The sequence below is a fragment of the Nonomuraea sp. NPDC046570 genome, from assembly GCF_040645915.1.
Classification (GTDB): domain Bacteria; phylum Actinomycetota; class Actinomycetes; order Streptosporangiales; family Streptosporangiaceae; genus Nonomuraea.
Genome location: NZ_JBEYZF010000003.1, coordinates 459,044 through 500,180, shown reverse-complemented (window position 1 = coordinate 500,180; position 41,137 = coordinate 459,044). Strand labels below are relative to the sequence as shown.

The window sequence follows — 41,137 nt, the reverse complement described above, 5'->3', positions numbered from 1 at the left end:
CTCCCCGCCCCCCCCGGCCCCCCCGCCCCCGCGCCCCCGGCCCCCCCCGCCCCGCCGCCGGCCCCCCCGCCCGCCGCCGCGGCCGCCGCCGGGCGGAGGGGGGAGGGGGAGGGTCAGCCGCCGTAGGAGGGGTAGCCGTAGCCGACGACCTGGGACTTCGGACGGACCCGCTCCTCGACGGCGCCGTTGCCGGTGTTGCCCTCGATCGTGGTGATGGTGCCGTTGCCGTTGTCCTTCTGGACGAAGCCGACGTGCTGGATGGAGCTGATGCTCTTGCCGCCGTCCCAGGCGAAGAAGACGACCGCGCCCGGCTTGGCCTGGGTGCCCCAGCGGTTGTTGTTCTTGAACCACTTGGCGTGGGTCACGGTGTAGGCGTCCCAGCCCACCTGCGGGCGGGCGCCGGTGTGCTCGCCGACCCAGGACACGAACATCGAGCACCAGGCGGCGTTCAGGTACGCGGACCGGTTGCCGCCGTCACGGCGGACCGTCTCAGCGGCGCGCTGCGAGTCGGCGTACCACTTCTGGAACTTGGTGCCGCCACCGTTGGCGTTCTCCTTGGTGCCGACCTGCGCCTTGGCGAGCGCCAGCACGGAGGCCGCCGTGGGCAGGGCCTTGACCTGGGCCTTGGGCGCGGCCTTGACGGCCGACTTGGGGGCGCCCAGCGCGGCGACGTGCTTCTCGGGGGAGGGCGCGGGGTCGGCGTGGGCGGCGGCGTTGAACGGGATCAGCGATCCCGCCAGAACGGCTGCGCCGATGGCGAGCCTGGGGGCGGTGAACTTCGTGGCGCGGAAAAGACTGTGCTTGGCCATGATGAAGGGGGACTCCTTGCTCAGCTTCATGCCGCTTACCGGGTTAGCTGACGGGTTCGGGCGTGAAGCTGCCCTACGACACAGAGCGTGCCGATTCACCCCAGGTACTGATTGGGTCCCCGGTTCCGCGTGATGCGGATTCAGCGGTCACAGGTGGGAACCTGTGAGTGTTTGCAATGTCTGGCAATGTCCAGATAGACCGGACGTATGCCTCGAGTTCCTTGAAGGTAATACACCGGGCAAGACGCTGACAAGTTGCTAAACCCCCAGGTGGGGGGCACTGTCCAAGTCGATCTCGCCGAACTCGCCGGCCTTTCGGGTAGGGCCGGACACCCCGGACCATCGGCGCCCACGGGGATTAAGCCGCCCGCCGGACTTTCTCGATCAAGCGTTTCCGCGCCTGTCGAAGGCTGGTGGTCCTACCCGCAGAATTTTACCTTTGAGGGGGTTTTTCGCGGGTTTCGAGGGTGCAGTCCATAGATCGCATGCGCCAACTCTCTCGAAGCGCGATCACCGGCCTTTACCTTGCGCTGCGCCACACCGCGGGGGGCCTGGATGGTGACCCGGCTGCGAGGAGCGGGTTCAGACGGCGCCCAGCGACTGACGGGCCCGCTCGAGCTGCCGCATCATGTCCAGGCTCTCGTCCAGCGGCATGATCGCGCTCTCCGTACGGCCCTCGGCCAGGGCCGTGCGGACCTCCCGCAGTTCCCCGGCGTAGCCGTTGTCGGCGGGGTCCAGGAGGTGCTCCTCGGTCTCCATCGACGGCCCGCTGAGCACGAGCCGCGACGGCGCCCAGAACGGGGCGGGCAGGTCGGCCCGCATCTCGGTGCCGATCACGCAGGCCGCGTTGGCCATCGGGCTGACCAGCGAGGTTTCCAGCAGCGCCCGTGCGCCACCGGCGTACTCCAGCAGCGCGCCCGCCTCGGCGTCGACGCCCGACGGCCCGAGCGCGCCGGTCACGTGCGTCCGCGACGGCTCGCCGAACAGGAGCTGGGCCAGCCCGAACGGGTAGATGCCCATGTCGAGCAGCGCGCCGCCGCCGGTGGCCGGGTTCCACAGGCGATGCGCCGGGTCGTACGGCAGCACGTTCCCGAACGAGGCCTCCACCGAGCGCAGCTCACCGAACCGCTGCTCGCCGGCCACCCGCCGGATCAGCGGATTGAACCGCATCCACATGGCCTCCATCAGGAACACCCCGGCCTCGCGAGCCAGCCGCACCATGCGTTCGGCGTCGGCCACGCTGGCCGCCAGCGGCTTCTCGCACAGCACCGCCTTGCCCGCGGCGATCGCCGCCTCCGCCACGGCCAGGTGCTGGGCCTGCGGGGTGGCCACATAGACGACCTCCACGGTGGGGTCCTCGCACAGCGCGGCGTAGGAGCCGTGGGCGTGGGGCGCGCCCAACTTGGCGGCCAGAGCGCTCGCCCTGCCCAGATCACGGGAGCCCACGGCCGCCACCCGCATGCCCGGCTCGGCCGCGATCACCGCGCCCACGGCCCGCGCGATGCCGCCCGTCGCCGCGATGCCCCACGAAAGCTCTCTCACGCCGTCCTCCTCGAAGATCAGGGACAACAGGCTCGCGCGAGGCCGGCCCGCGCGTCAAACCTCAGCTCACGCGGTTGAAGCCGGCCGGGTCGGGGCCGAACCTGACGCCGGAGTTGAGCGCGCCGATCGCCGCCATGTCCTCGGGATCCAGGATGAACTGGAAGACGTCGATGTTCTCCTTGATCCGCTCGGGGGTGGTGGACTTGGGGATCACGATGGTGCCGAGCTGGATGTGCCAGCGCAGCACGATCTGCGCGGGCGTCCTGCCGTGCTTGGCGGCCAGCGTCGCCAGCGCCGGGTCGCCCAGCAGGCCCCTGCCCTGGCCGAGCGGGCTCCACGCCTCGGTCAGGATGCCGTTGGCCTCGTGGAAGGCGCGCAGCTCCTTCTGCTGGAAGTACGGGTGCAACTCGATCTGGTTGAGCGCCGGAGTGATCGAGGTCTCCTCCAGCAGCCTCCGCAGGTGCTCCACCCCGAAGTTGCACACGCCGATCGCCCGGGCCCGGCCGTCCTGGTAAAGCCTCTCCAGGCTCTTCCACGCCTGGACGTACTTGTCCTGGGCGGGCACCGGCCAGTGGATGAGGTAAAGGTCCACGTAGTCGAGGCCGAGCCTGGCCAGGCTCTCCTCGAACGCCTGCTCGGCCCGCCCGTGGTCGGCGTTCCAGAGCTTGGTGGCGACGAACAGCTTCTCGCGGCGCACATCCGAGTTCGCGAGCGCCCGGCCGACGCCCTCCTCGTTGTCGTAGAGCTTGGCGGTGTCGATGCTGCGATAGCCCGCCCGCAGCGCCAGCGTCACCGCCTGCTCGGCCTCGTCGTCAGGCACTCGCCACACACCGAATCCGAGCTGCGGCATGTGCACGCCGTTGGTGTTGAGCAGCAGAGAGTTCATGTCTCCATTGTTCACGCCCGGTTTTTCGCCGGTTAAGTCGGGCGGGTTAGCTTGAAGCGGTCGTGAACGGGTCATCACCGGGCGTGGACCATGAAGGCCGCAGCCGCGCCGGGGAGCAGGAGTCGGCCGTGGCCTGGGTGGAGTCACCACTGCAGCTGCTGTGCGCCGTCGAGGCCCACCACGCGGGCCTGTACGGCGCCCGCACGCTGGTCGTGCCGCGCGCGGGCCAGCGCTCGCTCAAGGCCACCCGCCGCGAGCTGCGCCGCCTGTCCCTGCCGGAGGGGCTGGTGGTGGGCGAGCCGCGCGAGCGGATGCCGCGCCGGGCCTGGTCGGCGGGCGACGCCTTCTCCGGGCAGGTGCAGCTCGGCTGGCTGCGGGCCGCGCCGCCGCGCATCGTGATCGTCGACGACGGGCTGGCCACGATCCGCCTGCTGGAGCTGCTCGCCGGGCGCCCCGGCGCCCCGTTGCTGCGCGCCAGGGCGACATCGGGGCCGCTGCGCGCCGGGCTCGGCGTGGCGGCGGGGCTGCGGCTGCGGCTGGCCGCCCGGCGGGGCAGGCTGGCGGTCTTCACCGCGCTGCCGGTGCCGGGCGAGCTGGCCCAGGCCGTACGGGAGCGGGGTGTGGAGCTGGTCGCGCATGACTTCGGCTGGCTGCGCGCGCAGCCGCTGAGCGGGCCGGGGCCGGTCGAGCGGACCGTCGTGCTCGGCACCTCCCTGGTCAGGAACGGGCTGGTGCACCGGGAACGCTACCTGGGGTGGCTGAGCGCGCTCGCCGCCGAGGAGCCGATCGCTTACTTCCCGCACCGCCGCGAGGACCCCGCCGACCTGGCGCTGATCGGGCGGCGGCCCGGCATCACCGTGCACGAGACGGGCGCGCCCGCCGAGCTGACGCTGCGCGGGCTGACCGAGGGGCAGCGGGTGCTCAGCCTGCCGTCGACCGCGATCACCTCGCTGCGCGTGCTGCTCGGCCGCCGCGGCGTCACCGTCGAACCCGTGGACGTGCCCGACGACTGGTGGACCAGCCGTGCGGCGCCCGACCTCCGAACCCACCTGCAGATGTTCTCGGGAGCAACCAGTTGAAGGTCCTGGCCGTGGCCGACTCCGACTCCTACCTGAAGTGGGCGGCCTGCCTGCTCGACGACCTGCCCGCGGCGACCGCCCGCGAGCTGGCGCTGGTCCGCACGCCCATCACGCCCTCGGCCGAGCAGGTCGCCGCCGCCGTCGCGGGCACCCGGGCGGGCGCGGTGCCGGTGCTGTCGGCCAGGGCGCTGCGGCGTGCGGCGGAGCGGATCAGGCCCGACGTGATCCTGCTGGCCTGCACCGGGCCGGTGGTGGACGTGCTGGCCGCCGAGGTGCTCGACGGCCTGCGCCCGCGCCCGGTGCTCGTCTCCGGCCTGCCCGGCATCTCGGTGCCCGCCACCGAGAAGGCCTGGCGCTTCCGCAGCGGCTGCGACCTGCTCGTGGTGCACAGCGGCCGGGAGGTGGCCGAGTTCACCGCCCTGGGCGAGAGGCTTGGCGGCGGCGGCGCGGTGGGCCTGGCCAGGCTGCCGTTCCTGCGCGGCGCGCCCGCGCCCGGCGGCGGCAGCCGGGTGGTGTTCGCCACCCAGGCCAAGGTGCCCGCGCGGCGCGAGGAGCGGGAGCGGATCCTGTTCGCCCTGGCGAAGCTGGCCGGGGAGCGGCCGGAGCTGGACGTGGTGGTGAAGCTGCGGGCGGTGGAAGGGGAGCGGCAGACGCACAACGAGCGTCACCCGTACGAGCGGCTCTGGCGTGAGCTGGGTGCTCCGGGGCGGCTGCGGTTCGTGGCCGGGCCGATGCACGAGCAGCTCGCGGGGGCGGCCGGGTTCGTGACGGTGAGTTCGACGGCCGCGCTGGAGGCGATCGCGCAGCGGGTGCCGCTGCTGGTGCTGTCGGACTTCGGGGTGAGCGCCGAGACGATCAACCTGGTGTTCGAGGGCAGCGGCACCCTCGGCACGCTCGACGACCTGGCGGCGGGCTCCTTCCGGGTGCCCGCGGCGTCGTGGTGCGCCGACAACTACTTCCACGACCGGGCCGAGGATGACTGGGTGGCGCTGATGACCGCGCTGGTGATCGGCCCGCACACGCCCGCCCGCTCGCTGCTCGACGGGCCCGAGCACGTCGCCGCCCGGCGCAGGGCCAGGCTGCGGGTGGAGGTGCCGCCGGGGATGCTCAAGGTCGGCTACCGGGCCAGGCGCCGGATGCGCCGCTACCTCCGGGTCCTGAGCTGAGGCGAGCTCAGCGGGTCAGGCGGCGGCGCAGGCGGGTCAGCGTTCCCGGGCGTTCGGGGGCCGGCAGCAGGCCGAGGGCGGTCAGCCGCTGCCGCTTGAAGTAGCGCGCGGTGCCGTGCCGCTCGATGAACGCCTCGGCCCACGGGCGCAGGTCGGGGTGGGCGTCGGCCTGCATGCAGTAGCCGACCGCGCGCACCAGCGCGTTCGCGTCCAGCGGCGGCGGCTCCGCACCCGACAGGCGCGGCAGCAGCGCGTCGGCGAGCGTGGCCGGCACACGGTTGCTGTTCTCGTACGGCGTCAGTCGCTCCAGCACCAGCCCCGTCCCGGCCGTGGCCACCGGCAGCCCGAAGAGACGCCCCGCGGTGAGCAGCCCGGTGGAGAAGCACCCGGCGACCAGCGCGGGCCGCAACGCGGCGAAGCACACCTCGGCGGGCACGCTCTCACCGGCGACCGTCAGCCGCACCCCGAGCCGCTCGGCCTCGGCCCGCACGAGCTGCGTGTGGCGGCGCCCGGCCGCCGGGTGCGGCTTGAACACCACGCGGGTGAAACCGCGCTCGGCCACGCCCTTCAGCAGGTCGGCGTGCAGCCCGGCCTCCTCCTCGGGGGTGACGATGTCCAGCGACGACAGGTACTGCCCGAGGATCACCGCGTCGGCCGCGGGCAGGTCCGGCGCGGTCTGGGACACCTGCTCGACCACCTCCAGGAACGCCTCCTCCGGCAGGACCGACGCGGCCACGCCGTACTCGCGCAGCAGCAGCGGCTCCAGGCCGGGCACCAGGTCCAGGTGGAGGAGCCGGGTGATCCGGCGGAAGATCTCGGCGGGCAGCGGGTCGCGGGTGGGGCCGTAGCTCATCAGGCCGTCGGAGTAGACCGTGATCGGGCAGTCGCGGACCAGCCCGGCGATGGTCCGCGCGGGCGGCACCGCGATCGACTCGACGACCAGCTCCTCGACCTCGCCCAGCTTCAGGTGGGCGGCCAGCAGCCTGCCGGTCATCGGCACCTCGATGATCCGGGCCCGCCACTCCGCGGGGTGCAGCGGCGCGATGATCTCGTTCCACGAGTGCACCTCGTCGAAGCACGGGCGCAGCGCCGCGAAGCCCGGCGTCCCCTCCAGCGGGACGGCCACCTCCGGGATCGCCGCGTTCGACGACACGATCAGCACCCGGCGGCCGTCGCCGAACAGGCCCGCGTCGATCGCGGCGGCCAGCGACATCGCCCCGAACAGCGTCGAGGCGTAGAAGACGGTGGTCACGCTTCCTCCCTGTCGCGCCGCGGGCGCGTGTGCGGGCCTACCGGGATCTCGGGCACCAGGGCGCGCAGCACCCGCTCGCGCTCCTCCGCCATGCGCGGCACCGCGTCGGCCACCAGCTCGGCCGGCAGGCCGCGCACCATGCTCGCGCCGCGCTCGGCGAAGCGCTCCCGCAGCCCCGGCGGGAAACGGCCGGACAGCTCCAGGTGGTGGGCGAGCAGCGCGCAGAAGTTACGCACGGCCTTGGGCAGGTACTCCTCCTCCACCTCCTTGAAGACCAGCTCGAAGGCGTCGAAGAAGTGCAGCTGCCGCTCGTCGCCCACCTGGGTCAGCGAGCCGGCCACCTGACGGCGGTAGAACAGCCCGGCCAGCGACACCACCGCGAACGAGGCGGCCAGCCGGTGCAGCCGCCAGATCCACGGCCGGTCCTCGGCGGTGTGCAGCGAGCCGGGGAAGCGCAGCAGGTCGCCCAGGGAACGCCGGTAGACGCCCGCCCAGGCGTACGGGTAGTCGACCATGGTGCGCACGTCCGCGGGCAGGATGCCCTCGCGCGGGTCGCGCACCGAGTTCCGCCGCGCCAGCGGAGCCCGGTGCACCACCCGCTTTCGCCCCTCGACCTGCACGTGGTCGACGCGGACGAAGTCGCAGCCGAGCCCGTCGATCGCCTCGACGAGCCTGGCCAGGTAGCCGGGGGCCAGCCAGTCGTCGCCGTCCATGAACGTGACGTAGCGGCCCGAGGCCAGGGACAGGCCGAGGTTGCGGGCGTCGGCCAGGCCGACCGGCGCCGGGTTGCGCAGCACGGACAGGCCCGGCAGGTCGCCGTGGAAGTCCTCGACGACGCTCGCCGTGCCGTCCGCCGAGCCGTCGTCGACGACGAGGAACTCGAAGTCGCGCCTGGCGTTGCGCACCAGCGAGGCCAGCGCGTCGCCGATGAAGCGCTCACCGTCGCGCACCGGCACGACCACCGACAGAGTGATCAACGGCCGGTCAGACGGTGATGCGGCGCAGGCGGGCCTTGGGGGCCTCCTCGCCGGGGAAGACGCGCTTGACGCCGTCGCCCATGGCCTGCTCGATGATCCGGATGTCGCGCACCAGGTGCTCCAGCCCCGCCGGTTCGAGCGAGGCGGCGTGGTCGGAGCCCCACATGGTCCGGTCGAGGGTGATGTGCCGCTCCACGGCGACCGCGCCGAGCGCCACCGCGGCCAGCGAGATCTGCAGGCCCCGCTCGTGCCCCGAGTAGCCGACGGGCACGCCGTACCGGTCCTTGAGGGTGGCGATCGTGCGCAGGTTGGCCTCCTCGGGCGGCAGCGGGTACGTCGAGGTCGCGTGCATCATGATCAGGTTGCCGGTGCCGAGGATCTCCACCGCGCGGTCGATCTCCGAGAGGGTGGACATGCCGGTCGACAGGATGAGCGGCTTGCCGGTCGCGGCGAGCGCGCGCAGCAGTTCGTGGTCGGCGACCCCGGCCGAGGCGATCTTGTGTACGGGCACCTCCATCTCCTCCAGGAAGTCCACCGAGGGGACGTCCCAGGGCGAGGCGAACCAGTGCAGCCCCCGCTCGTCGGCGTACTTGGCGATCTGCCGGTACTCGTCGTGGCCGAACTCGGTGCGCTCCTTGTACTCCAGGTAGGTCATCTCGCCCCACGGCGTCTGCCGGAGCTGCGAGCGCTGCGCCACCGGCACGCAGATCTCCGGCGTACGCTTCTGGAACTTCACCGCCTGGCAGCCCGCGTCCGCCGCCACGTCGATCAGCCGGCGCGCCAGGTCGAGGTCCCCGTTGTGGTTGATGCCGATCTCGGCGATCACGTACACCGGCTCGCCGTCGCCCACCGGCAGCTCGCCGATCGCCACCGGCGGCGCCCCGAACCGCAGCGTCGGCGCCGACTCGGGCACCGCGACGGGCGCGGGCTCCGGCCGCGCCGCCACGACCCGGTCGCACAGCTCCCGTACGGCCCCCGCCCCGCCCGGCCGCGTCAGCACCACCCGGGCCGCCGCCCGCACCCGCGGATGCGCGTCCGGCACCGCGACCGGCCAGCCCACCTCGGCCATCGGCCCCAGGTCGTTGACGTCGTTGCCCACGTAGGCGACCCGCGCCGGGTCCAGGCCCTCGATGGTCAGCCAGTCGCGCAGCACGGTCCGCTTCTCCGCCAGCCCCTGCAGTACCGGCACGCCCAGCTTGCGGGCGCGGGCGGCCACCACGGGGTTCTGCTCGGTCGACATGACCAGCAGTTTCACCCCGGAGCGGCGCAGCAGCGCGATGCCCATCCCGTCCGAGCGGCTGACCAGCACCATCTCGCGGCCCTCGGAGTCGACGTAGGCGCGGTCGTCGGTGTGCACGCCGTCGAAGTCGGTGATGACGGCGTCGACGTCGATCGGCTCGGGCTCGTCGACGAACGGGGCGAGCGCCCGGACGAGCTCCAGGTCCTCGGGGTCGTCGATCTCGACGGCGTGCCTGGCCGGGACGGGCCGTACGGCGACCGTGCCGAAGAAGCGGTGGCCGTGGGCGCGCAGTCCCGCCGTGCGCATGACGTAGAAGGCGCCGGTCTCGCGGAACTGCGGCTCGCGCTCCTGGCGGAGGGGACGGGCGGCGGGGTCGTGGTTGACGCCGCTCAGCGGTTCGGGCGCGGCGCCGGTCCACAGGAACTCGTGGGTCGGCAGCCCGGAGAAGACGACGTCGGCCTCGCCGTCGGCGACCTGGCGGACCGCCTCGGACAGGTCGGCGGGGTCGATGAACGCGCTCGTGCACTGCACGAGGACGACGATGTCGGGGTCGGCGCCGAGCGTGTCGAGCGCGTGCAGGACCGCCGACTCGCTGGAGGCGGTCGCGCCGCTCAGCTCCTCGGGGCGGTCCACCACGGCGGCCCCCGCCTCGCGGGCGGCCCTCGCGATCCCCTCGTGGTCGGTGCTGACCACGACCTCCTGGACCGCTTCGGCCCGCACGCACGCCCGGACCGCGCGGGCGACGAGCGGCAGGCCGCCCACCGGGGCCAGGTTCTTCAGGGGTACGCCCGCCGAACCTCCGCGGGCGGGAATGACGGCCAGGACTCGCAAGGTGTACTCCTCAGTGCTTTGAGCAGGATGTTTCGCAAACTAGCCACGCGATCCGACCCTGCCGGGGTGCCTGAGCTGAACTCCCCGCGTCACTCCTGTTAACTTTCCGCGCGCACCCGGTACACCAGCTCCGGCCTGCCCACCCCGCCGTACCTCGGCACCCGGTCGGCCACGCCCGCCTCCGTCAGATGTTCCAGGTAGCGCCGGGCGGTGACCCGCGACACCCCGATCGCGGCGCCGACCGCCTGCGCGGACATGCCGTCCGGCCGCTCGCGCAGCCGGGCGACGACCGCGTCGAGCGTGTCCTGGGTCATCCCTTTGGGCAGGTCGGAGCCGCCGCGCAGGGTGGCCAGCGCCCGGTCCACGTCGCCCTGCACGCTCACCTGGCCCTCGGTGGACCGGAACGCGGCGTAGCGGGCCAGCTTCTCCTTCAGCGTCGCGAAGGTGAACGGCTTGAGCAGGTACTGCGCGACCCCGGCGGACACGGCCGAGCGGACCATCGCCAGGTCGCGGGCGGAGGTGACCACGATGACGTCGCAGGCCAGGCCGGCCGCGCGGACCGCCCGGCACACCTCCAGGCCGTGCATGTCCGGCAGGTACAGGTCGAGCAGCACCAGGTCGACGGGGTCGCGCCGGAGGAAGCGCAGGGCCTCGCCGCCCGACCTGACCACGCCCGCGACCTCGAAGCCGGGCATCCGCTCGACGTAGACCCGGTTGGCCTCGGCGGTGATCTCCTCGTCCTCGACGACCAGCACGGAGATCATCGGGCCGCCTCGGCGGCGGGCAGCGGGAGCCGTACGGTGATGACCGCGCCGTCGTCGTGCCCGACGTCGATGCGTCCGCCGAGCCTGCGCACCGCCTGGCCGACCATGGCGAGGCCCAGGCCGCGGCCGTCGCCCTTGGTGGTCCAGCCCTTCCGGAAGGCCTCCTCGTCGCGCAGGCCCGGCCCGTTGTCGGCGACGCGGACGACGAACTCCTGGCCGGTCGCCCGCAGCAGCACCTCCACCCGGTTCGCGGCGGCCTCCACCGCGTTGTCGATCAGGTTGCCCACGATCGTCACCAGGCTGCCCTGGTCGAGGGCCAGGTCGCCGAGCTCGCTGTCGGGGCTGATCGCCAGCTCCACCCCGCGTTCGGCGGCCTCGGCCGTCTTGCCGAGCAGCAGCGCGGCCAGCACCGGCTCGCGGACCGAGCCGACCACCCGGTCGGTGAGCTCCTGGGCGGCGCGCAGCTCGGCGGTGCCGAAGGCGACGGCCTGCTCGCCGCGGCCCAGCTCGACCAGGGTGATCACGGTGTGCAGGCGGTTGGCGGCCTCGTGCGCGGCCGAGCGCAGCGACTCGGCGAAGCCCCGCTCGGCGTCGAGCTGCCCGGACAGCGTCTGCAGCTCGGTGTGGTCGCGCAGGGTGACGACGGTGCCGAGCGCGCTGGCCGCGCTGTTGACCACGAGCACCCGGTCGCCTGCCAGGTGGATCTGGTCGGCGCCGGGCTCGCCTCCGGCCAGCAGCGCGGCCAGCGCCTCGGGCAGGCCGAGGCCGGTGACGTGGCGGCCCTCGGCGTCGGGGGGCAGGGTCAGCAGCATGCGGGCGCCGTCGTTGCAGAGCGTCAGCGTGCCGTCCTGGCCGATCAGCAGCAGTCCTTCCCTGACCGCGTGCAGGATCGCGTCGTGGTGCTCGTGGATGCGGGCCAGCTCGGCCGGGCCGAGGCCGTGCGTCTGGCGGCGCAGCCGCGCGCCGACCAGCCAGGTGCCGGCCGTGCCGACCGTCAGGCCGAGCAGCGCGATCAGGCCCGACCCGGCGAGCTGGTCGCGCAGCCTGGCGCTGATCCTGTCGATCGTGATGCCCGCGCTGACCAGCGCCACCACGCCGCCCGGCGCCTGCACCGGGGCGACCGCGCGGACGGAGGGCCCCAGCGTGCCGGTGTAGGTCTCGGTGAACGTCCTGCCCGCCAGCGCCTCGGCGGTGTGACCGAGGAAGACCCCGCCGATCCGCGCCGGGTTGGGGTGGGTGTAGCGGCGTCCGGCCGGGCTCATGATGGTGACGAAGTCGATGCCGGTCCGCTTCCTGACACTCTCCGCGTACGGCTGCAGCGTCGCCGTCGGGTCGGCGTCGCCGAGCGCGGCCACCACCTCGGGCGCGGCGGCCACGCTGCTCGCCACCGCCCTGGCCACCCCCGCCGCCTCGTCGGTGAGCAGGTCGTGCGCCTGCACCACCGCCAGCACCGCGCCGCCGGTCACCGTGACGGCCACCACCGCGAGCTGCAGGAACAGCATCTGGCGGGCCAGGCTCCACTGCCGCACAGCGCCTCCTTCCGTTTACAGAACTTACGCAATAGTGACCTGGGTCACGTCGCAGCGCATAGTCGCACAACCGACGTTCCCCCGCCTCAGGAGCCCCCATGTCACGGGACCGCACGCGATACCTCTATCTGGCCGTCATCCTGGCGGTCCTGGCTGGCGTGGCCATCGGCCTGGCCTGGCCGGACGTCGGCAAGGAGCTCAAGCCGCTCGGCACCGCGTTCGTCGCGCTGATCAAGATGATGATCAGCCCGATCATCTTCTGCACGATCGTGCTCGGCGTCGGTTCGGTCACCCAGGCCGCCAAGGTGGGCCGGGTGGGCGGGCTGGCGGTCGGCTACTTCCTGGTCATGTCCACCGTGGCGCTGGCCATCGGCCTGGTCGTCGGCAACCTCATCGACCCCGGCGCGGGGCTGCAGCTCACCGACGCGGCCAAGCAGGCCGCCGAGGCGGAGGCGGCCAAGGGCGGCGAGAGCGACACCACGACGTTCCTGCTCGGCATCATCCCGACCACGCTGGTCTCGGCGTTCACCGAGGGGCAGGTGCTGCAGACGCTGCTGGTCGCGCTGCTGGCCGGCTTCGCCCTGCAGGCCATGGGCGGCAAGGGCGCGCCCATCCTGGCCGGGGTCGCGCACATCCAGCGGCTCGTCTTCCGCATCCTCGCCATGATCATGTGGGCGGCGCCGGTGGGCGCCTTCGGCGCGATCGCGGCCGTCGTCGGCGCGACCGGGCTGGACGCGCTCAGGAGCCTGGCCGTCATCATGCTCGGCTTCTACGCCACCTGCGTGCTGTTCGTCGCGGTCGTCCTCGGCCCGCTGCTCTGGCTGGTGGCCCGGATCAACCTGTGGTCGCTGCTGCGCTACCTGGGCCGCGAGTTCCTGCTGATCCTGTCCACCTCCTCCTCGGAGTCGGCGCTGCCCCGGCTGATCGCCAAGATGGAGCACCTGGGCGTCTCCCGGCCGGTGGTCGGCATCACCGTCCCGACCGGCTACTCCTTCAACCTCGACGGCACCGCGATCTACCTGACCATGGCCACGCTGTTCGTCGCCTCGGCCACCGGCTCGCCGCTGGCCCTCGGCGAGCAGATCTCGCTGCTGCTGTTCATGATCATCGCGTCGAAGGGGGCGGCGGGCGTCACCGGCGCCGGCCTGGCCACGCTGGCCGGCGGCCTGCAGTCGCACCGGCCCGAGCTGGTCGACGGGGTCGGGCTGATCGTCGGCATCGACCGGTTCATGTCGGAGGCGCGGGCGCTGACCAACTTCGCCGGGAACGCGGTGGCCACCGTCCTGGTCGGCACCTGGACCGGCGAGTTCGACCGGGAGCGGGCCGCCGGGGTGCTGGCCGGGCGCGTCCCGTTCGACGAGGCCACCCTCCTGGACGAGGACGACCGGCCGGAGCCGCCCGCCGCGCCCGACCGCGAGCTGTCCCAGGTCTGACCCGCCCGCCCGCGCCCCTCTCCGGGGCGCGGGCAGCCCGTCACACGGCGGGCAGGCGCAGGACGAAGCGGGTGCCGATGGGGCTGTCCTCCACGCGGATGACGCCCCGGTGCGCGATCGCGACATCCCTGGCGATGGCCAGGCCGAGGCCCGTGCCTCCGGCGTCGCGGCTGCGGGCGGCGTCCAGGCGGGTGAACCGCTCGAAGATCCGCTCCCGGTCCTCCTCGGCGATCCCGGCCCCGTCGTCCTGGACGGTGAGCACCCCGAACCCGTCCTCCAGGTTCACCTCCACGCAGACCGAGCTCTCCGCGTGCCGCTGGGCGTTGTCGAACAGGTTCGTCAGCAGCCGCAGCAACTGCATCCGCACCCCTTCGACGATGACGCCCTCGGCCAGCGCGGTCGCCACCGGAATCTTGTCGTGCCGCTCCGCCAGCTCCTCCCGTACCAGGTCGGCGAGGTCGATCCGTTCCTTGGCCACGTCCACGCGGGAGCCGATCCTGGCCAGCAGCAGCAGATCCGTCATGATCGCTTCGAGCCGGTCGGTGTCGTGCAGGGCGCTCTCCACCAGCGACTCCAGGTCGGTGTCGTCGGGGTAGAGCTGGGCGCTCTCCAGTTGGGCGCGCAGCCCGGCGATCGGCGTGCGCAGCTCGTGCGAGGCGTCGGAGGCGAACTGCCGCTGCTGCTCGGTGGAGCGCTCCAGCCTGGCCAGCGTCCCGTTGATCGACCTGGCGAGCTGGGCCACCTCGTCCTCGCCCGGCGGCACGCTCACCCGGCGGCTCAGGTCGATGGAGTGCACCTCCTCGAGCTGGGCCCGCATCGCCGCCACGGGGCGCAGCGCCCGGCCGGAGACGATCCAGGTCATCCAGGCGACGAGCGCGATCAGTAGCACCACCTGGATCGCGACCGCCAGCTCCAGGCCGTCGCTGGACAGCACGGCGGGGGTGGGCTTGGCGGCGTAGACCACGGGCGAGCCGGGATCGTCGCTGACCCGGAGGGCGGTCAGATGAACGCACTCGGGCGGGAGGCAGGACGTCGTCTCGGCGGAGTGGTTCGTGCCGGACGGCCACACCTCGCTCAGCGGCGGCAACTCCTTGGCGGCGTTGCTGGAGGCGATGACCTCGCCCCCTGGCCGCACCACCTGCAGCAGGTCGACCGAGGGGACGGTCAGCGGGAGTGTGCCGCCGGGCTCCTTGCCCGCGCGGACCCGCTCGACGATCGCCTCGGCGGCGTGGCGGGTCTCGTGCCACAGGTTGGCGGTCAGCACCGACCTCACCACGGCGACCACCCCGATCCCCGTCGGGATGAGCACGATCGCCGCCATGGCCGCGGCGATGAGCGTGACCCGCCCGCGCAGGGACATCGCCCATATGCGCTTCACGCCCCGAGGTTACTCACTGCGATCTCGGCGAAATGTCGGAGAATCGGAAAGGTTGCGTCATCCTTCCCGAGGTGTCGCCCGATCAGGGCTGGACGAACACCGCCACCGTGCGGGCCGGGACGGTGATCGTGCCGGTCGTGGAGTCGAAGGCGGACTGCTTGACCACCGCGTCGTCCCCGGCCCGCTGGACCGGGTGGATCGTGGCGCTCTTCCCCTTGAGCGCGGCCACGGTCTGCGACTGCGTCCGGGGGGTGGCGTTGAAGACGACGGTGATCGACTTCCAGCGCGGGTCGAGGGCCGAGGCGTTCAGGTGCATGGCGATCACCCCGGGCGCCGAGGCGGGGAAGGACACCCGGCTCTGCACCTCGGCCAGCGTGCCGAGGGCGAAGGCGGGGGAGGAGGAGCGGATCTTGAGGAACTCGCCGAACCTGGCCCGGGCCGAGGCGATCGCCGCGCAGTCCGCCCTGAGCGCGGGGTCGGCGAGCAGCGGCCGGGCGAACGGCCACTTGTCCTCGTTGTCGGCGCGCGGCGGCAGCCCCGCGCCGAAGCCGTTGCCGGCCGAGCAGTCCCACAGCAACCGGTTGAACCAGTCGCCGGAGTCGAAGGAGTTGCGGTCGAGCGACTTCGAGCGCAGCCGCTCGCTGCCCGCGTGCACGAACGCGGTGCCCTGGCCGAGCAGGACGGTGGCCAGCGACAGCACCTGCATCCGCACCCGGTCGGCCATCGGAGTCCCGGGGGGCAACTTGTAGGCGAGCGCGTCATAGAGCGTCTCATTGTCATGCGCGTCGACATACGTCACGACATCTGAGGGGATGGCGGCGTATCCGGCGGGGGAGCCGTTGTAGTCGACCTCCGATCCCTTCCTCCCCGACGGCATCACGTAGTCGCGCAGGTTGCCGGTCAGGCCCAGCCGGATCAGGTCCTCGTAGGCGGCCAGCCGCCCGGCGGCGTCGGCGTTGCCCGGCGCGCCGTTCAGGTCCCCGGCGAGGCCCGAGCCGAACCCCTGGACGCGCGGGTCGGCGTCGAACGGGCTGCCGCCGCGCACCGCGTCCCGCAGCCGGTCGCTGAACGTGCCGATCCCCGTGCCCGCCATGTTCGCCTGCGTGGCCTGCTCGAAGCGGGCGCCGCCGGCCACCTCGCCGAAGTTCCAGCCCTCGCCGTACAGGATGATCGATGTGCCGTCGACGCCGTCCTTGGCGAGGGTAAGGGCGTCCAGCGCCTTGCGTACGGCCAGGATGTTGGCCTTCGGGTGGTGGCCCATCAGGTCGAAGCGGAAGCCGTCGATCTTGTACGCGCGGGCCCAGGTGACGATCGAGTCGACCACCAGTTTGCCCATCATCAGGTGCTCGGGCGCGGTGTTCGCGCAGCAGGTCGAGTTCGCCACCGCGCCGTCGGCGGTGAGCCGGTGGTAGTAGCCGGGCACGATCCGGTCCAGCACCGAGCGGGCGTCCTGCCCGGCGGCGTTGGTGTGGTTGTAGACCACGTCCATCACCACGCGCAGCCCCGCGCCGTTGAGCCCGGCCACCATGGCGCGGAACTCCCTGGTCCGGTCGTCGGGGTCGGTCGCGTAGGAGCCCTCGGGGGTCGTGTAGTGCAGCGGGTCGTACCCCCAGTTGAAGGAGTCGGTGGCCGCCGTCTCGGCGACGCACGCCTGCTGCCTGTCGGAGTCGGGCGGCAGCGCGGCCAGGTCGCAGGACGGCTCGACGCGGTCGGCCCGGCGCTCGGGGATCGTCGCCAGGTCGAAGACCGGCAGCAGGTGCACGTGGGTGAGCCCGTCGGCGGCCAGCTTGCGCAGCTCCCGCATCCCGGCGCCCTGCCCGGTGAAGGCGGCGTAGGTGCCGCGCAGCGCCTTGGGCACGGTGAGGTCGGAGGCGGAGAAGTCGCGCACGTGCAGCTCGTAGACGGACACCGGCCTGCGCGCCGCTGGCTTGCGCAGCCCCGTCCAGCCGGGCGGCGCCTGCGCGCGGTCCGACAGGTCGACCAGCCTGCTGCGGGCCGAGCCGGCGGCCAGCGCCACGCTGTACGGGTCGGTCACCTCGTTGGTCACCACCTTGCCCGCGGCGGGGGCGTAGACCGTCACCAGGAAGGTGTAGTAGCGGCCCTTCCAGGTGGGCAGCCCGCGCACCGACCAGACCCCCGTGGCGTCGTCCCTGCCCATCGCGTGCACGGTACGGCTCTCGCCGTCCGCCGAGCGGTAGAGGGCCAGCTCGACCTTGCGGGCCGTCGGCGCCCACACCGCCAGCTTCGGCAGCACCCGCCCCGAAGGCCCGAGCTCGGCGGTCGCGGCCTTGCCGTACACGTCGTCGAGCACTCCCGGGAGCTGTACGCCGGTCGCGGTCAGCAGGCGGCCCGCCGCGTCCCGCTCGACCGCCACCACCTGCCCGCGCAGCGCGTCCTTCACCAGGTCGGCGTCGCGCGAGTCCACCTTCAGCGCCGCGAGCGACGCCAGGTGCGGCCATTTCGCCCGCTGCGCCTCGGTCAACCGGCCAGGCGTCAGCCGGAGGACCCGGTACGCGCCGGTCAGCTCGCCCTGGTCGTGGCCGATCCCGCCGTCGCCGGAGAAGGCCAGGCTGTACTGCGTGGCGCCGGGCTGGACGTCCCAGGCCAGGGTGTCCCGGCTGATCCAGTGCGCCCTGGACCTGGACAGGTCGGCGTCGGCGCTCCGCCCCGCCCCCTGCGGCAGCGGGTAGCCGTCGACCGCCGACAGCTTCCACGCCTCATGGCCGGTCGTCGCCAGGTCGAGCGCCTGGTCCTGCTCATCGTCCTTGTGCACGATGTAACTCAGACTCCTCGCTCCGTCGGCGGAGCCCACCCACACATGCAGCCCCTACCCCTCATCCTTCCCGCCGGGCCGGTGAAAGTGCAGGACCCCGCAGCCACACCGTGGTGTCGGCGGGGATCGAGCCGTCCTTCGGCAGCGGGCCGCTGGCCAGCAGCACCTCGCCGGGCAGGCCCAGCTCCGCCCGGGTGACCGGCCGGTCGGCGGTGTTCAGCACCACGACCAGGCCGGGGTCGCGGCGCATCGCCAGCACCTCCTTGGGCGAGTCCAGCCACTCCACCGTGCCGCCGCCCAGCGCGGGGTGCTCCTTGCGCAGCCGCAGCGCGGCCCGGTAGAACGCCAGCGTCGAGCCGGGGTCCTCGTGCTGCGCCTCGGCGCTCAGCCCGCCCCACCCGGCGGGCATCGGCAGCCAGGGGGCGCTCCAGCCGCAGGAGGGCTCCTGGCGGGTCCAGGGCAGCGGCACCCGGCAGCCGTCCCTGCTCTCGCCGGTGCGGGCGAACGCCGGGTCCTCGCGCAGCTCGTCGGGCAGGTCGAGCACCTCGGGCAGGCCCAGCTCCTCGCCGTTGTACAGGTAGGCCGAGCCGGGCAGCGCGAGCATCAGCAGCGTCGCCGCGCGGGCCCGGCCCAGGCCGCCGTGCCGGGTGACGTGCCGCTGCTTGTCGTGGTTGGACAGCACCCAGGTGGTCGGCGCGCCGACCAGCTCCGCCTCGGCCAGCGACTTGTCGATCACCGCCCGGAACGACTTGGCGTGGAAGTCGGCCATCATGAAGTCGAAGTTGAACGCCTGGTGCAGCTCGTCCCCGCCGACGTAGCGGGCCAGGCGGGCCGGTGAGGACACCCACGCCTCGGCCACCGCCATCCGGCCGCCCGGGTAGGAGTCGAGGATCGGCCGCCACTCGCGGTAGATCTCGTGCACCCCGTCCTGGTCGAAGTAGGGGAGGGTCTCGCCGCCCAGCAGCTCCGCCTGGCGGCCCTCCTTCGGCCCGACCGGCGGCAGCCCCGCGGCCTTGACCAGGCCGTGCGCCACGTCGACGCGGAAGCCGTCGACGCCCCGATCCAGCCAGAAGCGCAGGATGTCGCGGAACTCGGCCCGCACCTCGGGGTTGTCCCAGTTGAGGTCGGGCTGGCCGGAGTCGAACAGGTGGAGGTACCACTGCCCGTCCCCGGTCCGCGTCCAGGCGGGCCCGCCGAAGATCGACTCCCAGTCGTTGGGCTCGTCCCTGAAGACGTACCAGTCGCGCTCGGGGGAGCCGGGCCCGGCCGCGAGCGCCGCCTGGAAGCGGGGGTGCGCGCTGGAGGAGTGGTTGGGCACCAGGTCGACGATCACCCGGAGGTCCAGCGCGTGCGCGCCGGCGATCACCGCGTCGAAGTCGGCCAGCGTGCCGAACCGGGGGTCGACGTCCCGGTAGTCGGCGACGTCGTAGCCGCCGTCGGCCATCGGGGAGGTGTAGAACGGGCTGAGCCAGATCGCGTCGACTCCCAGTTCGCGCAGGTAGGGCAGCTTGCCGCGGACGCCTGCCAGGTCACCGGTGCCGTCGGCGTCGGAGTCGGCGAAGCTGCGGGGGTAGACCTGGTAAACGACGGCGTCTCGCCACCAGTCGTCGTTGCCGTGGATCGTCACTGAGCGTCCTTCGTGTCCGTGATGTCTGGTGAAGGATTGCCCGAGTCGAAGCGAAGGTCAAGCGCAACTTGCTGAAACTTGCGAACGCCGCCTGTTCAGGGTGTCCGGGCTCCAGTTGTGGCGGAACGCCCGAGGACGGATAGCTGTATTTCGCAAGATCTTCCAATTCTTGCGTCGACACCGACAGCCTGGCGTTCCAGACCGAGACCGAGACCGAGTCCCTGCTGATCCACGCCCGCCGCGCTGACGGCCCGCCGGTACGGCTCCCGCTCGACGCCCCTGCCCACGGCCTGGACAACGCCGGCGACCTGCCCGCCGGAGGCTGGGAGTTGCCTGGGAATGGCCCATCGTTCATGCTCTGACGCCTCGCGACGTGGGGTTGGTCACGCTACGGTGAGCACTTGCCGGTTCCCTTTTCAACTAGGTGTGGTGTGCCGATGAGGTTGTTGTCCGTGGCCGTGCTGGGGCCGATGATGCTGGCTCCCGCCGTACCTTCTGAGGCCCAGGCGGGAACCACCTACTACGTCGACTCCCGCGCGGGCGACGACTCCGCCGCCGGAACCAGCGCCACCACCCCCTGGAAGTCGCTGGACCAGGTCAACGCCGCCGATCTCAAGCCCGGCGACGCGGTCAGCTTCAAGCGGGGGAGCACCTGGAGCGGGTCGCTCGTCCTCGCGGCCAAGGGGACCGCCGCCAAGCCCATCGTCGTCCAGGCGTACGGCAAGGGGCCCAGCCCCAGGATCGGCGGGCGCGACGCCAACTGCGTCGTCGTCACCGGGAACCACTGGCGGATCAGCGGGCTGCGGGCCAGCGGGTGCCAGTGGGCGGGCTTCGAGGTCGGCGGGGACTACAACACCCTGGCCGGGGTCATCGCCGACGGGAACATCACCGGGGTCTGGGTGACGCCCAGCGGGGCCCGGAACACCGTCCGGGACAGCAAGATGCACGACAACAACCGGATGAGCGTCAACGACGAGGGCGGCGACAACGACTCCGGCGCCTTCGGGGTGCTGCTCAACGGCGACGACAACCTCGTCACCGGGAACACCATCACCGGGAGCTATGCGGCGAGCAAGGACTACACCACCGACGGCGCGGCCGTCGAGGTCTACAACGGTGACCGCAACCGCGTCACGCACAACGTCGCCCGCGACAACGAGACCTTCGCCGAACTCGGGGCGCTGAAGGGGAAGACCGCCACCGGGAACGTCTTCGCGCACAACGTGGTCACCTCCAAGCGCAAGCGTGGATCGTTCCTGATCACCCGCGGGGCCGGGCACGTCGTCGGGCCCGTCAAGGGGACCGTCGCCGTGCACAACTCCGTGTACCTCCCGGCCCGCGACACCATCGGCTGGTCCTGCCACGACGGGTGCGCGCCGGAGATCCTCAAACTCCGCAACAACGTGATCTCCGTCGGCGGGCTGATGGGGTTCGAGGACGGCAAGGGCGCCGACGAGGCGGGCAGCGTGTACAAGGGCCGGACCAAGAAGTTCACCCTGGGCCCCAAGTCGGTCATCGCGGACCCGGGCTTCGTCTCGGCCACCGACCTGCGCCTGCGACCTGGCTCCCCGGCACTGGGCCGCGGCGTCTCCCTGGGCCCCACCTGGTACGGCGGAGCGAGCCTCGCCAAGGACCTCAAGGGCAAGTCGCTGCCGTCCGCACCGGACGCGGGGGCGTACCAGCACTGACGCGCCGACGACCGGCCGGCCCGGCACGCCCCCCTGAGGGGATGGCGCGCCGGGCTTTTCGCGCTCGCCTCGAACTCAGGGCCCGGCGGGGTCGATCGGCTTAGGCGAACGGCCTGGCGACCTCGTCGAGCAGGTCGTCGATGACGTCGCGCAGTGGCCGTACCTGCTGCTCCTCGATCCAGAGGTGGGTGGCCACCCGCAGGGCGACCAGGAAGGCGGCGGCCATGATCCGCGGCCGGGCGGTGCCGCTCTCGCCGCGCTCGGCGATGGCCTGGGCCAGCTCCCGTTCGAGGGTCGCGTGGTTGGCGAGCTGCCGGGCCAGCAGCGAGGGGTGCTGCCTGGCCAGCCGGGTGCGCATGGCCCACTCCCGCTCCGGGCCGTCCAGGTCGGGGTAGAGGTCGTGCACGGCGCCGCGCAGCGCCTGCCAGGCGGTCAGGTCGGCGGGCTGGAGGCGGACCCCCTGCATGAGGGTTTGGATGCGCTGCTCCTCGCCGTACAGGACCGCGTCCTCCTTGCCGGTGAAGTAGTTGGAGAAGGTGCGGCGCGAGATGTTGGCCGCGTCGGCGATGGCCTCGACGGTGACGGCGTCGAGGCCGTGTTGCACCACCAGGCGCAGCGCCGCCTCGTGGACGGCCTGCCGCGTCTCGGCCTTCTTGCGCTCGCGCAACCCCACCGTGGTGTCCATGTTGTGAGCAGCTTACCGTCCAGGAATAAATGCCCAGTGCGCAAAGTTTCTCAGTGCGCATATATTCTGGACTGATCCCCACTCCACCTGGAGGAAGCGCGTGAGCGCACCCACGGCCATGGCTCCGCCATCGGAGCAGATGACCCACCGGCAGATCCTCGAAGCGCTGAGCGGCCTGCTGCTCGTGCTGTTCGTGGCCATGATCAGCGGAACGATCGTGTCGGTCGCCCTGCCGCAGATCATCGGCGCGCTCAACGGCACCCAGTCGCAGTACACCTGGGTGGTCACCGCCTCCCTGCTGGCCGCCACCGCCTCCACGCCGATCTGGGGCAAGCTGGCCGACCTGTTCAACAAGAAGACGCTGATCCAGATCTCCATTGTGATCTTCATGGTCAGCTCGTTGGCCTGCGGATTCGCGCAGAACACCGGCCAGCTCATCGCCTTCCGGGCGATCCAGGGCCTCGGCATGGGCGCGCTGCAGATCCTGGTCCAGGTCGTCATCGCCTCGATGATCAGCCCCAGGGAGCGCGGCCGGTACAACGGCTACCTCGGCGCCGTCATGGCCGTGGCCACCGTGGGCGGGCCGCTGCTCGGCGGCCTGATCGCGGACACCTCCTGGCTCGGCTGGCGCTGGTGCTTCTTCATCGCCGTGCCGTTCACCGTGATCGCCTTCTTCCTGCTGCAGAAGACCCTGCACGTCGCCGTGGTCCGCCGCCCCGACACCAAGGTCGACTACCTGGGCGCCACCCTCATCGCCGCGGGCGTCAGCGTCCTGCTCATCTGGGTCACCTTCGTCGGCAACTCCTTCGACTGGCTGTCCTGGCAGACCGCCGCCATGGTCGGCGCCGGCGTCGTCGTCCTGGCCCTGGCCACCTGGGTGGAGACGCGGGTCGGCGAGCCGGTCGTGCCGCTGCACGTCATCCGCCGACGTACCCCCGCGATGGCCATCCTGGCCAGTCTGGCGGTCGGCATGGCGATGTTCGGCGGCTCGGTCTTCCTCGGGCAGTACTTCCAGATCGGCCGCGGCTACACCCCCACCGAGGCCGGGCTGCTCACCATCCCGATGATGCTCGGCGTGCTGGTCTCCTCGACGATCAGCGGCCGCATGGTGTCCAGCACCGGCAGGACCAAGCCGTACATCATCACCGGCCTGGTCGTCCTGACGCTCGGCTTCCTCGGCCTGTCCACCCTGGACCACGAGACCTCGCTGCTCGTCATCGCCGCCGCGATGCTGCTGGTCGGCGCCGGAGTGGGCATGTCCATGCAGAACCTCGTCCTGGTCATCCAGAACACCGTCCCGCTGCGGGAACTGGGCGCGGCCAGCGGCGCCATCACCTTCTTCCGCTCGCTGGGCGGCACCATCGGCGTCTCCGTGCTGGGCGCCATCCTGGCCAACCGGGTCGCCACCCACATCACGGAGGGCCTGGCCAAGGCCGGAATCACCCCCTCCGCCTCGGCGGACAGCGGCAACCTCAACCTCCAGGTGCTGCCCGAGCCGGTCAAGGCCATCGTCCGCGCCGCGTACGGCGACGCCACCGGCCACATCTTCCTCGTCTCCACCGGCATCGCCCTAGTGGGCCTCGTGGCGGCGCTCTTCCTCAAGCCGACCCGGCTCCGCGACAGCCTGGACCTGCCCGAGTAGGCTGGACCACCTCGCTCCGCGCTTCGGCCTGGAAGGGCGTGGGACATGGCGCAGGCCCGGCTCGCCGTCGCCGTGGTGTCGGCCGCCCCGGCCGAGCAGGTGTTCGCCCTGCTCACCGACTGGCCCCGGCACTCGGAGTGGATGTTCGCCACCTCGGCCGAGGTCACCGCGGGTGACGGCTGCAGTCCGGGCAGCCGCCTCGCCGCCTTCTCCGGCGCCGGCCGCCTCGGCTTCCTCGACACGATGGAGATCACCCGTTGGGACCCGCCCCAGCGGGTCGAGGTGGTGCACACCGGCCGCGTGGTGCGCGGCGGCGGCGTCTTCCGCGTCCTGCCCCTGCCGGACGGCGGCAGCCGCATCCTGTGGGCCGAAACCCTGGACCTTCCCCTCGGCCCGCTCGGCGCGCTCGGCTGGCACCTGGCCCGCCCCCTGTTCGCGGCCCTGGTACGCCTCTCGCTACGCCGCCTGTCCAGGCTGGCGGAAACCTCTCCCAGCCCAGCGACCTGAACACGGCAGCGCCCCTGAGAGCGTGACACGATCATGGGTGCGGCGCGGCCGCCACAGCCCTGGCGGGGTCCCGAATCTCGCGGATGCGAGGGCGCAGACATGAACAGGACCGCTGATACAAGGGCATGCGAGTTTTCAAGGTGGAATGTGCGAAGGTATGGTGATTGTTCGTGACGACGTTTCGGATCAGCGAGGCGGCCGCTCTGCTCGGGGTCAGCTCGGACACGGTCCGCCGGTGGGTGGACGCGGGCCGGTTGGCGGCCGAGCGGGACGAGCACGGTCACCGCAGGGTGAACGGCGTCGATCTGGCCGCGTTCGCCCGAGCACAGATCGCGGCGGAGAACGGCACCGGTCAGTCCTCGGCGCGTAACCGCTTCCGCGGGATCGTGACCGAGGTGATCCGCGACGCGGTGATGGCCCAGGTGGAGATCGCCGCCGGGCCGTACCGGGTGGTGTCGCTGATGAGCCGGCAGGCCGCCGACGAGCTGAACCTGCGGGTCGGCGTGGTGGCCGTCGCCGTGATCAAGTCCACCAACGTCGTCGTGGAGATCCCTGACCTGTAAGGAGCCCTCGTTGTTCAGGCGTCTGTCCCGGTGGGTCGTCGTGGCCCCCATCGCTCTCGCGCTCGCCGGTTGCGGCTCCAGCGACCCCGCCACACCCGCCTCCGGTGGTGGGGCCACAACGCTGACGGTGTTCGCCGCCGCCTCGCTGACCGGTACGTTCACCGAGCTCGGCAGGACGTTCGAGGCCGCCCATCCGGGGACGACGGTGAGATTCAACTTCGGCTCCAGCGCGACCCTGGCCCAGCAGATCACCCAGGGCGCGCCCGCCGACGTGTTCGCCGCCGCCAGCCCGGCCACGATGAAGACCGTCACCGACGCCGCGCTGGCCGCCTCGCCCGCCACGTTCGTGCGCAACAAGCTGGAGATCGCGGTCCCGGCCGGCAACCCGGCCAAGGTGGACGAGCTGAAGGACCTGACCGACCCCAAGGTCAAGGTCGCCCTGTGCGCGCGGCAGGTGCCGTGCGGCGCGGCGGCGGTCAAGGCGCTGGACGCGGCCGGGTTGACGGTCACCCCGGTCACCCTGGAGCAGGACGTCAAGGCCACGCTCACGAAGGTCGAGCTGGGGGAGGTCGACGCCGCGCTGGTCTACCGGACCGACGTGCTCGCGGCCGGGGGCAGGGTGCGGGGGATCGGCTTCCCCGAGGCCGACAAGGCGATCAACGACTACCCGATCGCGACCCTGTCCAAGGCGCCCGCCGGTGACGTGGGCCGACAGTTCGTCGACCTGGTGCTGTCGCCGCAGGGCAGGGACGTGCTGACCAAGGCCGGTTTCGAGGCTCCCTGACGGTATGACCACTTCCACGATCTCACCCGGCCGGGGCGCGCGGCGCGGCTCCGGCGCGGTGACGGGCCGCCTGCCGTGGGTGCTGGTGGTGCCCGCCCTGCTCGGCATGGCCTTCCTGGTGCTGCCGCTGGCCGGGCTGCTGGTGCGCGCCCCCTGGTCCACGCTGGCGGTACGGCTGGCCGAGCCGCAGGTGCTCGAAGCCCTGCGGCTGTCGCTGGTGACCGCCACCGTGGCCACCGCCGGGTGCCTGCTGCTGGGTGTGCCGCTGGCCTGGCTGCTCGCCCGGGTCGACTTCCCCGGCCGCCGCGTCGTGCGCGCCCTGGTCACCGTGCCGCTGGTGCTGCCCCCGGTGGTCGGCGGGGTCGCGCTGCTGCTGGTGTTCGGGCGGCGCGGCCTGATCGGCCAGTGGCTCGACGCCACGTTCGGCGTCACGCTGCCCTTCACCAGCGCGGGAGTGGTCGTCGCCGAGGCGTTCGTCGCGATGCCGTTCCTGGTCATCAGCGTCGAAGGCGCGCTACGGGCCGCCGACCAGCGCTTCGAGGAGGCCGCGGCGACCCTGGGCGCCTCCCGGTGGACCATCTTCCGCCGCGTCACCCTGCCCCTCATCGCCCCCGGCGTCGTGGCCGGGGCCGTGCTCTGCTGGGCGCGGGCACTGGGCGAGTTCGGGGCCACCATCACCTTCGCCGGGAACTTCCCGGGCCAGACCCAGACCATGCCTCTGGCGGTGTACCTGGCCCTGGAGACCGAGCCCGAGGCCGCCATCGTGCTCAGCCTCGTCCTGCTCGCCGTCTCCGTCGTCATCCTGGCCAGCCTGCGCGACAGGTGGGTGAACAGCCCGTGAGCGAGCCGATGATCCTGGACACCCGCCTGGTCGTCACCCGGCCCGGCTTCACCCTCGATCTCGAACTCCAGGTGGCCGCCGGACAGGTCGTCGCCCTGCTCGGCCCCAACGGCGCGGGCAAGTCCACCGCCCTGCGGGCCCTGGCCGGACTCACCGGCCTGTCCGACGGGGGCCACATCACCCTCGACGACCGGCCCCTGCACACCCTGGCCGCCGACAGCCGCCCCATCGGGATGGTCTTCCAGGACTACCTGCTCTTCCCACACCTGTCCGCGCTCGACAACGTCGCCTTCGGGCCGCGCTGCCGCGGCGAGGGCAAGGCTGACGCCCGCCGTACGGCCGCCGCCTGGCTGCAACGTGTCGGGCTGGGCGACCATGCCGCCGTCCGGCCCCGGCACCTGTCCGGCGGCCAGGCCCAGCGCGTCGCCCTGGCCCGCGCCCTGGCCGTACGGCCGCGGCTGCTGCTGCTGGACGAGCCGCTGGCCGCGCTGGACGCGCACACCAGGCTGGAGATCCGCTCGCGACTGCGCCGCCACCTGGCCGACTTCGACGGCGCCACCGTCCTGGTCACCCACGACCCGCTGGACGCCATGGTGCTGGCCGACCGGCTGGTCGTCATCGAGAACGGCGCCGTCGTCCAGCAGGGCACCCCCGGCGAGGTGGCGCGCCGCCCGCGCACCGACTACGTCGCCCGCCTGGTCGGCCTCAACCTCTACCGCGGACACGCCCGCGACCAGCAGGTCACGGTGGACGACGTGCCGTTCAGCGTCGCCGGGCACCTTGAGGGGCCCGCCTTCGTCGCCTTCTCTCCCAGCGCGGTCGCCCTGTACCGCTCCCGGCCGGACGGCAGCCCCCGCAACCTGTGGCAGGCCCGCATCGAAGGCATCGAACGGCACGGCGACAACATCCGCATCCACCTGGACGGGCCGATCACCGCCTTCGCCGACGTCACCCCCGCCGCCGTCGCCGACCTCGACCTGGCCTTCGGCCAGCAGATCTGGGCCTCGGTCAAAGCCACCGAAACCCACGCCTATCCCGCATGAACGCTGACCCGCCCCTGCGTCGCCCTCCCGGTGACCGCCAAAAGGCCGGGCGGAAGATCATTACGGAGTAGGCTCTCCCCGTATTGCCGATTCGTACCTTTTGATCCCGGGAAGGCGCCTCGATGGCCGAACGTCGGCTCAACCCCATCAACACCAAGGTCCCGAGCCCCGCTCGCATCTACGACCTGTGGCTGGGCGGCAAGGACAACTACGAGATCGATCGCGTGGTCAGCGAGCAGATCCTCGCGGCGGTCCCGGAGTTGCCGGTGCTGGCCCGCACCAACCGGGAGTTCCTCGGCCGCGCCGTGCGGTACATGGCCGGCGAGGCGGGCATCAGGCAGTTCCTGGACATCGGCACCGGCATCCCCACGGCGAACAACACCCACCAGGTCGCCCAGGCGGTGGCCCCGGACAGCCGCGTCGTGTACGTCGACAACGACCCGGTGGTGCTGGTGCACGCGCGGGCCCTGCTGACCAGCTCGCCGGAGGGCGCCACCTCGTTCGTCGACGCCGACCTGCGCGAGCCGGACCAGATCCTGGCCGCCGCCGACAGCCTGCTGGACCTCAGCCGCCCCGTCGGGCTGACGCTCCTCGGCGTCGTGGACTTCCTGCCCGACACCAAGGAGACCAAGTCGATCATCCAGCGACTGCTGGCCGCGATGCCGCCGGGCAGCCACCTCGCCCTCTCACACGGCCTCGTCGGCAAGAAGCTCGAAGAGGGCGTACGCCACTGGAACGAGAGCGGCGGCAGCCCCATGACACTGCGCACCCTGGAGGAGGTCACCGACTTCTTCGACGGCCTGGACCTCCTGCACCCGGGCGTGGTCGCCCTGCCCCGCTGGCGGCCCACCCCCGACACGCTGTACGCCGACCGGGAGGCCGTCTACTACGCGGGCGTCGGCCGCAAGCGCTGACCCAGGGCTGGGAGCCGCTCCATGCGGTGTGGCGGCGAGAACAAGGGCATGATTCGCGATGTTCGCCCGCGGGAATATATTCGGTTCACCAGGATTAGCCGGCAAGGGTTCGTCTGGCGGACCGCCCGGCCGTCCGACCTCGTCTGCGTCACCCCGGACACCCGGGCCCGGACCGCCGAGGAGAACAGAACCAGGAAATCCCACTGGACCATCGGCGCGTACGGCCCGCACACCTGCGTATCCGGACAACGGTGGCGGGAGGCCTTCAACGGAGACGACGTCTGCGTCACCCCGGAGGTCCGCTCGCAGACACTCGCCGACAACGCCCAAGCCGCCGGTCGCCGGGTGTCGGCGAAGCTGTGGATCACCACCTACAGAACCCAGGGCAACGTCTCCAGGCTGCAGCTCAACGGGAATCACTACAACTTCGGCCAGGTGCGGCTCTACCTCCGCTACAACGGCGGGGGCCAGTACTGGAGCGGCACCGCCACCGCCGTCGCCCAGCCCGGGCACGCCGGCGGGGCGTGGGGCAAGAAGACCGGCAAGCCCCAGTGCCCGGCCTCAAGCACGCCGAACGGCTACGCCCAGGCGTACGACGTCGTCTCCGGTCGCTGGTCGGCGCGGGTCCCGGTCCAGATCGGGTGCGTCACCTTCGACTGACGGCATCCCGGCCGTCGTCCGAGTGGGCGACGGCCCCGGCCATGAGGAGTGTCAGACCGGTCGCCGCCACGACGCCGAGGGACCCGGCCCTGTGCGGTGCGCAGGCCCCCTGAAGTGCTGTTTCGTCCCGGTGGTCAGCTCCGGGTGTCGGAGTTACCGGCCGACTGGCGTTTCCAGAACTATCCCACGATCGCGGTGATTCCCCAGGGTCGGCGCGGGAGCGGGAACCTCGCGGCTGCTCGTACGGCGTCCGGAGCATCTCAGTCGGCGAATCATCGGTCACCGTGTACGTATGTAGCGGCGCCATCCATGGTGAATTGCGAAGCGCGGGTGACTGAACGTGACCATTTCCGTCAGAGTCGCCGCTATCAAACCTTTGTCGCCAGGTCAAGAGTAGATCTTGTGTCCGCAGTGCCCCTATTGTCGCATTGCGACGCTCCGAAAAGCGGAACGGGGGTGCTGGGTAACGGTGTCGAGCGAGATCGCCACACCGTTCGAGTCGCATCTCGGCGCGATCTTTTGAATGACACCCGCACCCGCTGACGGATGTGCGCGGTTGTCACCTCTTGAACCCGCACCTGTAGGAGGAGCATCCCATGACGCTCGATGTCGCCCGGCAGTCGCAGACCGGGAGAACCGGCCTCCCCGCGGACGGGACGACCCCCTTGGTCAACTCCTGGAACGAGTGGGATCCCCTGGAAGAGGTCGTCGTCGGCCGCGCCGACGGGGCTTGCTACGAACCCACCGAACCGGGCTACCGTCCCCAGGTCCGGGGGGCGCGGAACGCGCCCTTCCCGACCGGCGCGAAGCCGGCGGAGACCATCGCGCGCGCCAACGAGGAACTGGACGGGCTCTCCGACCTGCTGCGGAGCCTCGGCGTGACCGTCCGCCGTCCCGACCCGTTCGACTTCAGCGCGGCCCTCAGGACGCCGTCCTTCGAGGTGGAGAACCAGTACTGCTCGGTCTGCCCGCGGGACGTCCTGATCACGATGGGGAACCAGATCGTCGAGGCGACGATGTCGCGCCGGACCAGGTTCTTCGAGTACCTCCCCTACCGGCACCTCGTCTACGACTACTGGAACGCCGACCAGAGGGTGGTCTGGACGACCGCTCCCAAGCCCTCCATGTCCGACGAGATGTACCGCGAGGAGTTCTGGACCCTGACCGCCGAGGAGCGTCAGGCGAGAATGTACGACTTCGAGTACTGCGTGACCCAGACCGAGGTGATCTTCGACGCCGCGGACATCACCCGGATGGGCCGGGACGTCTTCGTCCACGAGTCCATGACCACCAACCGGCTGGGCATCTCCTGGCTGCGCCGGGAACTGGAGCCGCGCGGACTCCGGGTCCACGGGCTGCGCTTCCCCCGGGACCTCTTCCCGTCGCACATCGACGCCACCTTCGTCCCTCTACGGCCCGGCCTGGTGCTGACGAACCCGGATCGGCCGCTGGAGGGCGAGGAGCGGGACCTGTTCAGGTCGAACGGCTGGGAGTTCGTCGACGCCCCGGAACCCAAGTGCACCGATGACGACATGCCCAGTTACTGCCAGTCCTCGCGGTGGCTCTCGATGAACCTGCTGAGCGTCTCACCGGACACCGTCATCTGCGAGGAGACCGAGAAGGAGACCCAGGGGCTGCTGCGCGGGCTGGGCTTCGAGGTCCTCACCGTGCCCTTCCGGAACGTCTACGAGTTCGGCGGGTCACTGCACTGCGCCACCTGGGACGTCCGCCGTACGGGCGGGTGCGAGGACTACTTTCCCGCATGAGGGGCGGCGCCGGTACGCCTTTGCCCGTGGCTCGCCGAGTGCGGCTCCGCCAGGTCCACATAGCAGGAGAAACGGTTCGACTCTTGCACCGCAATTTACCGGGTGATCGCTAGGGTGGCTGGCGTAAACTGAGAAAGAGGCCGGTCCGATGTCCGATATTTCTGATCGACTGGTAGGAGCGGTCAACGCCCACGACGTGGACGCGTTGTTGCGATGTTACAACCCGCGGGCGGTCATCCTTGCTCCGGAAGTACAAGCGGAGACTCCGGAACAAATCGCTTCCTATTTTTCGCATGTCTGGGAAGGGTTTCCCGATGTGCGGCTGACGATTCTGGAAAAGACGGGGACCGAATCCTTCGTGGTCATCGAGGCCCTGTCCACCGGTACGCACCGCGGGCCGTACCTGGTGGCCGGTGGTGAGACGCTCGCACCCACCGGCCGTCATGTGAGCGTGCGCACCTGCTGGGTGTGCACCCTGGAAGAGGGTGTCATCCTGAGCCAGCGCCTCTACTACGACCAGTTGGAGGTCTACATTCAGCTGGGCATGAGAAGTCCGTCCCAAGGACTTCCGTTCTACTGAACCTCCACCGCCCTGGACAAGTTTTGGCCGGTCGGAGGGGATCGGCGGCTCGACCCTTCCCTCGGGCGCTCCTAGCGTGGGGTGAGGAGCCTTGAGAGGGGGCCGCTATGTTCATCCAGATCATTCAAGGCCGGGTGGCCGACGCCCGTGCGGCGCGGGAGGCGCTGGACCGGTGGGTACGGGAGCTGGCGCCGGATTCGCACGGCTGGCTCGGCACGACCGCCGGAATGACGGACGACGGCACGCTCGTCGCCGTGGTGCGTTTCGAGACGCCGGGCTCGGCCCGCCGCAACAGCGACCGCCCCGAGCAGGGCGAGTGGTGGCTGGAGACGGCCAAGCTGTTCAGCGGCGAGGTGGCCTTCCACGACTGCTCCGAGGTTGAGGAGTACCTGCGCGGCGGATCCGACGCGGCGGGCTTCGTCCAGGTGATCCAGGGCCGCATCCGGAACCCGGACCGGATGCGCGAGCTGGTACGGCGCACCGAGCAGGAGCTGTCCGAAGTCCGCCCCGACCTCATCGGCGGCACGGCCGCGCTGCACGACGACGACGGCGGCTACACCGAGACGGCGTACTTCACCTCCGAGGAGGCGGCCCGGGAGGGCGAGCGCAAGGAACTGCCGCCGCGCATCAGGGAGTCCTTCGAGGAGCTGATGAGCCTGTTCGAGGGCGACCCCGTCTACTTCGACCTGCGCGACCCGTGGCTGTACTCGCCGAAGTAGCCACCCGGCCTCGTCGTCTTGGTCGAACACCTCCGGAGCGGTCAGCACGCACATGCCGTAGCCGCAGCAGCGATCCCGATCCACGGTGAGCCTCATCGGCTACCGCACCTCCCAGGTGACCACGCGATGGATGATCATGTCGTCGCGCCTCGGCACCTCCTCTGGCGGTACGGCCAGGCGGAGGGTGGGGAACCGCCCGAACAGCGCGGGAAACCCGACCTGCATCTCCACCCGCGCGAACGCAACAGAATTGAAGGGAAACGCAACGCGGGGGCGCAAGTCGTTGCAATGGCTTGTCCGTTGACACGCTAGCGCGGCACGAAGCGCACGAACGTGATGTGGCGGCCGACCTCCCGGAAGTCGGCGTCGCTGCCGTCGACCAGGAAGCCCAGGAAGCGGGAGAGCCTCGCCGATGTAGCTGCCGTCGGCCGGGTCGTGGTCGATCGCCTCGATGACCGTCTGGCGCGGCTTGCCGGAGACCCGGCCGAGGTGGGTGATCAGCATGAACCGGCCGCGCAGCAGCCAGCCGAGGCGGAGGCGGTACAGGAGGATCGGTAGACGGAACAGCGACCTGCGGATTCCGGAGGGCGGTGGAGGGGTGGAGATGATCTCCATGGTTCAGGTCCTTGGTGTCGCCCGCGCCGAGTCGGCGGTATGGGGCAGGGGTGAAGGTCGGGCGGATGAGCAGGTGCTGTGCGCTCTGCGCCGCCCGCCGCCGGAGGGTGGGGTCCTCATCCGAGGTCCCGCAACCGGGTGGGGCGACGGCCGATGAGGCCGCGGGTTCCGGGTGTGAGGGAGTTGAGGAGGAGGCGGCTGAGGCCGGGCAGCGTGGCCGCGCGGAGAATCCAGTCGCGGACGCCGATCCGCCGGCTCGTGGCGGGGGCCATCCATTCGACGACCCTGCGGCCGAGGGCCTGGGTGTGCGCGATCGTCGGCCGCATCCGCCTCTCGTAGGCGGCGAGCGCGCCCCCGCTTTCGCGAAGCGCGTCGGCGGTGAGGGCCTTCCCGTCTTCGCGAAACTCCTCGGTCAGGGTCTCCCCTTTGCGAAGCTCGTCGGCGAGTACCCAGGCGGCTGCCATCGCCATCGAGGAGCCGTGCCCGGCGAACAGGGAGACGGCCTGGCAGGCGTCGCCGAGGAGGACGACGCGGCCCTCGCTCCACCTGTCCATCTCGATCTGGATCACCTGGTCGTAGAAGATCTCGCGCGGGTCCGGCAGGTCGGCGAGCATCTCGGGGACGAGCCAGCCGAGACCGCCGAAGTGCCGGCGCAGCGTCGCGGCCGGGTCGTCCGGCAGGGCGGGATCGGGTTCCCTGCGCAGGAACATGGTGGCGAGCCAGCCGTCGCGCAGCGCGTAGGCGCCCGCCGACAGGCCGGGGAGGGTCAGCGCCCAGTAACGCCTGCCGATTGGTCTGTTGAGCGCCTCGTTCCGGAGCAGGAAGACGGCGACGTGGTGCCCGAGGTAGCGGACGAACCGGCGCTCGTCGCCGAAGACCAGCTCGCGGACCCGCGAGTGCGCTCCGTCGGCGCCGACGAGCAGGTCGGCCTCGTGTGTCGTCCCGTCGGTCAGTCCGACGGTGACGTGGGAGCCGTGCTGGTCCACCGTCTGGACGCTGGTGCCGTACCGGATGGGGGCCTTGACGTCGTCCAGGATGGCGCGGGCCAGGTCGCCGCGCGGCAGGCTGATGATCGCGCCGAGGCTGTCCGGCATGTCCAGGCGGCTCGACTGGCGTCCGTCCGCGCCGACGTAGGTGAGGCCGTCGATCGCGTAACCCAGCTTCCGTAGCCGGGGGCTCAGCCCCATTTGGTCGGCGACCTCCAGCCCGGGGCCGTAGAAATCGATCATGTAACCGCCGTCGCGGAAGGCGGCCGCGCGTTCCACTAGCTCGACCTCCCATCCCGCGCGCTCCAGGTGCCAGGCCAGCGTGAGACCTGCGATGCCTGCTCCGCAGATGAGCGCCTTCATGTCCGTCCCTCCCGAAGATGCTGGACAGTCGCACTGGGCATTCGTATTGGGCATATGCCCAAACGGTAGCACGGGTGGACCGGCGCATGCCGGGGGTGTCGGCCGGACCGGTGGTCGGCCGGACTGGGCCGGGGGCGATTCTCGCAAGGTCGCCGGTTTGCGAATGGCCGGCTGAGTATCATCTCTCCGGGCTGGCTCATGAAGGGCGAGAGAATTTTGTCGAAATTTACGCGTATGCGCGGAGGGCAGAGTCTGGCCGAGGCGCTGGAGGGCTGCCTGGCGGAGTGGTCCACGCGCACCGGGATCGCCGTCGAGACCTGGGCCCTGCCCGGCACCGACGTGCGGTCGCCCATCGCGCGGGGAGTTCTCACCGTGCTGCGCGAGACCCTGGCCAACGTCGAGCAGCACAGCGGCGCCAGCACCGTGTCGATCGCGGTGACCGTCGGGGGGAGCGGCCTCCGCATGACGGTCAGCGACAACGGGCGTGGTTTCACCGCCGACCAGCCGACCGGCGGTTTCGTACGCATGCGGGCCGCGTTCGCCGAGATCGGCGGCAGCCTGTCGATCAACGGCGTCCGTGGTGAGGGCACCACCGTCACCGGCGTCGTCCTCGGCTGAGAATCACGCGGCCCCCGCTCACACCCCGGCCAAGCCGAGGATCATGCGGCCCGCGCCCACGCCCCGGCCAAGCTGACGGTCTCGTCGCTTCCCGGTCGATCGTCCGCGAGCAAGGGGCGGCGCGATGAGGTGAGCAGCAGGGATTGCCCGGGCGTGGCCTGTTTCATCCCTTCGTGGTGATCTGTCGAGGCGTGCGAACCCCCGATGTTGGTGTCGGAATTAGGTGAGGCTAACCTAAGTGAAATGCCTCACCGATCTCCGGAGCGCTCTATGCCCGTCCCCTACCAGCGCAGTGGCCAGACGGCCGCCACCCCCGTCCCCCGCACGGATGTGGAGCGGGCCAGTGCCGACTGAGACCGCGCTGAGCGGTACCGACCTGCGCCTGGGCTACGGCGGCGGCACGGTGATCGACGGCGCGTGCATCACGCTGACCCCCGGCATGGTCACCGCCCTGGTAGGCCCCAACGGCAGCGGCAAGTCCACCCTGCTGCGCGCGCTGGCCCGCCTGCACAAGCCGGAGGCCGGGGCCGTACGGCTCGGCGACGGCACCCCGGCCGCGGACCTGCCGGCCCGCGACTTCGCCCGCCAGGTGACGCTGCTGGCGCAGAGCCGCCCCACACCGACCGGCGTCCGGGTCCGCGACGTCGTCGGCTACGGCCGCCACCCCTACCGCGGCCGCTGGCGTGCCGCCGACCCCGGCGGCGAGCCCGCCATCGCCCGCGCGATGGAGCTCACCGGCGTCGCCGCCATGGCCGATCGGGCCGTCGACGAACTGTCGGGCGGCGAACTGCAGCGCGTCTGGCTGGCGACCTGCCTGGCCCAGGACACCGGCGTGCTGCTGCTGGACGAGCCGACCACCTTCCTCGACCTGCGCTACCAGGTGGAACTGCTGGAACTCGTCCGCGACCTCGCCGACCAGCACCAGGTCGCCGTCGGCGTCGTGCTGCACGACCTCAACCAGGCCGCCGAGATCGCCGACCGCGTCGTCCTCGTGCACGCGGGCCGGGTACGCGCCGACGGCACCCCCGCCGAGGCGCTCACCGAGGACCTGCTCACCCAGGCGTACGGCATCCGCATCGAAGTCACGACCGACCCCCGGACCGGAACCGTGCGCACCAGACCGGTCGGCCGGCACACCCGAAACGCTCACGCGACAACATGAGAGGAACAACCATGCGCCCCCTGCGCACTGCTCTGGCGATCTTCGCCGCGACTCTGGCCCTCGGAGCCTGCGGCACCACGGAGGCGCCCACCGGCCAGGCCGCCGCCCCGGCGGACGCCCCCGCCGCCGGTCCGGTCACCGTCACCGACGGCCGGGGCAAGCAGATCACCCTCGACAAGCCCGCGACCAAGGTCGTCGGCCTGGAGTGGGGCGAGGTCGAGATGCTGGTCAGCCTCGGCGTCATGCCCGCCGGGGTGGCCGACGTCAAGGGCTACGGCACCTGGGTCACCGCCGCCAAGCTGGACGCCACCGTCAAGGACGTGGGCAACCGCAGCGAGCCGAGCGTCGACTCGATCGCCGCCCTCCAGCCGGACCTGATCCTCATGGAGGCCAATGGGAATTCGGCGCTGATCGCCCAGCTCGAGAAGTTCGCGCCGGTCCTCGTCGCCAAGGCCAGCGACACCGCCGACAATCTCGGCCGGATGCGCGCCGACTTCAACATGATCGCCACCGCCGTGGGCAAGACCGACGTCGCCACCAAGGTGCTGGCCGACTTCGACGCGGCCCTCGACGAGGGCAAGCGGAAGATCGCCGCCGCCGGAGCCGCGGGCAAGAAGTTCGTCATGGCGGACGGCTACCAGGAAGGCAGCACGATCTCGATCCGCATGTTCGGCCAGGGCGCGCTGGTCTCCGACGTGGCCGCCCGCCTCGGACTGGCCAATGCCTGGACCGGCAAGGTCGACAAGGCGTGGGGCCTGGGCAACACCGACGTCGAAGGGCTGACCGCGCTGAAGGACGGCGACGTGCGCTTCTTCTACAACGCCTCCGACGGCGTCGACGTGTTCGCCGAGGGGCTGGCCGGCAACGCCATCTGGAAGTCGCTGCCGTTCGTCGCCGCCAAGCAGGTGAACCGGCTGCCCAACGGCATCTGGACCTTCGGCGGGCCGCGGTCGTGCGCGCAGTACGCCGACGCGCTTGTGAAGGCCTACACCGGTTGAGCACGCCCGTCCTGACCCCGGCACCCCCCGCCCCGCCGCTGCGGCGGCTCGGCACCGCCGGCGCGTTCGTCGTGGCGCTGACGGCGGTCGTCCTGCTGGCCGCCGTCCACCTGACCCAGGGCACCTCGTCCGTGGGTGCGCTGGACCTGCTCAGGCTCGCGCTGGGCGGGGACGACCAGGAGGCCGCGCGCGTCCTGGTCGCCTCCCGGCTGCCCCGGCTGGCCGCCGGGGCGGCCGTCGGCGTCGCCCTCGGCGTGGCCGGCGCCCTGCTGCAGTCGATCGCCCGCAATCCGCTGGCCTCGCCGGACACCCTCGCCGTCAGCTCCGGCGCCTACCTGGCGGTGACCGCCGCCGCCGCGTTCGGCCTGACGCTGCCGACGCTGCTCTCCGGCGGGCTGGCCTTCGTCGGCGGGCTCGCCGCCGCCGCCCTGGTGCTGGCCCTGTCGTCCGGCGCCAGGACCGGCACCACCCGGCTGATCCTGGCCGGATCGGCCACCTCGCTCGCGCTCAGTTCGCTGACCACACTGCTCATGATCCTGTTCCAGGAGCAGACCACCGGCCTGTTCGCCTGGGGCAGCGGCTCCCTGGTACAGAGCGACCTGGTCGCGGTCACCCGGCTCGGACCGGTGATCGCGCTCGCCGCGCTGGCCGGGACGGTGCTCGGGCCCCGGCTGGACATCCTCGGCCTCGGCGACGACACCGCCGCCGTGCTGGGCGTCAACGTGCGGCGGTTGCGCCTGCTGGCGGTGCTGCTGGCTGTGCTCCTGTCGGCCGCCGCGGTGACCATCGCCGGGCCGATCGGCTTCGTCGGGCTGTGCGCGCCGGTGATCGTCCGCCTGCTCGCGCACTGGCTTCCCGGGCTGCACCGGCACCGCGCGATGCTGCCGCTGTCGGCGCTCGCCGGAGTGGCGATCCTGCTGGCCGCCGACATCGCGCTGCGCGCCGTCCTCGGCGGCCAGGCGGGCGTGGACGTCCCGCCGGGCGTGGTGACCACGATGCTGGGCGCCACCATCCTGGTATGGCTGGCCGGGCGCCACCGCGACGCCGGACCCACCCGGCAGCCGCCCACCGTGCGGACCGCGCACCGGACCCGCGCCGGGTTCTGGACCGTGGCCGGGTGCTGCGCCGTCCTCCTGGCCGGAGCGGTGGTGCTCGGCCTGCTCGCCGGGGACACCTGGCTGCTCGGCGGCGACGTCGCCAACTGGCTCCAGGGCAGGACCGGCCGCGCCCTCACCTACGTCCTGGACCAGCGCTACCCGAGGGTGCTGGCCGCCGTACTGGCGGGAGCCGCTCTCGCGGTCGCCGGTACGACCGTCCAGGCGGTGTGCCGCAACCCGCTCGCCGAACCGGGTGTGCTGGGCATCACGGCCGGCGCGGGCGTCGGCGCGATCGGGCTGCTGACGATCGCCCCGATGGCCGGGATGTGGGCGATGTCCGCGGCCGCCGGTTCCGGGGCGGTGCTCGCCTTCGCCGTCGTCTACCTGCTGGCCTGGCGCGGCGGGCTGAGCTCGGACCGGCTGGTCCTCATCGGCGTGGGAGTCCACGCCTTCTGCACCGCCGTCACCGTGCTCATCATCGTCAAGTCCGACCCGTTCGACACCGGCAAGTCCCTCACCTGGCTGTCCGGCTCCACCTACGGCCGGATCCCGGCCCAGCTCCTGCCGGTCGCCGTCGCCCTGCTGCTGGTCGTCCCCGCCGTTGTCCTGCTGCGGCGGGACCTGGACCTGCTGGCGCTGGACGAGGACACACCCAGAGTCCTGGGCGTGCCCCTGGAGCCGGTACGGCTGGCCGCCCTCGGCGGCGCCGTCCTGCTCACCTCGACCGCGGTGTCGGCCGTCGGCGTGGTCGGCTTCGTCGGCCTGGTCGCCCCGCACGCCGCCCGAGCGCTCGTCGGCGGGAACCACGCCCGGCTGCTGCCGGTGGCCGCGCTGCTCGGCGCACTCCTGGTGAGCCTCGCCGACACCCTCGGCCGGACCGTCATCGCCCCCGCCCAGATCCCGGCCGGCCTGGTCACCGCCATACTCGGCACGCCGTACTTCGTCTGGCTGCTCTGGCGTTCCAGGGCGGGCAGGAGTTAGCCTCCCCGCTGCCAGGCCGAGCATCCCGACGGTCGGGCGGACCGGACCGGATCCGTGCATTGCCCGTCACACAGCGAAACGGCGGTATATCTTCGGAGCAAATCCCAACTGCGGGGTGCCATGGATCACATTGCCGAGACCGCGGCCGAGCTGGTGGCGCAGTTCCAGCGCGAAGACTCGACCGATGCGCTGGACCAGGCGATCGCCCTGTACGAGGGGGAGCCCGCGCTGCTGGCCCCCTACGGCAGGGCGCTGCTGTTACGCCACGTCCGCCACGCCCGCGACGAGGACCTGGACGCGGGCGTCGCCGCCTGCCTGGCAGCCCTCGAACAGACGCCGCCCGACGCGGAGGAGCGGCCGGACCGGTTGGTCGACGCGGCCGACGCGCTGATCGGCCGCTGGGACGCCAGAGCCGATCCGGCCGACATGGAGACCGCGATCGGCCTGTTCAGGCAGGCCATGGAGATCCAGCCGGACTCGGTCCGGGCGCGGTCGAAGCTGGGGGTGGCGATCGCCAGGCGGCGCGTCGGCGGCGGAGGCTCCGACGGCGACCTCGCCGAGGCGCTCACCCTCTGCCGGGACGCCCTGGCCCCCGACGCCGACGGCAGCGTCGAACGCCGGAGCCGACTGGCGTTCGCCATGTTCGCCCGCGCCGGGGAGTCCGGGGACTCGGCCCTGCTGGACTCCGCGATCGAGATGATCGGCGGGGCGCTGGACGCCACTCCGCCGCGGAGCCCCGACCGGTGGGCCTACGAGCTGCTGCGGGCCTCGATGATCTTCCAACGCCACACCGTCTCCGAGCGCGCCGAGGACCTGGCCGAGGCCATCGAGAGCTGCGCCGCCGTCCTCGCCCGGATGCCGGCCAACGCGCCCGGCCGCCGCCTCGGCCGCCTGCAGTACGGCGTGATGCTGCTCGTCCGGTTCAGGCGGACCGACGATCCCGGCGACCGGGACCAGGCGATCACCATGCTGCGCGACGCCCTTACCGGCTTCCCGCCGTGGACCCCAACCAGGCCCGCTCACGAGCAGGTGGCCCACGAGCAACTACGCAGCCTGCTCTGGAACCGGGTCGGGAGCGACCGGCGGCTGGAGGACGTCGACGAGATCATCGCGCGGGTGAACGCCGCGCTGGCCGTCGCGCCCGACGACGAGTTACGGCAGGAGCTGGCCTCGGCGTCCATCACCCGCTACTCCATCACCGGGCGTCTGGCCGACCTGCCCGCGGACTCGTCCCGCGACCCGATCATCCTGAGCGGCAACCTGCTCAGGGCCTGCACCGGAACTCCGGCGGAGCTCGGCGCGGCCATCTCCGTGGCCGACGAGGTGCTCGCCGCGGCGCCCGGCGACGAAGACGACCTGCTCAGCCTGAGGCTCGCGGCGGGCAGGGCGCTGATGACCCGGTACGGCCAGACCGCCGACCCCGGCGACCTCGACCGCAGCCTCGACCTGTTCGAGCAGGCCGCCGACTCGATGCCCGCGGACTCGTACACCAGAGGCGTGACCCGGGCGGACGTCGCCCGCGGCCTGGCGGTCAGGTTCGACATGGCCAGTGACCCCGCCGACCTGGAGGCCGCGCTCGCCGCCGCCGACGAGGCCGCCCGGCTGGTCCCCGAAGGCCATCCGGACCGGGCGGGCGTGGAGAACGCCCGAGGGCACGTGCTGACCGTCCGGTACCACCGCGGCGGCGACCCCGCCGACCTGGAGGCGGCGATCGCGGCGCACCGGGCGTCCGTCGACGCGACCCCCGCGACACATCCCGACCGGGTCGTCTACGAGGCGATCCTGGGCAGATCCCTGCAGGAACGTTCCGAAACGTCAGGCGATCCCGCGGACAACGCGGCCGCCGTCCGCGCGGCGGAAAGCGCGCTGCGTGCCGTACCGGCGGGTGGGGTCGCGCACGGGGAGCGGCTGGTGGCGCTGGCGCGGGCGCGGTCGCAGCAGTTCCTTCTCACGGGGGACGCCGAGGCCGTCGACGCCTCCATCGCCGCCTACCAGCAGGCGGCGGGCGAGCTGCCGCAGGGGCACCCCACCCGGAAGGTCGTGCTCTCGGGGCTGACCGCCGCGCTGAAGGTGCGGGCCGAGCAGACCGGCTCGCTGGCCGACCTGGACGCGGCCGTCGCGGCCGGACAGGAGGCGGCGAGGCTGCGCGGGCGGGTGTCGGACCAGGCGACCGCCGCCATCAACCTCGCGGACGCGCTGCGCATGCGCAGCGTGCGGACCGGCGGCAGAGCCGACGCGGACGCCGCCGTGACCGTCATCCGCGAGGCCGCCCAGGGCCTCGCCGAGGGGGACCGGCAGCGCCCACTCTGCCTGGTGCAGCTCGCGCTGTCGCTGTCGCACCGCTTCACGCTGAGCGGCGACCCCGCCGACATCGACACCTCCGTCGACCTCGCCCGGTCGGTGCTGACCGCGTTCCCGAACCTCCCTCCGGCCCGGCTCATCGCCTACAGCACGCTCGCCGCCGCCCTGTGGGAGCGCGCCCTGCACTGGGGCGACCTGAACGCCATGACCGAGGCGATCGAAACCCTGGACACGGCCATCGCCGAACCGGCCGCCGACCACCGCCAGCGGGTGTCGCTGCTCTACAACAAGGCGGGCATGCTGATGCGCCGCTTCGACCTGTACGGCAGGCCCGCCGA

33 protein-coding genes, 2 pseudogenes and 1 riboswitch (1 of these 36 only partly in view) are annotated in these 41,137 nt (G+C 72.0%); of the genes and pseudogenes, 20 read left to right on the top strand and 15 right to left on the bottom strand.

Annotated features, from left to right (window positions below):
- Positions 1–113: 113 nt before the first annotated feature.
- The 3 genes from ABZ911_RS08305 to ABZ911_RS08295 all read right to left on the bottom strand — a co-directional run bounded on the left by ABZ911_RS08305 (position 114) and on the right by ABZ911_RS08295 (position 3,237).
- Positions 114–839, bottom strand: a complete 726-nt coding sequence (locus ABZ911_RS08305) for a CHAP domain-containing protein (protein WP_358053251.1) — start codon at positions 837–839, stop codon at positions 114–116.
- Positions 827–965, bottom strand: a riboswitch (cyclic di-AMP (ydaO/yuaA leader). (Overlaps the previous gene by 13 nt.)
- 426 nt (positions 966–1,391) lie before the next feature.
- Positions 1,392–2,351, bottom strand: coding sequence for a Gfo/Idh/MocA family oxidoreductase (locus ABZ911_RS08300; protein ID WP_358053248.1), 960 nt, complete (start codon positions 2,349–2,351; stop codon positions 1,392–1,394).
- A 61-nt stretch (positions 2,352–2,412) separates the two neighbouring features.
- Positions 2,413–3,237, bottom strand: a complete 825-nt coding sequence (locus ABZ911_RS08295) for an aldo/keto reductase (protein WP_358053246.1) — start codon at positions 3,235–3,237, stop codon at positions 2,413–2,415.
- Positions 3,238–3,299: 62 nt separating this feature from the next.
- Between ABZ911_RS08295 and ABZ911_RS08290 the strand changes: the two genes are divergently transcribed.
- Both ABZ911_RS08290 and ABZ911_RS08285 read left to right on the top strand, forming a co-directional pair.
- Complete coding sequence (locus ABZ911_RS08290) at positions 3,300–4,316, top strand: hypothetical protein (protein ID WP_358053243.1); 1,017 nt, start codon at positions 3,300–3,302, stop codon at positions 4,314–4,316.
- On the top strand, positions 4,313–5,482 hold the full coding sequence (locus ABZ911_RS08285; protein WP_358053241.1) for a DUF6716 putative glycosyltransferase: 1,170 nt from the start codon (positions 4,313–4,315) through the stop codon (positions 5,480–5,482). Before ABZ911_RS08290 ends, ABZ911_RS08285 begins: the two co-directional genes overlap by 4 nt.
- A 7-nt stretch (positions 5,483–5,489) precedes the next feature.
- On the opposite strand, the gene ABZ911_RS08280 is transcribed toward ABZ911_RS08285, so the two are convergent.
- From ABZ911_RS08280 to ABZ911_RS08260, 5 genes are all read right to left on the bottom strand, one after another.
- Positions 5,490–6,734, bottom strand: coding sequence for a polysialyltransferase family glycosyltransferase (locus ABZ911_RS08280; RefSeq protein ID WP_358053238.1), 1,245 nt, complete (start codon positions 6,732–6,734; stop codon positions 5,490–5,492).
- Complete coding sequence (locus ABZ911_RS08275) at positions 6,731–7,711, bottom strand: glycosyltransferase family 2 protein (RefSeq protein ID WP_358053235.1); 981 nt, start codon at positions 7,709–7,711, stop codon at positions 6,731–6,733. The genes ABZ911_RS08280 and ABZ911_RS08275 overlap by 4 nt, the downstream gene beginning before the upstream one ends.
- Positions 7,712–7,718: 7 nt before the next feature.
- The gene (locus ABZ911_RS08270; protein WP_358053233.1) at positions 7,719–9,782 is read right to left on the bottom strand and encodes an N-acetylneuraminate synthase family protein; all 2,064 of its coding nucleotides are present in this window, start codon (positions 9,780–9,782) and stop codon (positions 7,719–7,721) included.
- 98 nt (positions 9,783–9,880) lie between these two features.
- A complete protein-coding gene (locus ABZ911_RS08265) occupies positions 9,881–10,546 on the bottom strand; it encodes a response regulator (RefSeq protein WP_358053231.1) in 666 nt (221 codons plus the stop codon).
- Entirely contained in the window at positions 10,543–12,075 is a 1,533-nt protein-coding gene (locus ABZ911_RS08260) for a sensor histidine kinase (RefSeq protein WP_358053230.1), read from the bottom strand. The genes ABZ911_RS08265 and ABZ911_RS08260 overlap by 4 nt, the downstream gene beginning before the upstream one ends.
- A gap of 98 nt (positions 12,076–12,173) precedes the next feature.
- On the opposite strand from ABZ911_RS08260, the gene ABZ911_RS08255 reads away from it, so the two are divergent.
- Positions 12,174–13,508 (top strand): cation:dicarboxylase symporter family transporter, encoded by a 1,335-nt coding sequence (locus ABZ911_RS08255; protein WP_358053227.1) that lies wholly within the window; start codon positions 12,174–12,176, stop codon positions 13,506–13,508.
- A 40-nt stretch (positions 13,509–13,548) separates the two neighbouring features.
- Here ABZ911_RS08255 and ABZ911_RS08250 read toward each other — a convergent pair whose 3' ends face one another.
- From ABZ911_RS08250 to ABZ911_RS08240, 3 genes are all read right to left on the bottom strand, one after another.
- Positions 13,549–14,886, bottom strand: coding sequence for a HAMP domain-containing sensor histidine kinase (locus ABZ911_RS08250; RefSeq protein ID WP_358053226.1), 1,338 nt, complete (start codon positions 14,884–14,886; stop codon positions 13,549–13,551).
- 82 nt (positions 14,887–14,968) lie between these two features.
- Positions 14,969–17,659: a pullulanase-type alpha-1,6-glucosidase gene (gene pulA / locus ABZ911_RS08245; RefSeq protein ID WP_358053224.1), complete on the bottom strand. Its 2,691-nt coding sequence runs from the start codon at positions 17,657–17,659 to the stop codon at positions 14,969–14,971.
- Between the two features lie 61 nt (positions 17,660–17,720).
- Positions 17,721–19,286, bottom strand: coding sequence for a glycoside hydrolase family 13 protein (locus ABZ911_RS08240; RefSeq protein WP_358053222.1), 1,566 nt, complete (start codon positions 19,284–19,286; stop codon positions 17,721–17,723).
- A 437-nt stretch (positions 19,287–19,723) separates the two neighbouring features.
- On the opposite strand from ABZ911_RS08240, the gene ABZ911_RS08235 reads away from it, so the two are divergent.
- Positions 19,724–20,974, top strand: a complete 1,251-nt coding sequence (locus ABZ911_RS08235) for a right-handed parallel beta-helix repeat-containing protein (protein ID WP_358053220.1) — start codon at positions 19,724–19,726, stop codon at positions 20,972–20,974.
- A gap of 100 nt (positions 20,975–21,074) precedes the next feature.
- Here ABZ911_RS08235 and ABZ911_RS08230 read toward each other — a convergent pair whose 3' ends face one another.
- Positions 21,075–21,659: a TetR/AcrR family transcriptional regulator gene (locus tag ABZ911_RS08230; RefSeq protein ID WP_358053218.1), complete on the bottom strand. Its 585-nt coding sequence runs from the start codon at positions 21,657–21,659 to the stop codon at positions 21,075–21,077.
- A gap of 139 nt (positions 21,660–21,798) precedes the next feature.
- Between ABZ911_RS08230 and ABZ911_RS08225 the strand changes: the two genes are divergently transcribed.
- The 11 genes from ABZ911_RS08225 to ABZ911_RS08175 all read left to right on the top strand — a co-directional run bounded on the left by ABZ911_RS08225 (position 21,799) and on the right by ABZ911_RS08175 (position 31,678).
- Entirely contained in the window at positions 21,799–23,301 is a 1,503-nt protein-coding gene (locus ABZ911_RS08225; protein ID WP_358053281.1) for an MDR family MFS transporter, read from the top strand.
- A 45-nt stretch (positions 23,302–23,346) separates the two neighbouring features.
- Positions 23,347–23,808: an SRPBCC family protein gene (locus ABZ911_RS08220; protein WP_358053216.1), complete on the top strand. Its 462-nt coding sequence runs from the start codon at positions 23,347–23,349 to the stop codon at positions 23,806–23,808.
- Between the two features lie 170 nt (positions 23,809–23,978).
- Positions 23,979–24,371: a helix-turn-helix transcriptional regulator gene (locus ABZ911_RS08215; protein WP_358053215.1), complete on the top strand. Its 393-nt coding sequence runs from the start codon at positions 23,979–23,981 to the stop codon at positions 24,369–24,371.
- A 10-nt stretch (positions 24,372–24,381) separates the two neighbouring features.
- The gene (gene modA, locus ABZ911_RS08210) at positions 24,382–25,155 is read left to right on the top strand and encodes a molybdate ABC transporter substrate-binding protein (RefSeq protein ID WP_358053213.1); all 774 of its coding nucleotides are present in this window, start codon (positions 24,382–24,384) and stop codon (positions 25,153–25,155) included.
- 4 nt (positions 25,156–25,159) lie between these two features.
- Positions 25,160–25,996, top strand: a complete 837-nt coding sequence (locus ABZ911_RS08205; RefSeq protein ID WP_358053211.1) for an ABC transporter permease — start codon at positions 25,160–25,162, stop codon at positions 25,994–25,996.
- A gap of 8 nt (positions 25,997–26,004) precedes the next feature.
- Positions 26,005–27,039, top strand: a complete 1,035-nt coding sequence (locus ABZ911_RS08200; protein WP_358053279.1) for an ABC transporter ATP-binding protein — start codon at positions 26,005–26,007, stop codon at positions 27,037–27,039.
- A 122-nt stretch (positions 27,040–27,161) separates the two neighbouring features.
- Positions 27,162–27,953, top strand: coding sequence for an SAM-dependent methyltransferase (locus tag ABZ911_RS08195; RefSeq protein WP_358053209.1), 792 nt, complete (start codon positions 27,162–27,164; stop codon positions 27,951–27,953).
- Between the two features lie 48 nt (positions 27,954–28,001).
- Positions 28,002–28,613, top strand: coding sequence for a hypothetical protein (locus ABZ911_RS08190; protein WP_358053207.1), 612 nt, complete (start codon positions 28,002–28,004; stop codon positions 28,611–28,613).
- A gap of 596 nt (positions 28,614–29,209) precedes the next feature.
- On the top strand, positions 29,210–30,379 hold the full coding sequence (locus ABZ911_RS08185) for a glycine amidinotransferase (protein WP_358053205.1): 1,170 nt from the start codon (positions 29,210–29,212) through the stop codon (positions 30,377–30,379).
- Positions 30,380–30,527: 148 nt separating this feature from the next.
- Positions 30,528–30,959, top strand: coding sequence for a nuclear transport factor 2 family protein (locus ABZ911_RS08180; RefSeq protein ID WP_358053203.1), 432 nt, complete (start codon positions 30,528–30,530; stop codon positions 30,957–30,959).
- Between the two features lie 107 nt (positions 30,960–31,066).
- Positions 31,067–31,678 (top strand): hypothetical protein, encoded by a 612-nt coding sequence (locus ABZ911_RS08175; protein WP_358053285.1) that lies wholly within the window; start codon positions 31,067–31,069, stop codon positions 31,676–31,678.
- Between the two features lie 3 nt (positions 31,679–31,681).
- Here ABZ911_RS08175 and ABZ911_RS08170 read toward each other — a convergent pair.
- The 3 genes and pseudogenes from ABZ911_RS08170 to ABZ911_RS08160 all read right to left on the bottom strand — a co-directional run.
- Positions 31,682–31,774, bottom strand: a pseudogene (locus ABZ911_RS08170) (ferredoxin); the annotation flags it as partial.
- Positions 31,775–31,777: 3 nt separating this feature from the next.
- Positions 31,778–31,915, bottom strand: a pseudogene (locus tag ABZ911_RS08165) (cytochrome P450); the annotation flags it as partial.
- 494 nt (positions 31,916–32,409) lie between these two features.
- The gene (locus ABZ911_RS08160; RefSeq protein WP_358053201.1) at positions 32,410–33,642 is read right to left on the bottom strand and encodes an FAD-dependent oxidoreductase; all 1,233 of its coding nucleotides are present in this window, start codon (positions 33,640–33,642) and stop codon (positions 32,410–32,412) included.
- A 234-nt stretch (positions 33,643–33,876) separates the two neighbouring features.
- Here ABZ911_RS08160 and ABZ911_RS08155 point away from each other — a divergent pair, with 234 nt between their 5' ends.
- From ABZ911_RS08155 to ABZ911_RS08135, 5 genes are all read left to right on the top strand, one after another.
- Positions 33,877–34,260 (top strand): ATP-binding protein, encoded by a 384-nt coding sequence (locus tag ABZ911_RS08155; RefSeq protein WP_358053199.1) that lies wholly within the window; start codon positions 33,877–33,879, stop codon positions 34,258–34,260.
- Between the two features lie 343 nt (positions 34,261–34,603).
- Complete coding sequence (locus tag ABZ911_RS08150; RefSeq protein WP_358053197.1) at positions 34,604–35,422, top strand: ABC transporter ATP-binding protein; 819 nt, start codon at positions 34,604–34,606, stop codon at positions 35,420–35,422.
- A gap of 11 nt (positions 35,423–35,433) precedes the next feature.
- Positions 35,434–36,420, top strand: a complete 987-nt coding sequence (locus ABZ911_RS08145) for an iron-siderophore ABC transporter substrate-binding protein (RefSeq protein WP_358053195.1) — start codon at positions 35,434–35,436, stop codon at positions 36,418–36,420.
- Positions 36,417–38,498, top strand: a complete 2,082-nt coding sequence (locus ABZ911_RS08140; RefSeq protein ID WP_358053193.1) for an iron ABC transporter permease — start codon at positions 36,417–36,419, stop codon at positions 38,496–38,498. The genes ABZ911_RS08145 and ABZ911_RS08140 overlap by 4 nt, the downstream gene beginning before the upstream one ends.
- 120 nt (positions 38,499–38,618) lie before the next feature.
- Positions 38,619–41,137 carry the 5' portion of a CHAT domain-containing protein gene (locus ABZ911_RS08135; protein ID WP_358053191.1) on the top strand. Its footprint extends 2,065 nt past the window's final position, so 2,519 of the gene's 4,584 nt are visible here — the first part of the coding sequence; the start codon lies at positions 38,619–38,621; the stop codon falls past the right edge of the window.

Excerpts from the sequence above, each read along its gene's own strand:
- ABZ911_RS08305 (WP_358053251.1), bottom strand. The coding sequence starts at position 839 with ATGAAGCTGAGCAAGGAGTCCCCCTTCATCATGGCCAAGCACAGTCTT.
- ABZ911_RS08295 (WP_358053246.1), bottom strand. The coding sequence starts at position 3,237 with ATGAACTCTCTGCTGCTCAACACCAACGGCGTGCACATGCCGCAGCTC.
- ABZ911_RS08265 (WP_358053231.1), bottom strand. The coding sequence starts at position 10,546 with ATGATCTCCGTGCTGGTCGTCGAGGACGAGGAGATCACCGCCGAGGCC.
- ABZ911_RS08255 (WP_358053227.1), top strand. The coding sequence starts at position 12,174 with ATGTCACGGGACCGCACGCGATACCTCTATCTGGCCGTCATCCTGGCG.
- ABZ911_RS08235 (WP_358053220.1), top strand. The coding sequence starts at position 19,724 with ATGAGGTTGTTGTCCGTGGCCGTGCTGGGGCCGATGATGCTGGCTCCC.
- ABZ911_RS08230 (WP_358053218.1), bottom strand. The coding sequence starts at position 21,659 with ATGGACACCACGGTGGGGTTGCGCGAGCGCAAGAAGGCCGAGACGCGG.
- ABZ911_RS08225 (WP_358053281.1), top strand. The coding sequence starts at position 21,799 with ATGACCCACCGGCAGATCCTCGAAGCGCTGAGCGGCCTGCTGCTCGTG.
- ABZ911_RS08220 (WP_358053216.1), top strand. The coding sequence starts at position 23,347 with ATGGCGCAGGCCCGGCTCGCCGTCGCCGTGGTGTCGGCCGCCCCGGCC.
- ABZ911_RS08205 (WP_358053211.1), top strand. The coding sequence starts at position 25,160 with ATGACCACTTCCACGATCTCACCCGGCCGGGGCGCGCGGCGCGGCTCC.
- ABZ911_RS08200 (WP_358053279.1), top strand. The coding sequence starts at position 26,005 with ATGATCCTGGACACCCGCCTGGTCGTCACCCGGCCCGGCTTCACCCTC.
- ABZ911_RS08195 (WP_358053209.1), top strand. The coding sequence starts at position 27,162 with ATGGCCGAACGTCGGCTCAACCCCATCAACACCAAGGTCCCGAGCCCC.
- ABZ911_RS08190 (WP_358053207.1), top strand. The coding sequence starts at position 28,002 with ATGATTCGCGATGTTCGCCCGCGGGAATATATTCGGTTCACCAGGATT.
- ABZ911_RS08185 (WP_358053205.1), top strand. The coding sequence starts at position 29,210 with ATGACGCTCGATGTCGCCCGGCAGTCGCAGACCGGGAGAACCGGCCTC.
- ABZ911_RS08180 (WP_358053203.1), top strand. The coding sequence starts at position 30,528 with ATGTCCGATATTTCTGATCGACTGGTAGGAGCGGTCAACGCCCACGAC.
- ABZ911_RS08175 (WP_358053285.1), top strand. The coding sequence starts at position 31,067 with ATGTTCATCCAGATCATTCAAGGCCGGGTGGCCGACGCCCGTGCGGCG.
- ABZ911_RS08160 (WP_358053201.1), bottom strand. The coding sequence starts at position 33,642 with ATGAAGGCGCTCATCTGCGGAGCAGGCATCGCAGGTCTCACGCTGGCC.
- ABZ911_RS08155 (WP_358053199.1), top strand. The coding sequence starts at position 33,877 with ATGCGCGGAGGGCAGAGTCTGGCCGAGGCGCTGGAGGGCTGCCTGGCG.
- ABZ911_RS08145 (WP_358053195.1), top strand. The coding sequence starts at position 35,434 with ATGCGCCCCCTGCGCACTGCTCTGGCGATCTTCGCCGCGACTCTGGCC.